The organism is Streptococcus parasanguinis (assembly GCF_001073155.1).
Classification (GTDB): Bacteria; Bacillota; Bacilli; order Lactobacillales; family Streptococcaceae; genus Streptococcus; species Streptococcus parasanguinis_D.
The window spans coordinates 34561-91692 of sequence record NZ_JVEE01000030.1 but is presented as its reverse complement, the minus strand read 5'-3'; the positions used below and the strand labels follow the sequence as shown (position 1 = coordinate 91692).

Annotated in this window: 49 protein-coding genes, 1 pseudogene and 1 other annotated feature; of the genes and pseudogenes, 15 read left to right on the top strand and 35 right to left on the bottom strand. The window is 41.9% G+C overall.

Going from position 1 to position 57132, the window contains the following annotated elements; all coding sequences use genetic code 11:
• From ADH92_RS04735 to ADH92_RS04725, 3 genes and pseudogenes are all read right to left on the bottom strand, one after another.
• A pseudogene (locus ADH92_RS04735) lies at positions 1 to 205 on the bottom strand (DUF3169 family protein); the annotation flags it as partial.
• A gap of 2 nt (positions 206 to 207) precedes the next feature.
• Entirely contained in the window at positions 208 to 417 is a 210-nt protein-coding gene (locus ADH92_RS04730; protein WP_023918610.1) for a helix-turn-helix transcriptional regulator, read from the bottom strand.
• 13 nt (positions 418 to 430) lie between these two features.
• Entirely contained in the window at positions 431 to 748 is a 318-nt protein-coding gene (locus ADH92_RS04725) for a hypothetical protein (RefSeq protein WP_049497476.1), read from the bottom strand.
• Positions 749 to 983: 235 nt separating this feature from the next.
• On the opposite strand from ADH92_RS04725, the gene ADH92_RS04720 reads away from it, so the two are divergent.
• Positions 984 to 1454, top strand: a complete 471-nt coding sequence (locus ADH92_RS04720) for a GNAT family N-acetyltransferase (protein WP_049497473.1) — start codon at positions 984 to 986, stop codon at positions 1452 to 1454.
• 53 nt (positions 1455 to 1507) lie between these two features.
• On the opposite strand, the gene pheT is transcribed toward ADH92_RS04720, so the two are convergent.
• The 5 genes from pheT to trpX form a co-directional block, all read right to left on the bottom strand.
• Entirely contained in the window at positions 1508 to 3913 is a 2406-nt protein-coding gene (gene pheT / locus ADH92_RS04715; protein ID WP_049497471.1) for a phenylalanine--tRNA ligase subunit beta, read from the bottom strand.
• A 67-nt stretch (positions 3914 to 3980) separates the two neighbouring features.
• Positions 3981 to 4511, bottom strand: a complete 531-nt coding sequence (locus ADH92_RS04710) for a GNAT family N-acetyltransferase (RefSeq protein ID WP_049497469.1) — start codon at positions 4509 to 4511, stop codon at positions 3981 to 3983.
• Complete coding sequence (gene pheS / locus ADH92_RS04705; RefSeq protein ID WP_049497468.1) at positions 4505 to 5560, bottom strand: phenylalanine--tRNA ligase subunit alpha; 1056 nt, start codon at positions 5558 to 5560, stop codon at positions 4505 to 4507. The genes ADH92_RS04710 and pheS overlap by 7 nt, the downstream gene beginning before the upstream one ends.
• Positions 5561 to 5874: 314 nt before the next feature.
• Positions 5875 to 6294 (bottom strand): ParB-like protein, encoded by a 420-nt coding sequence (locus ADH92_RS04700; protein WP_049497466.1) that lies wholly within the window; start codon positions 6292 to 6294, stop codon positions 5875 to 5877.
• A 123-nt stretch (positions 6295 to 6417) separates the two neighbouring features.
• Complete coding sequence (gene trpX / locus ADH92_RS04695; RefSeq protein WP_049497489.1) at positions 6418 to 7419, bottom strand: tryptophan ABC transporter substrate-binding protein; 1002 nt, start codon at positions 7417 to 7419, stop codon at positions 6418 to 6420.
• Positions 7420 to 7552: 133 nt separating this feature from the next.
• Positions 7553 to 7784, bottom strand: a binding site (T-box leader).
• Between the two features lie 150 nt (positions 7785 to 7934).
• Between trpX and ADH92_RS04690 the strand changes: the two genes are divergently transcribed.
• Positions 7935 to 9596 (top strand): Rqc2 family fibronectin-binding protein, encoded by a 1662-nt coding sequence (locus ADH92_RS04690; RefSeq protein WP_049497464.1) that lies wholly within the window; start codon positions 7935 to 7937, stop codon positions 9594 to 9596.
• Positions 9597 to 9788: 192 nt separating this feature from the next.
• Here ADH92_RS04690 and budA read toward each other — a convergent pair whose 3' ends face one another.
• The 3 genes from budA to ADH92_RS04675 all read right to left on the bottom strand — a co-directional run bounded on the left by budA (position 9789) and on the right by ADH92_RS04675 (position 12971).
• Positions 9789 to 10505, bottom strand: coding sequence for an acetolactate decarboxylase (gene budA, locus ADH92_RS04685; protein WP_021153550.1), 717 nt, complete (start codon positions 10503 to 10505; stop codon positions 9789 to 9791).
• A gap of 71 nt (positions 10506 to 10576) precedes the next feature.
• Positions 10577 to 11806 carry a tetratricopeptide repeat protein gene (locus ADH92_RS04680; RefSeq protein WP_049497461.1) on the bottom strand — a complete coding sequence of 410 codons (1230 nt, stop codon included), beginning with the start codon at positions 11804 to 11806 and terminating at the stop codon, positions 10577 to 10579.
• Complete coding sequence (locus tag ADH92_RS04675; protein WP_049497459.1) at positions 11796 to 12971, bottom strand: AI-2E family transporter; 1176 nt, start codon at positions 12969 to 12971, stop codon at positions 11796 to 11798. The genes ADH92_RS04680 and ADH92_RS04675 overlap by 11 nt, the downstream gene beginning before the upstream one ends.
• A gap of 165 nt (positions 12972 to 13136) precedes the next feature.
• On the opposite strand from ADH92_RS04675, the gene ADH92_RS04670 reads away from it, so the two are divergent.
• Entirely contained in the window at positions 13137 to 14147 is a 1011-nt protein-coding gene (locus tag ADH92_RS04670; protein ID WP_049497456.1) for a lactonase family protein, read from the top strand.
• Between the two features lie 95 nt (positions 14148 to 14242).
• On the top strand, positions 14243 to 14428 hold the full coding sequence (locus ADH92_RS04665; RefSeq protein ID WP_049497454.1) for a hypothetical protein: 186 nt from the start codon (positions 14243 to 14245) through the stop codon (positions 14426 to 14428).
• Between the two features lie 103 nt (positions 14429 to 14531).
• On the opposite strand, the gene eno is transcribed toward ADH92_RS04665, so the two are convergent.
• A complete protein-coding gene (gene eno / locus ADH92_RS04660; protein ID WP_021153554.1) occupies positions 14532 to 15836 on the bottom strand; it encodes a surface-displayed alpha-enolase in 1305 nt (434 codons plus the stop codon).
• A 210-nt stretch (positions 15837 to 16046) separates the two neighbouring features.
• Here eno and ADH92_RS04655 point away from each other — a divergent pair, with 210 nt between their 5' ends.
• Positions 16047 to 16499: a DUF1694 domain-containing protein gene (locus tag ADH92_RS04655; protein WP_045759659.1), complete on the top strand. Its 453-nt coding sequence runs from the start codon at positions 16047 to 16049 to the stop codon at positions 16497 to 16499.
• Between the two features lie 43 nt (positions 16500 to 16542).
• Here ADH92_RS04655 and ADH92_RS04650 read toward each other — a convergent pair whose 3' ends face one another.
• The 9 genes from ADH92_RS04650 to ADH92_RS04610 all read right to left on the bottom strand — a co-directional run bounded on the left by ADH92_RS04650 (position 16543) and on the right by ADH92_RS04610 (position 28198).
• Positions 16543 to 17658 (bottom strand): glycerate kinase, encoded by a 1116-nt coding sequence (locus ADH92_RS04650; protein ID WP_049497452.1) that lies wholly within the window; start codon positions 17656 to 17658, stop codon positions 16543 to 16545.
• Entirely contained in the window at positions 17643 to 18311 is a 669-nt protein-coding gene (serB, locus tag ADH92_RS04645; protein WP_049497451.1) for a phosphoserine phosphatase SerB, read from the bottom strand. The genes ADH92_RS04650 and serB overlap by 16 nt, the downstream gene beginning before the upstream one ends.
• Before the next feature lie 112 nt (positions 18312 to 18423).
• A complete protein-coding gene (ezrA, locus tag ADH92_RS04640; RefSeq protein ID WP_021153558.1) occupies positions 18424 to 20148 on the bottom strand; it encodes a septation ring formation regulator EzrA in 1725 nt (574 codons plus the stop codon).
• Positions 20149 to 20234: 86 nt separating this feature from the next.
• The gene (gene gyrB / locus ADH92_RS04635; RefSeq protein WP_049483373.1) at positions 20235 to 22184 is read right to left on the bottom strand and encodes a DNA topoisomerase (ATP-hydrolyzing) subunit B; all 1950 of its coding nucleotides are present in this window, start codon (positions 22182 to 22184) and stop codon (positions 20235 to 20237) included.
• 12 nt (positions 22185 to 22196) lie between these two features.
• Positions 22197 to 22760, bottom strand: coding sequence for an HAD-IA family hydrolase (locus ADH92_RS04630; RefSeq protein WP_049497447.1), 564 nt, complete (start codon positions 22758 to 22760; stop codon positions 22197 to 22199).
• Between the two features lie 165 nt (positions 22761 to 22925).
• Entirely contained in the window at positions 22926 to 23477 is a 552-nt protein-coding gene (locus ADH92_RS04625) for a DJ-1 family glyoxalase III (protein WP_045759665.1), read from the bottom strand.
• A gap of 19 nt (positions 23478 to 23496) precedes the next feature.
• Positions 23497 to 24726, bottom strand: coding sequence for an FtsW/RodA/SpoVE family cell cycle protein (locus ADH92_RS04620; RefSeq protein ID WP_049491092.1), 1230 nt, complete (start codon positions 24724 to 24726; stop codon positions 23497 to 23499).
• Between the two features lie 33 nt (positions 24727 to 24759).
• The gene (locus tag ADH92_RS04615) at positions 24760 to 25740 is read right to left on the bottom strand and encodes a YeiH family protein (RefSeq protein ID WP_049497444.1); all 981 of its coding nucleotides are present in this window, start codon (positions 25738 to 25740) and stop codon (positions 24760 to 24762) included.
• A 4-nt stretch (positions 25741 to 25744) separates the two neighbouring features.
• Positions 25745 to 28198: a bifunctional DnaQ family exonuclease/ATP-dependent helicase gene (locus ADH92_RS04610; protein ID WP_049497487.1), complete on the bottom strand. Its 2454-nt coding sequence runs from the start codon at positions 28196 to 28198 to the stop codon at positions 25745 to 25747.
• Positions 28199 to 28316: 118 nt separating this feature from the next.
• Between ADH92_RS04610 and ADH92_RS04605 the strand changes: the two genes are divergently transcribed.
• The gene (locus tag ADH92_RS04605) at positions 28317 to 28958 is read left to right on the top strand and encodes an MBL fold metallo-hydrolase (protein ID WP_049497442.1); all 642 of its coding nucleotides are present in this window, start codon (positions 28317 to 28319) and stop codon (positions 28956 to 28958) included.
• 70 nt (positions 28959 to 29028) lie between these two features.
• Here the strand turns inward: ADH92_RS04605 and ftsX are convergent, their stop codons facing one another.
• From ftsX to prfB, 3 genes are all read right to left on the bottom strand, one after another.
• The gene (gene ftsX, locus ADH92_RS04600) at positions 29029 to 29955 is read right to left on the bottom strand and encodes a permease-like cell division protein FtsX (protein WP_049497441.1); all 927 of its coding nucleotides are present in this window, start codon (positions 29953 to 29955) and stop codon (positions 29029 to 29031) included.
• Complete coding sequence (ftsE, locus tag ADH92_RS04595) at positions 29948 to 30640, bottom strand: cell division ATP-binding protein FtsE (protein WP_049497439.1); 693 nt, start codon at positions 30638 to 30640, stop codon at positions 29948 to 29950. Before ftsE ends, ftsX begins: the two co-directional genes overlap by 8 nt.
• A gap of 44 nt (positions 30641 to 30684) precedes the next feature.
• Positions 30685 to 31780, bottom strand: a protein-coding gene (gene prfB, locus ADH92_RS04590) for a peptide chain release factor 2 (protein WP_152904303.1) whose coding sequence is annotated in 2 segments (ribosomal slippage) — positions 30685 to 31707 and positions 31709 to 31780 — 1095 coding nt in all. Because the reading frame shifts where the segments join, the coding sequence is not laid out codon by codon here.
• 175 nt (positions 31781 to 31955) lie between these two features.
• On the opposite strand from prfB, the gene ADH92_RS04585 reads away from it, so the two are divergent.
• Positions 31956 to 32813 carry a metallophosphoesterase gene (locus ADH92_RS04585; RefSeq protein ID WP_049497437.1) on the top strand — a complete coding sequence of 286 codons (858 nt, stop codon included), beginning with the start codon at positions 31956 to 31958 and terminating at the stop codon, positions 32811 to 32813.
• Between the two features lie 31 nt (positions 32814 to 32844).
• Here the strand turns inward: ADH92_RS04585 and ADH92_RS04580 are convergent, their stop codons facing one another.
• From ADH92_RS04580 to ADH92_RS04570, 3 genes are all read right to left on the bottom strand, one after another.
• Complete coding sequence (locus ADH92_RS04580; RefSeq protein WP_049497435.1) at positions 32845 to 33513, bottom strand: MIP/aquaporin family protein; 669 nt, start codon at positions 33511 to 33513, stop codon at positions 32845 to 32847.
• 121 nt (positions 33514 to 33634) lie between these two features.
• Positions 33635 to 36319 carry a cation-translocating P-type ATPase gene (locus ADH92_RS04575; protein WP_049497434.1) on the bottom strand — a complete coding sequence of 895 codons (2685 nt, stop codon included), beginning with the start codon at positions 36317 to 36319 and terminating at the stop codon, positions 33635 to 33637.
• 212 nt (positions 36320 to 36531) lie between these two features.
• A complete protein-coding gene (locus ADH92_RS04570) occupies positions 36532 to 36915 on the bottom strand; it encodes a YwiB family protein (RefSeq protein WP_049497432.1) in 384 nt (127 codons plus the stop codon).
• A 115-nt stretch (positions 36916 to 37030) separates the two neighbouring features.
• Between ADH92_RS04570 and ADH92_RS04565 the strand changes: the two genes are divergently transcribed.
• Genes ADH92_RS04565 through ADH92_RS04550 form a run of 4 tightly spaced genes read left to right on the top strand, consistent with a single transcriptional unit; the run spans position 37031 to position 41593 of the window.
• Positions 37031 to 38341, top strand: coding sequence for an HD domain-containing protein (locus tag ADH92_RS04565; RefSeq protein ID WP_049497430.1), 1311 nt, complete (start codon positions 37031 to 37033; stop codon positions 38339 to 38341).
• A complete protein-coding gene (gene yidA, locus ADH92_RS04560) occupies positions 38331 to 39137 on the top strand; it encodes a sugar-phosphatase (protein ID WP_049497428.1) in 807 nt (268 codons plus the stop codon). The genes ADH92_RS04565 and yidA overlap by 11 nt, the downstream gene beginning before the upstream one ends.
• A gap of 3 nt (positions 39138 to 39140) precedes the next feature.
• Positions 39141 to 40352 carry an aminoacyltransferase gene (locus ADH92_RS04555; protein WP_049497426.1) on the top strand — a complete coding sequence of 404 codons (1212 nt, stop codon included), beginning with the start codon at positions 39141 to 39143 and terminating at the stop codon, positions 40350 to 40352.
• 5 nt (positions 40353 to 40357) lie between these two features.
• Complete coding sequence (locus tag ADH92_RS04550) at positions 40358 to 41593, top strand: aminoacyltransferase (protein WP_049497423.1); 1236 nt, start codon at positions 40358 to 40360, stop codon at positions 41591 to 41593.
• 76 nt (positions 41594 to 41669) lie between these two features.
• Here the strand turns inward: ADH92_RS04550 and tpiA are convergent, their stop codons facing one another.
• The 4 genes from tpiA to ftsW form a co-directional block, all read right to left on the bottom strand.
• On the bottom strand, positions 41670 to 42428 hold the full coding sequence (tpiA, locus tag ADH92_RS04545; RefSeq protein WP_049497422.1) for a triose-phosphate isomerase: 759 nt from the start codon (positions 42426 to 42428) through the stop codon (positions 41670 to 41672).
• Positions 42429 to 42592: 164 nt separating this feature from the next.
• Positions 42593 to 43789 (bottom strand): elongation factor Tu, encoded by a 1197-nt coding sequence (gene tuf / locus ADH92_RS04540; protein WP_003008055.1) that lies wholly within the window; start codon positions 43787 to 43789, stop codon positions 42593 to 42595.
• Positions 43790 to 44068: 279 nt separating this feature from the next.
• A complete protein-coding gene (gene ppc, locus ADH92_RS04535; protein ID WP_049497483.1) occupies positions 44069 to 46894 on the bottom strand; it encodes a phosphoenolpyruvate carboxylase in 2826 nt (941 codons plus the stop codon).
• Positions 46895 to 46932: 38 nt separating this feature from the next.
• Positions 46933 to 48174: a cell division peptidoglycan polymerase FtsW gene (gene ftsW / locus ADH92_RS04530; protein ID WP_049497420.1), complete on the bottom strand. Its 1242-nt coding sequence runs from the start codon at positions 48172 to 48174 to the stop codon at positions 46933 to 46935.
• A 248-nt stretch (positions 48175 to 48422) separates the two neighbouring features.
• Here ftsW and ADH92_RS04525 point away from each other — a divergent pair, with 248 nt between their 5' ends.
• From ADH92_RS04525 to ADH92_RS04515, 3 genes are all read left to right on the top strand, one after another.
• Positions 48423 to 49298, top strand: a complete 876-nt coding sequence (locus ADH92_RS04525; RefSeq protein WP_049497418.1) for a GH25 family lysozyme — start codon at positions 48423 to 48425, stop codon at positions 49296 to 49298.
• A 140-nt stretch (positions 49299 to 49438) separates the two neighbouring features.
• Positions 49439 to 49912 (top strand): aminoacyl-tRNA deacylase, encoded by a 474-nt coding sequence (locus tag ADH92_RS04520; RefSeq protein WP_049497416.1) that lies wholly within the window; start codon positions 49439 to 49441, stop codon positions 49910 to 49912.
• A 22-nt stretch (positions 49913 to 49934) separates the two neighbouring features.
• The gene (locus tag ADH92_RS04515; RefSeq protein WP_049497414.1) at positions 49935 to 50558 is read left to right on the top strand and encodes a histidine phosphatase family protein; all 624 of its coding nucleotides are present in this window, start codon (positions 49935 to 49937) and stop codon (positions 50556 to 50558) included.
• A 36-nt stretch (positions 50559 to 50594) separates the two neighbouring features.
• Here ADH92_RS04515 and lysS read toward each other — a convergent pair whose 3' ends face one another.
• The 4 genes from lysS to ADH92_RS04495 form a co-directional block, all read right to left on the bottom strand.
• Positions 50595 to 52085, bottom strand: a complete 1491-nt coding sequence (lysS, locus tag ADH92_RS04510; protein ID WP_003016025.1) for a lysine--tRNA ligase — start codon at positions 52083 to 52085, stop codon at positions 50595 to 50597.
• A gap of 270 nt (positions 52086 to 52355) precedes the next feature.
• Positions 52356 to 53693 (bottom strand): ABC transporter permease, encoded by a 1338-nt coding sequence (locus tag ADH92_RS04505; protein WP_049497412.1) that lies wholly within the window; start codon positions 53691 to 53693, stop codon positions 52356 to 52358.
• Positions 53693 to 54388 (bottom strand): ABC transporter ATP-binding protein, encoded by a 696-nt coding sequence (locus tag ADH92_RS04500; RefSeq protein ID WP_003002759.1) that lies wholly within the window; start codon positions 54386 to 54388, stop codon positions 53693 to 53695. The genes ADH92_RS04505 and ADH92_RS04500 overlap by 1 nt, the downstream gene beginning before the upstream one ends.
• Positions 54372 to 55529, bottom strand: coding sequence for an efflux RND transporter periplasmic adaptor subunit (locus tag ADH92_RS04495; protein WP_049497410.1), 1158 nt, complete (start codon positions 55527 to 55529; stop codon positions 54372 to 54374). Before ADH92_RS04495 ends, ADH92_RS04500 begins: the two co-directional genes overlap by 17 nt.
• Before the next feature lie 179 nt (positions 55530 to 55708).
• On the opposite strand from ADH92_RS04495, the gene gorA reads away from it, so the two are divergent.
• On the top strand, positions 55709 to 57058 hold the full coding sequence (gene gorA, locus ADH92_RS04490; RefSeq protein WP_049497408.1) for a glutathione-disulfide reductase: 1350 nt from the start codon (positions 55709 to 55711) through the stop codon (positions 57056 to 57058).
• Positions 57059 to 57132 lie beyond the last annotated feature (74 nt).

The window sequence follows — 57132 nt, the reverse complement described above, 5'->3', positions numbered from 1 at the left end:
GTATAAATGCGACTAAGAATAAAACTGCTGAGCCCAAAAGAAGTACTTCTTTACTAAAGAAGGATTGGATTTCTAGGGGCTTTTCGGATCCAAACATTCCTGTCAAAAAACTGATAACTCCTCCTATCAAGCCGGAAACTGTAATGATCCCTACATTTCTCCAAAAACGAAAACGGGCTGACCTTTCTTTATACTTCTTTTTCATTGTTATTCCTCTTCCTCTACTAGACTAAAAACATTTTCCACCGGTTCCTTGAATATCTGGGCGATGGTGATGGCAATGATAACCGAAGGGGTGTACTCCCCTCTCTCCAAGAGACTGATCGACTGGCGCGAGACTCCAGCTAGCTTGGCTAGCTCAGATTGGTTGAGACCATCACGCGCCCTCAGCTCTTTCAGTCGATTTTTTAAAATCATGGCTTTCGCCCCCTTATAGTTGAATACCTTGAATATCTTGAATATCTTCGATACGGACTAATTTGGTTTCTCTTTGTTGTTTATTGGTCTCACGACTCAATTTGACCCAATCTTCATCGATATCCATAATCTCATATTCGGTTCCAAACCCATTTACTGTCACCTTGACCTTTTGGCCTTTTAATTCTTCTAAAAGTCTAGACATTTCTTGATTTCCTTTCACTTGTTTTTCTAATCTTTTAATACGTTTGTTCAACTTTTTTATCTTCTTTTCTGTGCTTGCATAAATGATAACCAGAAAAGGGATAAATAGAATCCATATAGCTCCCATAAGAATACCTCCTCTTCTTTCAACTAAAAACATTGTAACACTTCTTTTTCTTTTTGACAAGTATATTTGTCAAAAAAATAAAAATATTTGTCAAAAATAAAAATATGATTGACAAGATCATTTGAGGTAAGAAATAAAAGGTCCGTATTTGCGCACCTTTTAGCGTTCCTTTTTCCATTGACAAGATTTAGAAAAAATTTTTATAATGAAGAAAATACTACTAAGGAGAATCTACATGACGATTCGTATAGCTCAACCAAATGATATTCCCCACTTGCTTGACCTCTTAGAACAGATTCTTTCCGTCCACCACCAAGTCCGTCCCGATATTTTCAAGAAAAGTGGCGGAAAATATAGTAAAGAAGAGTTAAAACAGTTAATGGCGCAAGAACATACACCGATTTTCGTTTACGAAAATGCGGATGGCCAGGTCCTGGGGCATCTCTTTGTCACTATTAAAGAAGTCTCTGATAATCCTGTACTTCATCCGATAAGAACCCTCTTCATCGAAGACTTGTGTGTCGATCAAGCAGCGCGTGGGCAAAAGATCGGCGATCAACTCTATCAATTCGCTGTCAGCTATGCCAAGAAAATCGGCTGCTACAACCTGACTCTTAATGTCTGGAATGACAATGAAGGAGCCCTTCGCTTCTATCAAAGACAGGGCATGAAACCTCAAGAAACGGTCATGGAAACCATCTTGTAAAATGAATTTTAAAAACCGTTGATGAGTCATCAACGGTTTTTTCTATACACATTTTAACGTACTTCTGCGTCTACTTTTTCTTCGAGAGAAGCTTGGATTTTTTCCATGTAGCGTGCAACTTCTTCATCTGTCAAGCTATCTTCTGGATTTTGGAAGGTCAAGCTATAAGCCATTGACTTCATACCAAGTCCTAGTTTTTCGCCTGAGAAGACGTCAAAGAGTTTGATATCTGTCAAACGTTTCACGCCAGCTGCTTGGATGGCTTCAACCACCTCTTGGTGAGTCACTTCTGCTTTGAGGAGAAGGGCGATATCACGGCTCACAGCTGGGAATTTAGTGATTTCCACAAAGGCTGCGGCTGGTTGAAGAGCTGCTTCAATAGCAGATAAGTTCAATTCTGCCACATAGGTTTCTGGGATATCATAAGCTTTAGCTGTTACAGGATGGACTTGTCCCAAGACCCCAATCACTTGGTCACCCAGTGAGATCAAGGCTGTCCGACCTGGGTGGAGACTCTTGATTTCTTGTGTTGCTGTATAAGTCACATCAAGACCCAAGCGAGCAAAGAGGGCTTCCAAGATTCCCTTAGCATAGAAGAAGTCAACTGGAACAGCTGGAGTTTGGAAGTCTTTTTCAGCAACTAAGCCAGTCAAAGCAAAGGCAAAGCTGTTGATTTCGTTTGGCAATTCTTCTTTTGGATTACCTGTCTGTTCAAAGACTTTCCCGATCTCGTAGAGGGCCAAATCTTTGTTTTTACGAGCGACGTTGTAAGCTACGGTATCTAAGATCCCTGAGATCATATTTTGACGGAGGACTGAACGATCCACAGTCATTGGCCACATGAGCTCTGTTAAGTTACTTGGCGCAGTTGTGAATTCCACGGCTTTTTCAGGAGTTGTCAACGCATAAGTGATGATTTCAGTCAAGCCTGCTCCTTCAGCAATGGTTCGAACTTGGCGACGCAATTTTTGAGTTGCTGTCAATTCACCTGCTGTCCCGTCATCTTTTGGAAGGGTTGCTGGTAATTTGTCATAACCGTAAATCCGAGCGATTTCTTCAAAGAGGTCCGCTTCAATGGTGATATCCCAACGGCGACGAGGGACGCTGACAGTAAAGCTTTCAGCATTTCCAGAAAGACCAAATCCAAGACGACGGAAGACATCTTCGACATCGGCATAAGTAAGATCTGTCCCAAGGACACGGTTAACGTCTGCAAGGGTAGAAGAAACTTCCACATCAGAAGTATCGAGCTGGCCTGCTGAAACGATTCCCTTGCGAACAGTGGCACCTGCAAGCTCTGCAATCATGCTCGCTGCCGCATCAAGGGCTTCATTGACGGTTGCCACATTGATCCCTTTTTCAAAGCGAGAAGATGATTCAGAACGAAGGTTAAGGCGACCGCTAGTCTTACGGATCGATTTGCCATTGAAGACAGCTGCTTCAAGAACAACACGAGTAGATTTTTCAGAGATTTCTGTAGCTTCTCCACCCATGACACCTGCAAGGGCTACTGGTTTGTCAGCTACTGTAATCACGAGGTCACTTGTTTCCAACTCACGTTCTTCCCCATCCAAGGTTACCAGTTTTTCGCCAGCACGCGCTTCACGCACACGAATCTCGCTTCCTTCAAAGGTATCCAAGTCAAAGGCATGCATGGGTTGACCAAAGTAAAGCAGGATATAGTTGGTCACGTCGACCACATTGTTGATCGGACGGATGCCTTCGTTCATGAGAAGGTTTTGCAACCATTGTGGACTTGGTGCGATGGTTACATTGTCCAAGATACGAGCTGCATAGTAAGGTGCCTTATCTGTGTCAATGCTGACAGAAAGAGCATCTGCTGCAGCTTGGTCTGTTTCAGTCAACGTAAAGTCTTTGAAGTTGACTGCCTTGTCATAAATTGCTGCTACTTCGTGCGCTACCCCACGCATAGAAAGAGCGTCTGCACGGTTTGGAGTGATGGAAAGTTCGATGATTTCATCATCCAAGTCGAGGTAAGAGAAGACTTCGTCCCCTGGAACAGCATCTTGAGGCAATATTTGGATGCCATCTGCAAATTCTTTTGGTACAACAGAGTCAGAAATACCCAACTCACCCAAAGAACAGATCATCCCAAGGGATTCCAAACCACGGATTTTCCCTTTTTTGATCTTGTAGTTGTCCGCGATACGAGCACCTGGAAGAGCTACCATGACCTTGATGCCTGCTCGAACATTTGGTGCTCCACAGACGATTTGACGCGCTTCTTCTTCACCTAAATTGACTTGGCAGACATGAAGATGAGTTTCTGGCACATCTTCGCAAGACAAGACTTCTCCGACGACAATTTTTGAGAGACCAGCAGCAGGTGATTCCACACCTTCTACCTCGATCCCTGTGGTTGACATTTTTTCAGCCAACTCTTCTGATGGCACATCCACGTCCACCAATTGTTTTAACCATTTATATGATACTAACATAATTCTGATCGTAAGATCCCACCAGGTGAGACCTTTTCAATTCCTTTCTCTCAATTTGGACCCACAATTAAGTTTGCGGATTCTCCTTCAAATGCTTGCGCAGCAACCAGTCTGTATCTACGGTTTCTCCTGTGATAAAGTGGTGCTCGCTAAACCGTTCAAATCCGAATTGTTTGTAAAAGTTTTGGGCCTTAAAATTTCGTTCCCAGACACCCAGCCAGGCCCAGTCAAAGCCACGTTTTTGAGCCTCTTTTAAGGCAAAGCTAAACATTTCCTTGCCATAGCCCTTGCCATGATGTTCTTTTTTGACATAGATGCGCTGGATTTCAAAAGCATTGTCCATCTCTACTGGCTCTGTTTGTGCCTTGCCCCAGTTAAACTTGAGAAAACCACAAATTTCCTGATTGTGATCAAGGACAAAATAGGTCTCTGATTCCGGGTCTGCCAAATCCTTTTGGATTTGCTCTAGCGATAAAACCGTCTGGTAGTAATCTTCCATATCGGCATCCGAGATGTAGGGACCAAAGGTATCCCCGTAGGTTTCCACCTCTAATTCCCTTAAAATTTGAAATTCATTCGGCTTAACTTTTACTAACATGATGATTTAAATTGTTCTGAAAAACGGATATCCCCTTGATAGAAGCCACGGATATCATTGATTCCGTAACGAAGCATAGCCACACGCTCTTGACCAAGTCCAAAGGCAAATCCTGAATAAACTGTTGGGTCAATACCACTCATCTCAAGGACGCGTGGGTGAACCATACCGGCTCCCATGATTTCAATCCAACCAGTTTTCTTACATACGTTACATCCAGCTCCACCACATTTGAAGCAAGAAACGTCTACTTCAACCGATGGCTCGGTAAATGGGAAGTAAGAAGGACGCAGACGGATTTGACGTTCTGCACCAAACATCTTTTGCACGATCAATTGAAGCGTTCCTTGAAGGTCTGCCATAGAAATGTTCTTCCCAACGACCAAGCCTTCGATCTGATGGAATTGATGGCTGTGGGTCGCATCATCAGTATCCCGACGGAAAACACGCCCTGGAGAGATCATCTTCAATGGTCCCTTGCTAAAGTCATGCGCATCCATCGCCCGCGCCTGTACTGGTGAAGTATGGGTCCGAAGCAAGATTTCTTCTGTGATATAGAAGGTATCCTGCATATCCCGCGCAGGGTGATCTTTAGGCAGATTCATGCGTTCAAAGTTGTAGTAGTCTTGCTCCACTTCAAAGCCGTCCACTACTTGGTAGCCCATCCCGATAAAGATATCTTCGATTTCTTCGCTGGTTTGGGTCAAGATATGACGGTAACCACTAGCAACCGGACGACCTGGAAGCGTCACATCGATGCTTTCGCTAGCTAGTTTAGCTTGGACTTTCTTTTCTTCCAAGAGTTTGGCAGTTTCTTCAAAGGCAGCCGTCAACACATCGCGGGCTTCATTGACGTGTTTCCCGATAACCGGACGCATCTCAGCAGAGACATCTTTCATCCCTTTGAGGATCTCAGTCAGAGATCCTTTTTTCCCAAGGACAGAGACCCGTAGTTCTTGCAATTCTTTTGCATTTTCAGCAGAAATCTGCTTCAAAGCTGCCAGCGTTTCTTCACGAAGCGCTTTTAATTGTTCTTCAATCGTTGACATATTTCCTCCATCATAGTCCCTCTACAGACATAGAAAAAACCACGCGCCAACACCCACATTCGGAGCGTTGACACGCGGTACCATCCGTTTTTTATCCGTAAACCAGACCTTAATTTCTAAATCCTTTACGCAAGTGAATTCACTCAGCTTTCATGCAAAGAGCTTTCAGTCACGGCTCTTCTCCCTGTCGCACTTCCCTTGAGATACTAGTCTTGCAGATTTCTATTCAATTACTACATAGTTTATCAGATTTTTAGTTAAAAAACAAGTTAGATGAGACTAATTCAATAGAAAAAGGAACAAGAGGCAGTGCATTATCTATTTGCCTTGTCAGTTGCATCTGCTTGCCTTTCCAATAGAAGAGTTGCTGCTTGGTTAAAACCATCACACCAGTTATACCATTTTGCTTCATACTCATCTTGAGGTAAGATACGATGTTTTAAATCCAAAACAGAGGTTATCTTTCTTTCCTCGCAAGCTTGCGCATAGAGATCATACAACTCATCGCCACCATCTCTATCAAGCTCAGCAGAAATCGTATCCCGACCTGCTAATAAAGCCTGATAAGCCCTGTGATGCCCGTCTGTAATCAAGAAGCGATTTCCAAATGCAAGAACACTAATTGGATCTACATTGATGATGTCTGCCGACTGATCCAGCATCTGAATAGCTTGTAACTTCTTTTCTGATAAATATAGTTGGGTCGGATGAAGATCTGTTATATTAACTTCCATATCTTTCTCCTCTATCATGAGTAACAAAGCTGGTCGTGAGCACTGGTAAACATTTTTAAATATCACAATTTAAAGACCTACCAATGCTAAATTCCCCTGCCATTCTTGTGATTCGTTTCCTTTTTATTTAATGACTTGTCCAGCATCTTTCAAGACAGATTCTGGAATAGTAATACCCAATTCATCTGCGACTTTTTTATTGATGACAGATTTTCCTTGGCTAAAGATTTCAACAGGTGTATCCGCAGGTTTTTGACCTTTCAAGATCTTCGCAGCCATTTTACCAGTTGCTACTCCAAGATCATGTTGGTCGACAACGACTGAACCAAGACCACCAGCTTCTACCATAGCTGTCGCACTTGGGAAGATTGGTTTTTTAGCTGTTTTGTTGGCTTCGACAACTGTTGAGAAGGCTGAAGCGATGGTATTGTCGATTGGAACCCAGATAGCATCCACTTTACCAGTCATCACAGAAACTGTTGAAGCAACTTCGTTTGTAGAAGGAACTGAATACGGAATCACCTTGAAACCTGCTTTTTCAGCCAATTTTGTAAATTCTTCTACTTGAGATTTAGAATTATCCTCACTGGTTGAGTAAAGGGCACCGATTGTTTTCACGTTTGGTGTCAACTCTTTAATCAATTTCAACTGTTGCTCAGTAGGATTGTGGTCAGATACCCCAGTGATATTGCCACCTGGTTTTTTCAAATCTTTGACCAAGTTGGCACCGACTGGGTCTGTGATAGCACCCATGACGATTGGTTTGTCCTTGGTTGCACTAGCCAAACCTTGTGCAGATGGAGTTGCAATCCCAATCAAGACTTGGTTATCCTTGTCTACCAATTGTTTACTCATGGTTGCAACCTTATTTTGGTCGCCTTCTGCATTGAGGAAGTCAATCTCAACCTTGTCCTTGTCATAGCCTTCTTCAGCCAAACCATCTTGAATCCCTTTGTAAATCAAGTCAAGCGAAGGGTGGCTGACCAACTGCAAGACCCCAACTTTAGCCTTTTCATTGTTACTTGCTGTCTTGTTGTCTTTGCCTGCTGTAGCTGAATAGATCGCTGTCCCAATGACTGCTGCTGCAATCAAACCAATAATTCCCATTAACCGTTTATTTTTCATTTTTAATACCTCTTCTATTTTTTCATTTTCTTCTTTTTTTCTATCATCTAAAGACTGCGACGCCATCGTTTCTTCATATCTTTTCTCCCTTCTTATCTAAAACAAAAAACACGCCCACACATAGCAAAAGCTATGTGAGGACGTGTCATCGCGGTGCCACCTCACTTATGGGAAAAGGATAGTCTCCCCCATATCTCTGTCTTGTCTAGCAACAAGTTGCACGATAAGGTGTGCCAACCGAATTTTTATTGTTTCAAATTCATCTCATCATTAGTCCAATTTCATAAACTGCCGCTACCCACTCTCAGCAACCGTGGGCTCTCTTGAAACTTTCATTTACTACTTTTCTAATTTCTTACATTTTAAAGTTTTCTTTCAAAAATGTCAATACTTTTTCAGTATTTTTTTGGAAACGTTCGCATTTTCTATCTAACAGCCCCTAGCTTCTTTCTGGGATTTCCTCTCTAATTTTGATATAATTTACTAGAATAAACGCTAGAATGATGAGGAATCCCATGTCTTTTGATGGATTTTTTTTACACCATATGGTGCAAGAATTGAAGGCCGAACTCTTGAGTGGCCGCATTCAAAAAATTAACCAACCCTTCGAGCAAGAATTGGTGCTCCAAATCCGAGGCAATCGAAAAAACCAAAAACTCTTGCTCTCTGCCCATTCTGTCTTCGGACGGATCCAACGGACCCAGACCAACTTTGAAAATCCTGCCTTTCCCAATACCTTTATTATGGTTATGCGCAAATATCTTCAAGGCGCTGTCATTGAAGGGATTGAGCAAATGGAGAACGACCGGATTCTTGAAATCCGTGTCTCCAATAAAAACGAAATTGGAGATGCCATTTCTGTCAGCCTCATGATCGAAATCATGGGCAAGCACAGTAATATTATTCTCCTGGACCGCACCAGCAATAAAATCATCGAAGCCATTAAACATGTCGGTTTCTCACAAAATAGCTACCGGACCATTCTCCCTGGATCAACCTATGTAGCTCCTCCGAAAACCGACGCGGTCAATCCTTTTACAATTGGAGATGAAGCCCTTTTTGCCCTTCTTCACAAGGAAGAGTTAAGCCCAAAAAACCTTCAAAAATGTTTCCAAGGTTTGGGGCGAGATACGGCTCAAGAATTAGCCAAGCGACTTGAGACGGATGAAAAATTAAAAACCTTCCGTGCCTTTTTCGAGGCACCTTCTGAGCCACGCCTAACGACCAAATCCTTCTCGGCTATCCCCTTTGCGGATGCGTCGAGTCAAACATTTGAGACACTTTCAGATCTGCTGGATGACTATTACCGAGACAAGGCTGAGCGCGATCGGGTGCAACAACAGGCCAGTGAATTGATCCGCAAGGTCGAAAACGATCTTGAAAAGAACCGAAAAAAATTAGCCAAGCAAGAGGCGGAGTTAGCGGCGACCGACAATGCGGAAGAATTCCGCCAAAAAGGAGAATTACTGACAACCTTCCTCCATCAGGTACCAAACGACCAAGACCAGGTTGTCCTGGACAATTACTATACCAACGAGCCCATTACCATCCAACTCAACAAGGCCCTGACCCCCAATCAAAATGCCCAACGCTACTTTAAACGCTACCAGAAGTTAAAAGAAGCCGTCAAACATTTGACCATCCTCATTCAAGAAACCAAGGAAACCATTTCTTATCTTGAAACGGTTGAAACAGCCCTTTCTCAAGCGAGCCTGGCTGAGGTGGCAGAAATTCGAGAAGAGCTAATCCAGACCGGCTTTATCAAACGGCGCAACCGTGAAAAAATTCATAAACGGAAAAAACCAGAAAAATACCTGGCGAGTGATGGAAAAACCATCATTTTAGTGGGTCGCAATAATCTGCAAAACGATGAACTGACCTTTAAAATTGCTAAAAAAGATGAACTCTGGTTCCATGCCAAGGATATCCCGGGAAGCCACGTCGTCATTACAGGAAATCTAAATCCATCGGATGAAGTGAAAACCGATGCTGCAGAGTTGGCGGCCTACTATTCCAAGGCCCGTCTCTCAAACCTGGTCCAAGTAGATATGATCGAAGCCAAGAAACTCAATAAACCAACTGGTGGAAAACCAGGTTTTGTCACCTACACTGGCCAAAAGACTCTGCGGGTCACTCCCGAAGAAGAAAAAATCAAAGCCATGAAACTAACAGACTGATTTCAAAAATAAAAGAGAGTGGGACAGAAATCGGTAATTCGTTAGAATTCGATTTCGTCGTCCCACCTCCGCACAGTTGAGTAGGRMTGTAAAAGCTGATGAAATCAGCGTAGTAGAGCCCACTCAACCACTGCGTCTTGCTCGACAATCCAAAAAAAATTGAGAGGCTAGGACTTTTGTCCCAGCCTCTTTTTATTCTGCTTTATTAATGTCTTCTTTGACCTCATCAACATTGAATTTAGCAAAGAGGTACTGACGGTCTTGAACTGGGAAACGTTGATCCAGCTGATCGATGGCCCCCACCTCTACAATCCCTTCTGTGATGACAAAATCCATGACATGGCCACCAAAGGTGTGGTCATCTGAGATAAAGTGCAAATGATAACCAGCCACACTCACGCCATGGAAAATTTCTGGTGTCCAAAAACCGACGATGGTTCCAGTGACATTTTCCCGTGTATACTCTGGCTGATGGGTTGCAACCTCTGCAAACTTCATCTCTGGCGTTGATTTTGGAATCATACGGACATGCATCTTGGCAAAGTCACCACGAATCTTAATGGAGCGGAAAAGATTTTCCCCATCATAATAAGACTCAATACGGGCTTCCAATTCCTCGTCCGTCATTTCAAAGCGTTGGCGGAAAATCACTTCTGCTTGGTGAGGGACGACTGCTGCATAAGGAACCTTAGCATCCGGAGAAACTTCGACTATTTCAGGATGGTCTCCTGATCCCTTGGCCTGATATGCCTTACCATCTAATACGATCAACTCTCCATCAATAGAATCAAGCGTCCCAACTCCTAGATCTCCGTGTTCCAAGAGTTCTCCAATCGTAAATGAACCCCCGTACAGACCCGCCATTAGGGCACCTAAGGTATTGTATTGAAAAAGTTTCACTGGTTCCATGTTTTTCTCTCCTCATTCTATCTTCTACCAGTATACCACAAACTATTCCGAATCTTCACGATATGGTTTTATTAGAGGCTATCATAGATGATTTGCATCTGCACATCGTCTGGTACGATCGCCAAATACTGGTTGGCCACTTCACGCGCCCTTGTCACATCACCAGCTTCACGCAACAGATAAACATAGGTTTCGAGGAATTCTGGGTTGTCCTTCAAGTCCTCATAGAGCTCTTGGTAGGCTGATACGGCTTCTTCTGTTTTCTCTAAGGTAGCCAAAGCACGGGCAATGTTCCACCGGGTGACAACTGTTTCGACTTCTTCATTTTGCCAATCCAAGACTTGGTCAAAGCGTTCCTGTTCCAAATAAAGGGTGGTCAGGCGAAGAGCAATCTCTTCGAGATCATCTGCCACTTCTTTAGCCTCTAATAGATAAGCTTCTGCTTGCTCAGGCTGGTGGAGTTCATAAGAAAGCTGAGAAGCAAGGAGCTTCAATTGGGCATCAAATGGATTCTTCTGGATCCCTTGTTTAGCAATCTCAAGTGCTTTTTCACGGTCATTTTCAGACTGTAAAGCTAAAGCATAACCATACTCATAGCCCTCAAAATCAGGCGACAAGGTATCAATTTGTTTGTAGTAGATCAGGGCTTTTTGGAATTCTTCTTGGTCAGACAATAAGGTCGCTAATTCGTAAGCAATCTGGTCATCAAACTCAATCTCCAGAGCTTTCTCTAAGAAGGGAACAGCTGCTTCAAACTTACCAAGATTGGCATAGGCAAAACCAATCCGTTGATAGGTGGAAATTCCTGTTGCTTCCAAAATCTCCCGATTGTCTAACTGAGCATACTCTTGGATGGCCTCTTGGTAGCGTTCCAATTCCAGATCAATTTCAGCTAGCCCTAATTGAATGATCGGATCATCAGACAAATGAGCAGCTTCAACTAATTTTTCACGCGCCACATCTGCGAGACCTTCTAGCTGATAGAGATCTGCCTTGACCAAGAGACTGGCTACATACCAGTTAGACTCAGGGCCAATTTCTTCTAAATATGCAAAGGCCTCTTCCGTTTGCCCTTCCTCTGCAAGGATGGTTGCCAAACTCAGATATACTTCTGGATAGGTTTCTGCAATCTGTTCATAAACCTCTTTTGCCTGAGGGTAAAAACCAATACTTTCAAGATATTGACCCAAATCCAATAGTTGCGCTTCACTATCTTCTAACAAGGCCTTTTGAAATTGAACTTCTGCTTCTTCTAGCTCTTGCTGATCAAGAGCCTCTACCATTTGTTGACTATGACTCACTCTGTGTTTCCTCTTCTACTTCATTGTGTTCTTCATACAAGCCACTGACGACCTTATACCATTCAAAGATAGCTCCAATAACGACCTTAGCAGACGCATAGACCGGAATACCAAGGAAAACTCCCCAGATTCCAAACATAGATCCTGACGTCAAGAGCACAAATAAAATGGTAATCGGATGGATATTTAACTGGCTTCCCAAAACCAAAGGTGATACGAAACGTCCTTCAATGGTTTGCTCCACTGCAAATACAATTAAGACCTTGATAAACATCTCTGGTCCTGCTACCAAGCCTAAGACTAAAGCAGGTAACATGGCTAAGAAACTACCCAAGTAAGGGATCAAATTCAAGATCCCCGCAGAGATCCCCAGTGTCACTGCATAGCGCAAGCCAATGATTTTAAAGAAGAGGATAAACATGATGGCGACGACAATGGCTACCGTAATTTGCCCTCGAACATAATTGGAGAGCTGGGTATTGACATCTGAGAGAACTTGTTCAGCCGATTTACGAATCTTTGTCGGTAAGAAGCGAACAATGTGACCCTTTAAATTTTTTCCATCTCGCAGAAGATAAAAGACAATAAAAGGCATGATGATTAAGGCAACGATGACTTGCGAAGCAACTCCGATCAAGTTGCTGACCCAATTGACAGCCCGCCCAGAGATCGAACTGGCCCAAGTAGTAATATTTGCAGACAATTCCTTGGTGATCTCATCCAACTGGGGTTTGATATCAGAAGAGACGCGATTGTCTAGAAAATCGTCGATGGTTGCATTGGCCTTCTCCAAATAAGTTGGCAGGTTATGAAAGAAACTCACCACTTGTCGTTGAACAGCTGGAATCACGACGGCCAGCCCCCATACCAAGAGGACTGCAATCAAGAAAAAGACGAAGGAAATCGCAAAAATCCGCTTAAGACCTTTTCTTTCAAGAAAGTCGACAATAGGATTGAGCAAGTAATAGAGCAAACCAGAAATAATGACTGGCAGCATGACAGCTCCTGCAAACTCAAAAATCGGAATAAAAATAAAGGTAATCTTACTCAAGACCAAGAGGTTCAGACCCAAGAGCAAGGTAACTAAAAATACGGTAATAGCCTTGTTGTCTAAAAACCATCTAAAAAACCAGGACATACTAAACTGTTTTTCTTTATTATCCACGGAAAACTCCTTTTCATTTCAACATGTATCTATTTTAGCATTTTTTGAGCGTGAAGTTACGAAAAAACTAGTAAAATCAGAAAGACCACTCCCTTCTTCAACTAGCAATTGCCTTCCAATAGGACCTTTGATATAATAAACCTAAGAAATCTTACGAGGTGACCTATGTCTCAATCTATTTATTTCGGTACCTATACCAAAAAAGAATCCAAAGGAATTTACAAGGCACAATTCGACCCTGAAACAGGCGCATTGAGCCATCTTGAACTAGTGGTAGCTGAGCCCAATCCAACCTATATCGCTTTTTCTAAAAAAGGCAATCTTTATAGTGTCGGAGCTGAAGATGGAAAAGGGGGAATCGCTAGTTTTGCAGCCGATTTTCAGCCGCTCAATCATGTTGTCGAAGAAGGGGCTCCACTCTGCTATGTCTCTGTCGATGATAACCGTCAACTAGTCTATGGAGCCAACTATCACAAAGGGCAAGTTCTTGTATACAAGATAGAGGCAGATGGGCGTTTGTCCTTTGTTGATGAGGACACTCACCAAGGAAGTGGTCCCCACGCCAATCAAGCAAGTCCGCATGCCCACTATGCAGACCTTACGCCAGATCAGTACCTGATCACGTGTGACCTAGGAACAGACAGTTTGCATGTCTATGATGTCAGTGAGGAAGGAAAACTTACCCTGATCAATCAGTACCAAACAGCTCCAGGTGCAGGACCTCGTCACCTTGTCTTTCATCCCCGCTACAAGACTGCTTATCTCATCAATGAATTAAATGCTACAATCGACGTCCTCTTTTATGACGGTATGGGTGAATTCGAACACTTCCAAACCGTTTCCACACTTCCATCAGACTACGATGGTCAAAAATGGGCTTCTGCTATCAAGCTCTCAGCCGATGGAAAATTCCTTTATGCATCTAACCGTGCTCACAATTCTATCGCTGTATTTAAAGTTGTAGCAGATGGCAGCTTAGAACTCATTGAAATTGTTCCAAGTCAAGGGCTCAATCCACGTGATTTCACTATTAGTCCAGATCAAAACCACCTCATCGCAGCCCATCAAGATTCACCAAATGCTACTGTTTTCAAGCGGGATCTAGCCAGTGGAAAATTGACCCTCCTATCCCACGACTTCTATGTCCCAGAAGCCGTTTGTACCGTTTTTCATTAAGTCGTTTTAGTTGTCAAAGCTCTAAAAAAATGATTAAATAAATGAGAAAAAGGCGCGAGCCTGATTTCATAACTTATATTTTAGGAGATCCAAGCATGAATCCAATGGACTTATTTAACCAAGTAAAAGAAATGATCGAAAAGAAAGATTTCGACGCTGCAAAGAAATTTGTTGAAGACAACAAAGACAACCTCGGTGACTACCTTGAACAAGCAAAAGGGCTTGTTTCTGGAAATGAAATGGTCAGCGGTGCCTTGGACAAAATCAAAGGCTTGTTCTAATAACACGACTCCTCAACGCTTTAGTTGAGGAGTTTTTGTTTGAGCTGATCGCAAAAAAGATCCTTGAGAAAACTCAAGGATCTTTTTAGTCTAGTAAACTAGATTATTTCTTAAGGTTGTAGAATGATTTCAATCCACGGTATTCAGCTACTTCACCAAGTTGATCTTCGATACGAAGCAATTGGTTGTATTTAGCGATACGGTCTGTACGTGAAAGTGAACCAGTCTTGATTTGTCCTGCGTTTGTTGCAACTGCGATGTCAGCGATTGTTGAATCTTCAGTTTCACCTGAACGGTGTGATACAACGGCAGTGTAGCCAGCTTCTTTCGCCATTTCGATAGCATCGAATGTTTCAGTAAGAGTACCGATTTGGTTAACTTTGATAAGGATAGAGTTAGCACATTTTTCTTCGATACCACGTGAAAGGTAGTCAGTGTTTGTTACGAAGAAGTCGTCACCAACCAATTGAACTTTACCACCAAGACGTTCAGTAAGAGCTTTCCAACCGTCCCAGTCGTTTTCATCCATACCATCTTCGATAGTGATGATTGGGTATTTGTTTACCAATTCTTCAAGGTAGTCGATTTGTTCAGCAGCAGTGCGGACAGCAGCTCCTTCACCTTCGAATTTAGTGTAATCGTAAACTTTGCGTTCTTTATCGTAGAATTCTGATGATGCACAGTCAAATCCGATAAATACGTCTTTACCTGGAACATAACCAGCAGCTTCGATAGCAGCGATGATAGTTTCTACACCATCTTCAGTTCCGTCGAAACGAGGAGCGAATCCACCTTCGTCACCAACGGCTGTTTCAAGACCACGACCTTTAAGGATTTTCTTAAGAGCGTGGAAGATTTCAGCACCCCAACGAAGAGCTTCTTTGAATGTAGGTGCACCAGCAGGTACGATCATGAATTCTTGGAAAGCGATTGGAGCATCTGAGTGAGAACCACCGTTGATGATGTTCATCATTGGAGTTGGAAGAACTTTAGTGTTGAATCCACCAAGGTAGCTGTAAAGTGGGATTTCAAGGTAGTCAGCAGCTGCACGAGCAACGGCGATAGACACACCAAGGATTGCGTTTGCTCCCAATTTACCTTTGTTAGGAGTACCGTCAAGAGCGATCATAGCACGGTCGATAGCTTGTTGATCACGTACATCATAGCCGATGATAGCTTCAGCAATAATGTTGTTTACGTTGTCAACAGCTTTTTGAGTACCAAGACCACCGTAACGAGATTTGTCACCGTCACGAAGTTCAACTGCTTCGTGTTCACCAGTAGAAGCTCCTGATGGAACCATACCACGTCCATGAGCACCTGATTCAGTATAAACTTCTACTTCAAGTGTTGGGTTACCGCGTGAGTCTAGGACTTCGCGAGCGTAAACATCAGTAATAATTGACATTTTCTACTCTCCTTATTGAGTTATATTTTTTACTCCTCTATCATATCGTAATTAGGCTATTTTTTCAAGAAAAAACAAGGAAATCTACGAAAATTGAGAAGTTTTTAACAAGAAAGCGGTTCCACTGTCTTATTTTCTGCCATTTCCCCTTCTTATTTATTTTTTAGCATTCTTCTACTCTTCTGCTACGCTTTATGCTATACTAAACTTATGACAGATATTAATAAAACGATTTTAGAAAAAGCTGCTGGTCCTACTCGGTTCAATCCTGATGAACAGCGTCGATTTTTGGAGACATATGAGGAGCGTGTGATTGCATCATGTACCTTGGAAGAGGCAAGGGACAATCTCTATTTGGAGCACTATTCTTCAATTCTTACGAACATTTCAGAACGCTTTGAACCTGTATTGGTCAAGATTTCGCCTGCCTTAGATGAAAGCAGCCAACTTCAATATTTGAAAAAAACAAAGGATCTTGGTCTTGTGGCAAGCATTGTTTCAGATGACTGTCGCCACTCTCCCTTTGGTCTCATCATCCATACGGATCATCCATCTGGAATTTCTCCAACCGATATCAGCCTCCAGTATCCAAATTTGTTTGAAAAGAAAGAAGAGAGCACAGCACCTGAAAAAAAATCATTTTGGAAACGCCTCTTTGGCTAAAGAAAGAACCAATTGAAAAGGAAATTCCTTTTCAATTGGTTTTTTAGTTTGCTTTCATTTTTAAGAGGTTACCAATATTTCGAGCACAGGAAATCAGATTTTTTTCAGCATGAGTGAGTGCATCTGCCACCTCACAAGGACCTGGTACAATAGAGAAGGCAGCCTCAATATGATGACTTGGGAATGCTGGCAAATCCTCTGCTAAGGCGCCACAAATAGCAAGCACTGGGATCTTCTCTGGTGTTCGTTTAGCTACCCCGACAGGAGCCTTTCCAGACAAAGATTGGAGGTCCATCCTACCTTCTCCCACGACGACCAGATCCGCTTTTTGAACCTTACGATCGAAGTCGATTAGATCCAAACTTTTCTCAATTCCTGAGGAAATCTGACCTCCCGCAAAAGCGATCAAGCCTGCTGCCATGCCACCTCCAGCTCCGGCGCCAGCCATAGACAAGATTCGTGGATCAACTAGCTGATAAAATTCCTCCATAGCTTGATCAACTGCTGGAAACAGAAGGGGATTCAATCCCTTTTGCCCGCCATAGATATAGGTTGCTCCTTGACTGCCACAGAGAGGATTGGTGACATCCGTTAAGACCTGGAGCTCGATGTCTTGTAATGCGTTTGGAACCGCACTGGTATCTATTCTAGCCACACGATCGAGTGAAGCACCAACTGGACGAAGCAGATGACCTTGGTCATCATAGAAGGCTACCCCTAGTCCGGCTGCCATCCCAATCCCACCATCATTCGTTGCAGAACCACCAATTCCCACACAGATCGTTTTAACCCCTTGGTCAACCAATTTCAAAATCAGTTCACCAATTCCTCGTGTCTCTAGTTCTAGTGGATTGCGTTTTTCAGCTGGGATAGAGCCTAAGCCAACAAGAGAGGCCATCTCAAAAAATGCCATCTCATCTTTTTGGTAGTAAGCCATTGAAACAGGCTTCCCAAATGGTCCTGTTACCTGAGTATGCTTCTTGGTTAAATTCAGAACTTCAGCAAGTGTATCCATGGTTCCTTCACCACCATCCCCTATGGGAAGAAGGTCAAAAGTTGCATCTGGTAGAGCCTCTTGAAATCCTTTTTTTAAGGCTTCTGCTACTTGTTTGGCGGATAAGGATTCTTTAAATGAATCCGGTGCTAGTAGGATATGCATCCTGTTTCCTTTCTATGCTGGTCTAGAATTTCAAGAACAAGGCTTAGATCGCTCGTTTCAATACGGTATGGAGCTCGTTCGGCTACGATTGGCTTTGCCATAAAGGCAATCCCGATTCCGGCTGTTTCAATCATGGGAAGATCATTGGCACCATCTCCCATAGCAATCGTCTGACTTCGTGGAATATGATTTTCTCTCGCCCATGTCAGGAGGGAGTCTTTTTTTCTTTCAGGGGTCACAATCTCTCCGAGCACTTTCCCTGTCAGACGGCCATCAAAAGTCTGCAAACGATTAGCACGAACCAGATCAATTCCTAAAGACCTCGCGATAGGATCGATGACTTCATGAAATCCCCCTGAAACAAGGCCAACCTTGTAACCTCTTTGATGAAGTTCAGTGATTAAGGTCTTAGCTCCCGGTGTAACGTCCATCTGCTCTATAATTTTCGGAAAAATAGAGGCCTCTAAACCCTTCAATAAAGCGACACGCGCCTGTAAAGATGCTTTAAAATCCAACTCTCCATTCATTGCTTGTGCTGTAATCTCTGCTACTTTTTGTCCCACGCCAGCTTCTTGAGCTAGTAAATCAATTCCTTCTTGTTGAATCAAAGTTCCATCTACATCCATAACGAGGAGACCTGTTACTTCTTTCATCGCTTTCCTTTCTTATTTCTCCCTTACTATACAAAAATAGGGTTTAAATTTCAAGTTTCAATGATCATTTGAAGATAAAAAAACGACCTCCTAAAAAGTCGTTTTTTTGTTATTAGAAGCGAATTTGCTCCCGCGTTTTTTCATAGGAAGTAACAAAGCGATCGGTTACACCAGCTTCTACCATTTCCAAAGCATCTGAGATGACTTTGAAGGAAGCTGCATAGTCGTATTCTCTTTCAAAAATATAGAGTGACTCGTCAAAGGCTGCCTGCACATGATCATCAAAGGAACGATAGCGATTTGAGTATTGCAACAACTGCTCTGTTAAAGTAGCATTTTGTACAATTCGATAAGTCGCTTCTTCCAATTCATTCATATCATTGGTCAAAATATCTAACAAACGATTGGTTGATTCGATGTTGATTTTATCCCCTTCCAACTCATCCATCAAAGCCTCTGTATTGTTGCTTGCTGTGAAGAATAATTCCAAGAATTCTTGAGGGATTCCTGGCAAGTTTCGCTTGTCCATATAGCGTTTAATGGCATGCAAACGGTTGGCATAGATATTGACTTTTTGGCGAGCATTGGCATCGTCTTTTTCAATTTTTGAAAGGGAATCACTTAAGCTGATTTGCTCATCTTCGATTTCTTTCAAGCGAGCCTCAATAGCTTCTAACTCTTCTTCTACGATAGAATAAGCTTTTTGTGTTTCAGATGAATCTTTCAAAGCATCTTCTACCACATTTTCTTGTGAAGATAGCTCAGCTTCTAACTCTTTTAATTGTTGACTGAAAGCTTCATTCAAGACGAATGTTTTACCAAGGCGTTCCACTTCTGCTGCAAGGTTGCTATTGTTATCTTTTGCGTGTTTCAAATAGCCAGGCAGTTGTTTCACTAACTTCTTCACGACTTTTTGTGATTCGATTTCACGAGTAAAGATGTGATACAATGCATCGATTTCCTCTTGAATTTGCTCATTTTCGTAAATAGCATTGTCCAATTCAAGCGCGGATACATTTGCCATATTGTTCTTCAAGGAAGCATGCAACTGTTGGAAACGAGATTCAATATCTGTTTCAGTGAAGTGGTAGCCAGATTCCAAAAGCTTGCGGTAGCCACTTTCCAAATCCTCTAATTGGTCTGGAAGTTTTGACTGAAGAGCAGTGACAATTTCTGGCACTCGCTCAACAATTTGTTTTAAGGCCACAATATGATTCTCAGCTGTATCAAGGATTTCAGCCGCTTCAACAGGGTCACCTGAAGAATTCAAGGTGACAAATTGTGAAAACTCAGATTGAATATTCCCAATTTGCTTTTCAATTTCAGGAAGCGCACTGCCATAACGCTCTGGATCTGAAGTGACTTCTTTTTGAAGTTCTTCAAACATATCTAAGGCATGAACCACGCGTCCGCTATTTTTTTGTTCTTGCTCTTCAAGATCTGAAAGGGCTTGGCGAATCGCTTTGATATCTTCGTCGATCAACTGAATCTGACTTTCGATATTGTCAATAGCTTGTTTAGCCTTCATGAAACGGAAAGAATTATTGTAGCCTTCCGCCTCAAACAGATTGTTTTCAATATCAGCAAATGAATTTAAGGATAAATCTACCCATTTTTGATTCCATTCACGAAATGCAACTTGACTTTGACCAATCAAATGCATGTTTTTTACGGCCTCAACTTCATCGTTGACCGGAAGGTTATATAACTTTTCTTTTCGTTCTTCCAGTGCTGCCAGTAAGGCCTCGTTTCGTTTTCTCAAAATGACTGCAACCACATATCCTACAATCAAGATAAGGGCGACAATAAAGATGAGAACAATTAGTCCACTAGACATATAAAAACTCCTTCATCGTATTACTTGAACGTAATCCTTGTAATTATACCATAAAATATCCATTAATGGGAAGCGTTCGTTGAATTTTATACATCGAGTGTACTATATTCAGCGTTTTCTTCGATAAATTCCCGACGTGGTTCCACGCGGTCCCCCATCAACATATCAAATATCTTATCTGCTTCCGCAGCATCGTCTACTGATACCCGTGCCATCAAGCGGTGTTCGGGGTTCATGGTTGTTTCCCATAATTGGTGATCATCCATTTCCCCAAGACCTTTGTAGCGTTGGATGGTTGGTTTTGAGCGACCTTCTGAATAGCGTTCCAAAGCTGCAGCTAATTCTGCTTCTTGGTTCGCACCAGGTTGGATATATTCTTTGATCTCACTACCGACTTTGACCCCATAGATTGGTGGTTGCGCAATATAAACATATCCCGCTTCCAAGACTGGTTTCATATAGCGATAGATCAAGGTTAACAGAAGAGTTCGAATATGTGCGCCATCGACATCGGCATCGGTCATGATGACTAATTTTTGATAACGCGCTTTTGTGACATCAAATTCAGCACCAAATCCAGTTCCCATAGCAGTAAATAAACTACGGATCTCTTCATTGGCAAGAATCTTGTCCATACTTGCTTTTTCAACGTTCAAAATTTTACCACGGATTGGAAGAATTGCCTGAAATTCACGATTCCGACCTGATTTAGCAGATCCTCCAGCCGAATCCCCTTCGACGATGAAGAGTTCTGTTTCTTGTGGGTTATTTGAAGAACAGTCTGCCAATTTACCAGGCAGGTTAGAGATCTCAAGTCCCGATTTCTTACGGGTCACTTCCCGTGCCCGCTTAGCTGCTACCCGAGCTTTAGCTGCTAAAATCCCTTTTTCAACGATTTTCTTAGCGATTTGTGGATTTTCCAAAAGGAAATCAGAAAAGGCATCACTAAAGAGTCGATTGGTAATTTTTACAACTTCTGAATTTCCAAGCTTTGTCTTGGTTTGTCCTTCAAACTGTGGGTTTGGATGTTTAACTGAGATAACTGCTGTTAAACCTTCCCGAACATCCTCACCTGTTAAATTATCTTCATTTTCTTTTAAGAGTTTATTTTTCTTAGCGTAATCATTGATGACACGAGTGAGGGCTGTACGGAAACCTTGCTCGTGGGTACCACCTTCATGGGTATGGATGTTATTAGCAAAACTCATGACCGTTTCATGGTAGCCCGTAGTATATTGCATCGCCACTTCAACGGTAATATCATCCATTTCGCCATCTGTATAGATGGGTGTTTCAAAGATGACATCTTTATTTTCATTGATGTATTCAACGTAACTAGAGATCCCACCTTCGTAGTGGTAATGCTTTTCCTGCTCTAAGCCTTCGCGCTTATCCGTCAAGGAAATACGCAAACCACGATTCAAAAAGGCTAATTCTTGAATCCGTTTGTTTAATTTTTCAAAATCATACTCAGTCGTTTCCGTAAAGATTTCTGGATCTGGAATAAAGTGAACAGTTGTCCCTGTCCGATCTGTCTCACCGATGACTTTCAAATCATCCACAACTTGTCCACGACGATACTCTTGGTAATGGATACTGCCGTTTTTATAGACGCGAACATCAAGGGATGTGGAAAGGGCATTGACAACAGATGACCCTACCCCGTGAAGACCACCAGAAACCTTGTAGCCACCTCCGCCGAATTTTCCTCCCGCGTGGAGCACGGTAAAGACAGTTTCTACGGCAGGTCGACCCGTCTTTTCTTGGATATCCACTGGAATTCCCCGACCATCATCGACAACCGTGATAGAATTGTCTTTTTCAATGAAAACTTCAATATGGCTAGCAAAACCGGCTAAGGCTTCGTCAATCGAGTTATCTACAATTTCCCAGACCAGATGATGGAGACCTTCTTTTGAGGTAGATCCAATATACATCCCCGGACGCATGCGAACGGCTTCTAGTCCTTCCAAGACCTGAATCTGACTGGCATCATATTCTTGCGCTTGAATTTCTTGCTGTTTATCCTCTGTCATAATTTCCCTTTTCTATTCAAATATAAACTGGTGTAAGTGGGGCATGGTATCAAATAAATATGTTGTCAGCCCTGCCGTCTTCCCAGCTTCTATATCGATCGGACGATCTCCAATGACCAGACCATCTTGAATGCTATATTTTTCTTTCAAATAGAGCATCGAGGTTGGATCTGGCTTGCGAGGAAAGCCCTCGTCTGCTGTTACAATCTCAGTAAAGAAGGGAGCAATGCCCGTCTGATCAATAAGGGTCAAAACTTGGCGATCTCGATGAGATACCAAAAAATGACGTCCTCCATGTGCTTGAATCTCTTCTAGTAACTCTTTTGCTCCATCAAATAAAACCGGATCTTGCAAACCTAAGGCTTCTTTTTTCTTGTATTCCGTACGAAAATTATGAATATGAGGCGCAAAGGTATGGATTGCATCCTGTGTTGAGATTTTTAACGCTGCATAAACAGAATCATGATCGGCTTGGATATGAAAGTCCTTCAATGTCGCTACAAAGGCATTTGTGGACGTTTCGTAATTATCCAATAGCGTCCCACCAAGATCCCATATAAAATCATGATAATTCATAGTCAATATTATACCACAAATGGACAAAAAAAATAAGCTAAAACCCTCATTTAGGGGGGATTTTAGCCATTTTTTACGGTCATTTCATCTTAAATCAAATAAAACTCATTTCACACTATAAAAAGTGATCTATCACCAGAAACCGTTGTGTCCAAAAGAGCCCTTTTATGCACCTCCAAAGACATCCTGATAGAGCATTCCTTGCCGAAGGCTTTGGGCATCTCCTCCAAAATGATCCACCAAGGCATAAGCTAAGGCTAGGGCTGTTGAAGGACCACGACTGGTGAGAAGATTACCGTCTTTCACCACTGTTTCTTTCTGATAATGGCCATCTTGAATCTCTTCTTCAAAGCCATCGTAACACGTATAGTGTTTATCTTTTAAGAGACCTGCACGCGCCAAAACAATGGGAGCGGCACAAATTGCAGAGATGGTTTTTCCTTTGCCACTTTCTTCCTGAAGAGCTGTGATCAATTCTGCATTATCCCTCAAATTCGCTGCTCCTGGCATCCCACCTGGTAAGAAGATTCCATCATAATCTGAAAGATCTCCATTCCAAAGGCGATCTACTTCCACTGTAATTTGGTGAGAACCTGTGACTGTTTCTTCCATGCCAATGAGGTCGCAGTCAATCCCAGCACGTCTCAAAACATCGACAATGGTCAAGGCTTCAATTTCTTCAAAACCGTTTGCTAAAATCGTTGCTACTTTTTTCATTTTCATTCCTTCTTTCTAACTATTGCGCCTTTTTAAGGACTACTTTTTTACGGATTGGAACCTCTTCTTCTGGTCCTTTCTTTTTACTACTATGATTATATATTGAGAGTACTAGACCAATACCAATCAGATTACTAATAATAGAGGAACCTCCTTGTGAGATAAAGGGGAGAGGAATCCCCGTCAAGGGGAGAAGGCCCGTTACCGCTCCGACATTTTCAAAAATATGAAAGACCAGCATCATAATAAATCCAATAGAAATATAGGTATAAAATTGGTTGTTGGACTGGAGGGTGATTTTTAAAATACGGTAAATCAGGGACACATATAAAATCAACAGCACAAGAGCTCCAACAAAGCCAAAGTCTTCTGCTACTACTGTAAAAATCATATCACTTTCCCTTACGGGAACCAATAAATTAGATACATTAAATCCTTGACCAAAGAGGCCACCACTGGCAATGGCTAGCTGTCCTTGCGCCTGCTGGTAGGTGGTTGTTTGTGCATAGTCAAAAGGATTTAACCAAGCTAAAATACGGTTCATTTGGTAGGTTGGCATCCCTACTTGCTGGTGCAGAAAAGCCCGACCCCCTTCTGATAGAAAGAGAAAGAGAAAGCCTGCTAACCCACCTGCTAGAAGCAAGATGACCGGCAAGATTATTTTCCAAGAAACTCCTGAAACGAGCACTAAGCCCGCAAAGATGGCCAAGAATACTAAGGCCGTTCCCAAGTCCTGCTGGAGGGCCAATAAGGCAAAGACCGGAATTGTATAGATGGTCAACTCTAGAATTAAAAACCAATCTTGTCGTAACAATCGCTCACGCCCCTTATTTCTTTGTAAAAATCGAACAATAGAACGTGACAGCATCAGGATGAAGGGAATCTTCATAAATTCTGAAGGCTGAAATAAGGTGATGTTTCCATAAGCTACCCAGTTTTTTGCTCCTGTTGAAGCCACCAAGTTTGGATTATAAAAAACAAGAGGAAGAACCATCAAGACCAATCCTAGTAGGTAAAGAAAGGGAGTGATTTTCCAAAGAAATTTCGTACTAAAAATCGTCACAATCAGGCAAATGATACATCCCACACCAATCCAGGCCAATTGCTGCCCCAAAAAAGGCCACACCATTTGGGGATAATCATGAGAAACTGCCACATAAACGGATAAGATCCCTATCATAAGTAGGGTGAAGACAATTCCAATGATCGAATAATCCAGGTGGATCGTCCAAAAATGATTTTTCTTCATTCACGTTCCTTTCTTTGAGAATCATCAAATTAATTAATAGAACAACATCTGTAGAATCAAGCTAGATCCTGCCACACAGAACCAAGCAATCAAACCTACCAGAAGGGGGGCTGCTCCAGCCGCACGGAACTGTTTCCAAGAAACCTTGCTTCCGATTCCAACCAAAGCCATGGCCATAAAGAGGTGAGAAAGGTCATTTAGGTAAGGTAGGACCACTTTAGGTACCAGGCCAATAGAAGAAAGAATGGAAGCCACAATAAACCAGATAATAAACCAAGGAATAATTTTCTTTAACATTCCTTTGTTTCTTCCTTGTTGTTTACTCCGATACCATTTTAAACCGATCAAGCCCAAACAAACTGGTACAATCATCAGGGCGCGTGTTAACTTAACAATTGTAGCCATTTGCCCCGCTGCTTTACTGTAAGAAAATGCTGCTGCTACAACAGATGACGTATCGTTAATGGCTGTTCCTGACCAGAGGCCAAATTGGAAATTAGACATATGCCATAAATGCCCTAATACTGGAAAGATAAAGACAGCCAAAATGTTGAAGAAGAAGATAGTTGACATAGATAGGGCAATTTCCTCTTCGTCTGCTTCAACGATCGGAGCTGCTGCTGCAATAGCAGATCCACCACAAATAGCTGTACCAAACCCAATTAAGATCCGTAGATGAGATTTCAGGTGGAAGACTCTCCCAAAAATAATAGCTGCAAGAAAGGCAACGGTTATCGTTGGCAGACTAATCTTTAAAGAAGACAAACCTGTAGAGGCAACTGTCGCAATGGGCAAGCTAAATCCCATGAAGATAATCGAATACTGCAACAATTTCTTACCGGACCAGTTCAAGCCTGGTCGTGAATTCTCCGGCAAATCCACAAATTCATTAAGGACAATTCCTAAAATTAAGGCAAAAACACTGGAGCCAATAATGGGAAAGAAAGTTCCCAACAACATAGCACAAAGTGCCAGTACAAATGCAATTGCAAGTCCAAATCCTTTATTTTTCATTTTCTCAATTCCTTTCAAAAAAGTCAGCTGCTTGCTCAACAAGCCGCTCTCTCAATGTCGTGTGAAGGGGCAACACTTGTTGCAACCCGTCCAAAATTTGTTTTCCATATCGCTTGGTTACCACCCGCTGATCTAATAAAAGCACCAAAGATTCCTGATCTTGAAAACGGCTGGTTCTCCCAATAGCCTGTTTAAGTCTTAAAATCGCGACTGGAAGACTATAGTCATAAAAGGGATTTTTCCCCTGTTCTCTGAGTTTTGTATTCAGCTTTTGAACCATATAATCTTTAGGATTGTCAAAAGGAAGGCGCGTGATGATTTGAATCACTTCTTTTTGTTGGGAGAAATCGACTCCCTCCCAGAAGCTTCCCGTCCCCAATAAAATAGAGCTTTCTCCTCTGTCAAATCGTCGCTTAATATTAGCTGCATCACCATTTCGATACTGGGCCAAGTGGGGAAACTTCAATGCGTTTGACGTCTCCAGTAACAATTCTTTTGAAGTAAACAAAAGAAAAATTGGCTTTCGTAAAGGAAGGAGTTCACCGACGAGCTGACAAATCTCCCCTGCGTACTCCACTGAAGATAAAGAAACAACATCTGGGAAATCTATCGGCACCAACAATTCCTGGTGTTGTTTGACTGTTATTGGCACCCAGTAGATTTGCTGCTTTTGGTATCCTAAAAGAGCAGGTAAATGCACCTTTTTACTGATCGCGATCGTCGCTGATACAAAGAGTACGAGCACCTCTTCAGGCACAAACTCCTTAAAGGATAGTAAGTCCTCCACTCCTCCATGAAGACGAAGAATCTGGTGGCTTTCAACTACTTCTTTGTCTATCCAAAAGGTTTGGTAGCGCTCATCAAACAATTCCTTTAGATTCTCTAGAGATTCGGTTTTTAATTCCGATACATCCTGCCGAATTTTTGCCACCGTTTGATCGGATAAGACTGCCGTTTTTCCTTGCACAACTTCTTTGGAGCAGGCATTTAACTCAAATTGAATACTCTCCAGCAAACGTCGTTGTAGAAGATCTTTTTCCTCTTCAATAGCGTGTTGCAAGTTTAAAAGAAGAGATTGCAAGGTTTCTTCTCTCTGTGAAAATTGCTCTAAAGCAAAGAAGAGTTTTTGCGCTTCATCCACGACCAGAACAGACTCTTGAAGTAGACTCTTATCATCTTCTAGACGGGTTAGCAGATAAGCATGATTGGTCAGAATCACCCGGCTGGTTTTCACTTTTTCCTGACCAAGACGCCAAAAATCTTCCTGATAAAATAGTGAACGTTTCGACAACTGACCATCGTGGCAAATGTCAGCTACAAAATGGACATGACGATAGAGTTGGCCAATTTCACTGAACTCTCCTGTTTCAGTCATGGTCAGCCAAACCAACAGTTGCATTTTAAAGCGTCGAATCATCCCATTATCTGACTCACTCTGTAAGGTCTCATAAAATTTATCGAGTTGGATGTAATCCTTGGGACTTTTAAGGCTATGAAAGGGAATTTGGAAAAGATCCTGGATGGTCTTTCCTTCTTTCTTCATAATTTGATCCTGAAGAATTTTAGTTGGAACACTCACAAGAATGCGCTTGGAGGTTTTAGCCAAAAGCGTTAACAGATAAGCGTAGGTCTTCCCAATTCCCGTTGGCGCCTCGATAAAACTTGGAAGCGGCTGGTGCAAACTGTCCTCGATATAGGCAACAAATTCTCTCTGCTCCGGATAAGCCTCCATTCCCAACAACTGCATATTGAGTTCAAACTGTTCAGACAAATAGTGACTTTCTAAGAACTGCTGTGGCTTTCGCAGGTAGAGTCCATGAACTTCTACTAAATGAGCTGGTAAAAAAAGACTACTGTCTTCAAGCGCATCTTCTATTAAGAGTCGCGATTCATAAATCAAACAATCTGCCATCGAAAGAAGTTTTTCGATCAATCCTCTTGGTAAGCTCGCAATTTTCTCTCTCAATTTCAACAGCAGCTGGGCTGTTGCCATAGCATCCGCTAGAGCGGAGTGAGCATGGTGCAACTCAATTTCCAGTTCAGTCGCAAGCGCTCCTAAATTGTAGCGTTCTAAAGTCGGATAGAAAATTTGAGACAATTCAACCGTATCAATTCGAGGAGTCGTTAGTTCGAATCCTTCCCAAAAGAGAGCTTCTGCCAATAAATTCGCATCAAATTTGACATTATGAGCCACAAAGACGGCATCTTCTATTAATTCAAAAATTTCTTTTGCCACTTGTGCAAACTCTGGTGCTTTCCGTAAGCGAGCATCTGTCAGGCCAGTCAGTTGTTTGATATGTTCATCCAATCTTTCATGGGGATTCACATCCGTCTCATAGGATTGCGTAATCCTCCCATCTTCGATGATGACAATCCCAACCTGAATGATCTTAGCATTGCTTCCAGCACTGGTCGCTTCCAGGTCCACAATGGCATATTTCCGTTTCTGTCTTGTCATAATACTTAAAATTATATCACGTTTGAGCAAGCTCTGCAGATTTTTTTCTCCTTTGAGGCTGACTTCAATCCAGTTATTTTCTTCGCAATTTGATACACTATTCTAGAAAGGAGTCCTTATGAAAATCTATCGTACTGTAAATCCTGTAGCTTATGAAAACACCTACTACCTTGAAAATGAACACTCCCTCATTCTTGTTGATCCAGGTAGCGACTGGGCGACTATTCAAAAACAAATTGATCGCATAGGAAAACCACTCGTAGCGATTCTTTTAACCCATACGCACTACGATCACATTATGAGTCTTGAGAAGGTTCGTCAGCAGTATCACTTCCCACCAGTCTATGTCCATTCGGCAGAAGCCAGCTGGTTGTCTTCTCCTGTTGACAATTTATCTGGTTTGGATCGTCATGCGGATTTAGAAGATGTTGTCTGTCAGGAGGCCGACTTCCTTTATGAAATTCGCTCTGATTATGAAATAGCAAACTTTCACTTTTATGTTCTAGAAACACCGGGCCACTCTGCAGGAGGAGTCTCCATCGTCTTTCCTGAAGATCACCTGGTTCTATCCGGTGATGCCCTTTTTCGCGAAACCATTGGACGGACCGATCTTCCAACAGGGAACGCGGCACAGTTGCTTAGCAGTATCAGGGAAGAGCTCTTTACCCTTCCATCTTCCTACACCGTCTATCCCGGTCATGGCCCTGAAACTTCTATCGGTCACGAGAAGATGTTCAATCCCTTCTTTAAACAATCCTAAAGAGTTCTGTATCCTCCTTTCTGTCCTCATAAAAGGATACAAAAAAAGCAAGCATGAACTTGCTTTTTTATTATATCTTAAGAAAACGTCTCATGGAGATTGAAGAACCGATCGCTCCGATCAAAATTCCTAATCCAAAGAGACCACCCACCATAATTGGTACCAAAAGATGTGGACTATAGAGATACAAGTTTTGGTCTGACAAGTTATTGTTCATTGATGTATAGACAACATTATAAACATAGAAGACCAAAGCTGAAGGAACCAAGGCTCCCAAGAGACCAATCCAAGCCCCTTCTAAAAGGAATGGTGCACGAATATAGCCATTTTTTGCTCCTACCAGTCGCATAATCTTAATCTCACGACTACGTGAAATGATGGTAATCCGGATGGTATTAGAAATCAAGAAGACTGCGATGAAGATCAATAAAGCTACACCGATCAAACCCCAGTTTCGGATGAAGGTTCCAAGTGCAAACAAGCGTTGGGTATCGACCCCACCATCTTTGACTTCAGAGACCCCTTCAATTTTTTTGGCATCTGCTGAGACTTGCTTCACATATTTTGGAGCTGTCGTCTCTACATAATAGGCATCGTAGAGGGGGTTTGCGTCTCCGTCAAAAATCTTCCAGTTGTTTCCAGCCGTTTTGATCAGTTTATCATACTGTTCTTCCTTGCTAGAAAAATCAACCTTGTCAACATGTTTCATGGCTGTCAGAGCATCGTAGACCTTATGGTAGTTTTCATTGGTCACGGTTTGACCGTCTTTTTCAATTTGTTCACTCTGGTCTTGAATATCTTTGCGCATGTATACTACAACCCGCACACTATTTTGAATATCATCTGAAAGCTTGATGGTATTGGCAATCACAGAGGCGAAAATAGCAACCAAGCTAAGGGTAATCATAACCGAGCTGACCGCTGCAATCGTCATCCAACCATTTCGTTTCAAGCTTTTAAGCGATTCGATTAAGTGTCGGAAAAATCTTCTAATCATCGTATCCGTACTCTCCTTCCGCTTCATCACGCACTACACGACCATTTTCAATCGCGATGACACGGTGACGTAAAGTATTTACAATCTGGCTATTGTGGGTCGCCATCAATACTGTTGTCCCTTGCAGATTAATCCGCTCCAAAAGGTTCATGATTTCCCATGAATTATCTGGATCCAAGTTACCAGTTGGCTCATCCGCAATCAAGACTTTCGGATTGTTGACGATCGCGCGAGCAATCGCAATCCGTTGTTGCTCCCCACCGGACAATTCATTTGGGAATGAGCGGACCTTGTGTTTCAACCCAACAAGATCCAAAACTTCCATCACACGCTTTTTAATATTGCGACGGCGCTCACCGATAACTTGCATAGCGTAGGCAATATTTTCATAAACGGTTTTCTTTGGAAGCAATTTATAATCTTGGAAGACCACTCCTACATTGCGTCGCAACATAGGAATATCTCGTTTTTTGATTTTATCCAAATCAAAATCAGCTACTTTCAAACGTCCTTTATCGTGTTTGACTTCACGGTATAAAAGTCGAATAAAGGTCGACTTCCCTGCACCAGAAGGTCCTACAATGTAGGCAAATTCTCCTGGTTCAATTTGGACAGAAACCCCGCGAAGGGCCGTCGTCCCGTTGTCATACTTTTTGACAACATCTTTCATTTCAATCATTGACATGTAATGAAATTCCTTTCATTCTTTTCTGGTTGTTTCCCTCTAGGTTATTGGAGACGCCATTTGAGATAGGCATCAATAAAGCCATCGATATCTCCATCCATCACCTTATCCACCTGTGCTACTTCGTAGTTGGTCCGGTGATCCTTAACCATGGTGTAAGGGGTAAAGACATAAGAGCGGATTTGACTTCCCCAGGTGATTTCTTTTTTATCCCCTTTTAGAGAATCCACTTCTGCTGCTTTTTTCTCTTGCTCTAATTGGTAGAGTTTAGCTTGAAGCATTTTCATAGCACGATCACGGTTCCCGTATTGGGTCCGATCCACGGTGGATGCCACTACAATTCCTGTCGGAATATGGGTCAAACGCACACCTGTAGAAACCTTGTTGACGTTTTGTCCACCAGCTCCACCAGAGCGGAAGGTATCCATCTTAATATCATCATCACGAACTTCAACTTCGATGGTATCATCGAGTTCAGGCATAACCTCAACTGATGTAAAGGACGTATGCCGACGTTTAGCAGAATCAAATGGAGAAATTCGAACCAAACGGTGTACCCCCATTTCAGATTTCAGAAGACCGTATGCATGTGGCCCCTCAAAGGATAGGGTCACAGACTTAATTCCAGCTTCATCACCAGCCTGATAGTCCAAGACTTCAACTTTGAAGCCATGGGCATTTCCAAAACGAGTATACATCCGAAGAAGCATGTCACCCCAGTCCTGAGCTTCTGTCCCTCCTGAACCTGGGTGAATTTCGAGGATGGCATTATTATTGTCATAGGGTTCAGACAATAGCAAGGTCATCTCATAGCTGGTCATGCGTTTAGCCAGCTCCTCTAACTTTTCGATCAATTCTTCCTTGACCGAATCGTCTTCTGCCAAAAAGTCCAGTAAGATTTCTGACTCATCAAAGAGATCCACCATTTGATGGAAATTTTCATAGGTCTGCTTGAGTTCATTTAATTCTTGAGATGTCTTTTGCGCAGCAATGTTATCATCCCAAAAATCAGGTTCTGTCATTTTATTTTCTAAAATGGCAATTTCTTCTTCCAATGTCTCTAAGTCAAAGAGACCCCCTGAAAGAAGCTAATTTTTCACGATTTGCATCAATTTTTTGACGAATTTCTGAAATGTCCATAAGTACCTCTTTCTATGTATCTAGTCTATTATATCATAACCTTCACTATTTGCCCACCTTCCAATATTGGATCTACTGGTTGACCACTGCCAAGCCAGCTGATTTTCAGCATTTTTTCTATTCATTTGTAACCTAATTGTTAGAAAAAAAGATTCTCTTATGCTAGACTGGTAGCATGACAACAGTAGCTTTTATGTCCGATTTACATATTGATTCAAACAACTTCGGCAAAGAAGAATTAGAGACCCTGATCACTCTTTTCAAGGACAAAAAAATTCAACATCTCCATATTGCAGGAGATATTGCCAACGGCTTTGAAAAGACCTCACAGGAATTTTTAGACCAACTTCAATGTCACCTTCCAGTGACCTTTAGCCTAGGAAATCATGATATGCTTGGCCTGTCAGAAGAAGCCATAAGACCTTTTGAATTTCAAAAGATTCCCTTCTCCAATCATACGCTTCTTGCCTTTTCGGGCTGGTATGACTACAGTTTTGTTCCTGCCATCTCTCCCCAAAAACATCTCCAAACCAAAAATCTATTTTGGTTTGACAGACGCCTCCAACGAATAGGATCTGATCCAGCCATTACCAAAAATCTTTTGCAAGAGCTGAAACAAGAGCTCATGCGTGTAAATCAACCTTTGATTATCGCCATGCACTTTGTTCCTCATAGTCAGTTTCTCCTACGCCATCCTTATTTTGAACGCTTTAATGCTTTTCTAGGGAGCCAAGCCTTTCATGAGCTTTTTAGACAATATCCAGTCAGAGAGGTGATTTTTGGTCATAGCCACCACCGAATGCCAGCGACAACGATTGACACCATCACCTATCATGCCAGACCTTTAGGCTATGTCCGAGAATGGGAGCTTTGCAAACAATTTTTCGAAGCTTTTCCTGAATATGATTTTCCAAAACAATACGATCCCTACAAACGCTATCGCAGAATTAAAGACCTCCCCGAATTTAAAGCATACAAGAAAAAACAGCTCGCTCATGAATTTTCTCAAGCCATGACGATTCTTGAACTATAAAAAAAAATTGGTCCCTCTGGGACCAATTTTTTTACTCTTCTGTATCTAAGAGATTTTTTGCAACGATTGCTGCGAGAATTCCTCCGACAATTGGAGCCAAGATAAAGATCCAAATTTGTTTAAGAGCCGCACCACCAACAAAAAGGGCAGGCGCCAAGCTACGAGCTGGGTTAACGGAAAGTCCTGTAATGTTCAAACCAACAAGAATAATCAAAGTCAAGCTCAAACCGATCACAAGACCAGCGATCTTCCCATTACCTTTGGTAGCTGATGTCACAGTCATGATGACCAAAATAAAGATAAAGGAAGCAATTACTTCAAACAAGAATCCGCCAAATGGAGTCACACCCTTCGCTAGGGCATTTTCACCAAGACTAGCTGTTGACATACCTGAATTTGACAAGAGGAAGAGTACTGTTGCAGATGCGAGTACCGCACCCACTACTTGCGCTGCAATATAATTAACCAAGTCCTTTGAAGACAAGCGTTTGTTCACAAACATGGCAATCGAAACAGCCGGGTTCAAGTGGGCACCCGAAACAGTCCCAATTGAGTAAGCTGCTGCAACAATGGATAAACCGAATGCCAAGGCAATTCCTAAATGTCCCAGACCTTCTGTCCCATTTCCAAAAACAACTGCGCCAGTCCCGATAAAGACAAGCATAAATGTGCCAATTACTTCAGCAAAAAACTTTTTCATAACTAAGTTTCCTTTCTTCAAACTGTTGACTAGTTTATCAAAAATCCACACGTACCTCAAGAAATATGCCCAGTCTATTTTGCACGCAAAAAAAGCCATCCGAAGATGACTTTTTTTATGCTTAAATGGCGTTTTTATCTTTTCCAAGTGCACGTTGAACAGCTTTAACAATCTCAACGAGAACAACAATCAAGAGCGAACCAATCATAACAGCTAACCATTGTGTCAAACTCAAATGAGAGACATGGAAGAGTTTGTTAAATCCAGGGACAATGATGGTCGCCATCAAGAGAACAAAGGCAACTGGAATCGACCAGTTAAAGGTCTTGTTCTTGAAGAGTCCCACTTTAAAGATGGATTGGTAAACCGATTTAACGTTAAAGGCATGGAGCAATTGGATCAAACCAAGAGTTGCAAAGGCCATGGTCAAAGCGTCTGCATGGATTTCGGCACGAGTCGCATGTTCTGGAGAGAGTAAGGCCCAGCCATAAACACCAAGAACCAGCATGGTTTGGAAGACACCTTGATAAAGAATAGCTCCGAAGACCCCACCATCAAAGAAGTTCGATTTACGTCCACGAGGTTTGTGGGTCATGACACCTGGCTCAGCTGGTTCCACACCAAGAGCGATAGCTGGAAGAGTATCGGTAACCAGGTTAATCCAGAGAAGATGTACTGGTTGAAGAACATCCCATCCAAAGAGGGTTGCAAAGAAGATGGTGAAGACTTCAGCCATATTGGCAGACAAGAGGTATTGGATAGATTTTTGGATATTTGAGAAGACCTTACGTCCTTCTTCTACCGCTACGATAATGGTTGCAAAGTTATCATCTGCAAGGACCATGTCTGAAGCTCCCTTAGAAACTTCTGTACCTGTAATCCCCATACCGATACCGATGTCAGCTGTCTTAAGTGATGGTGCATCGTTGACCCCATCACCAGTCATGGCAACAACTTTTCCTTCATTTTGCCAAGCTTTCACGATCCGAACCTTGTGTTCAGGTGATACACGCGCATAGACAGAATATTGCTTGAAGACTTTTTGGAATTCTTCGTCAGAGAGTTCGTTCAACTCAGCCCCTGTGAAGACATGGTCTTCTGTATCATTTGGATCGATGATTCCAAGACGTTTAGCAATCGCCTCTGCTGTATCTTGGTGGTCACCCGTGATCATGATCGGACGGATACCTGCTTCCTTAGCGACACGAACAGCTTCTGAAGCTTCTGGACGCTCAGGGTCAATCATTCCGACCAAACCAGAGAAGATCAGGTCAGACTCAACAATTTCAGATTCCAAGGTCGGAATTTCATTGCTTGTCTTATAAGCCATCATCAAGACACGAAGGGCTTGTTTAGCCAAGTCTTTGTTGGTAGCAAGGATAGCTTTCTTATCTTCATCCGTGATAGGACGAACTTCCCCATTGACTTCAATACGCGTCACACGTTTGAGCAATTGGTCAGGAGCCCCCTTGACAGCGATAAAGTATGAACCGTCTACTTCCTTATGGATAGTAGACATAAGCTTACGGTCTGAGTCAAATGGCAATTCTGCCACACGTGGCTCATCCTTCAAGACTTCACGAACATCAAAGTTGTGGTCCAAACCAAACTGTACCAAAGCAGTCTCTGTTGGGTCTCCAATCAACTTGCCAGATGGGTCCACCTTGGTATCATTGGCAAAGTTCATGATGCGAAGCGTATTATTGTTTGATCCAATTTCGGTTGCTGCACTTTGTAATTGACCGTTGGTATAGACTTTTTCAACCGTCATTTGGTTCATGGTCAAAGTACCTGTTTTATCAGATGCAATGATTTCTGTTGAACCAAGTGTTTCAACGGCTGGCAATTTACGAACAATCGAATTGCGTTTGGCAAGGGTTGTTGTTCCCAAAGAGAGAACGATGGTTACAATGGCAGGAAGTCCTTCTGGAATCGCCGCAACCGCAAGAGCAACTGCTACCATCAAGCCTTCCAATGGATGTTCCCCACGAACGAAGACACCAACCAGGAAGGTAACTGCAGCAATGGCTACAATGAGGTAAGTCAAGGCTTTAGAGAGTTGTTCCAAACTTTGCTTCAACGGTGTTTCCGTTTCATCGGCATTGGCCAACATATCTGCAATCTTACCAACTTCTGTATACATACCTGTGTTGGTCACAACCCCAGTACCACGACCATAGGTTACGTTCGAGTTTTGGTAACCCATATTGACACGGTCTCCGATACCAGCATCTGCCTCAACAAGACCAGTTACATCTTTTTCAACTGGAACCGATTCCCCTGTAAGAGCTGCTTCTTCGATCTTAAGAGAAGCTGCTTCCAACAAGCGCATATCAGCAGGAACCACATCTCCAGCTTCCAGAAGAACGATATCCCCTGGGACCAATTCTTTGGAATCAATTTCAATCACGTGACCATCACGTCGGACACGCGCTAATGGACTAGACATGTTTTTCAGTGCTTCGATAGCTGCTTCGGCTTGTCCTTCTTGGTAGACACCAAAGGCTGCATTCAAAACAACAACGGCTAAGATGATCATGGCATCTGTAAGGCCGTCCATTCCTTCTGTGATCACAGAGAGAGCTGCGGCGGTCAACAAGATGATGATCATCAAATCTTTAAACTGATCGATAAACTTAGACAAGAGGCTACGTTTTTCACCTTCGTCCAGTTCATTATGACCATAAGTCGCTAAACGTTCTTGAGCTTGAGCAGCTGACAAGCCTTCAATTGAAGAGTCTAATTCCTTTAGAACTTCTTCTTTACTCTGTGTATAAAACAAAGCTTTATTTTGTTCTTTTGACAAAATAATTTCCTCCTTATATCTTTCTACTAAGTCTCTTTTGCACAAAAAAGAGACCTGTTTGAAAAAACAAGTCTCGCCGTTTAATATAGTGCCGGAAATAATTTCGTAATGACGACACTATCGCGGAAAACCGCCAGCTACTCCCTTGAGTGGTTTTATTATACCATTTTTATAGAATAAAGCAAGCGGGATCTCTAATAATTTAATGAGGTCTACTCTTCCCATTCCACCAGTAATTGATAATTGGCAAATTCCTGTTCTCCATCAAGAGTTAACAAGCGATAAGACACTTGCAAATGCCCTTCCTCTAATTGAAAGAGATCTGTCGTAATCAAAAACTGCTGAATGCCCATCGGAGTTGGGATGATCGCCCCACCATCTTCATTTTTGTAGAAGCGCATGATGGATTTGGGAGTTGAAAATCGTGTCATGACCAATTCATCGTTGGAAAATTTCAAAGCAACCTTTTCATCTTCTTCATTGGTATACAAGAGATATTGAAAACCTGCTTTTTCCTTCCATTCACCTTGATAGTACTGATCAACGATTTCCATTTCTTCTCCAAATCGAATGGTATTTTGAATGCGAACTTGCATCTTTGTCTCCTTCTCTTCTTTTCTTGCCTTACTATTCTATCAAATTTTACGCATTTTGACTGCCCCTATTAGCCTCTAGATCGCAAAATAGGCTTTTTTTTGCTATAATAGACCCATGAATGAAAAAGTCTTTCGCGATCCCGTTCATGATTACGTTCATGTGGATCATCCCATCATTTATCAATTAATTAATAGTAAAGAATTTCAACGACTACGCCGCATCAAACAACTGGGGACATCTGGTTTTACCTTCCACGGTGGGGAGCATAGTCGTTTTTCTCACTGTCTTGGCGCCTATGAAATTTCAAGACGCATTCTGTCCATTTTTGAGGAAAAGTATGCAGAGCAATGGAATTCTGATGAAAACTTACTGACCATGACAGCCGCTCTTCTTCATGACATTGGACATGGTGCCTATTCCCATACCTTTGAAGGACTGTTTGGGACCGATCATGAAAAGATGACCCAGCTGATCATCACCAGTCCAGAGACGGAGGTCAATCAAATCCTCTTGCAAGTGGCTCCTGATTTCCCAAATCGTGTAGCCAGCGTCATTGATCATACCTATCCCAATAAACAAGTGGTGCAATTAATTTCTAGTCAAATTGATGTGGACCGGATGGATTATTTACTGCGGGATGCCTATTTTACAGGGGCTTCCTATGGAAAATTTGACTTGACCCGTATTTTGCGCGTCATTCGACCGATTGAAAATGGCATTGCCTTCCAACAAAATGGCATGCATGCTGTCGAGGATTACGTGGTCAGCCGTTACCAAATGTATATGCAGGTCTACTTCCACCCGGCTACTCGTGCCATGGAAGTCCTCCTTCAAAATCTACTCAAACGCGCTAGAACCATTTATCCAGATCAGAAAGAGTATTTTCAACTGACTTCACCTCGCTTGATTCCATTTTTTGAAGAAGAGGTCACCATTCAAGACTACCTAAACCTAGATGACGGTGTGATGAATACCTATTTCCAAGTCTGGATGGATAGTCCGGATACCATCTTGTCTGATCTTGCTCAGCGCTATATTAATCGGAAAGTCTTTAAATCGATTCTATTTACAGAAGATAAGCGAAATGACTTAGCAATCCTTGAAAAACTGATTAAAGAGATTGGGTTTAATCCAACCTACTACACAGCTATTCATCAAAATTTTGACCTGCCCTACGATATTTATCGACCAGAGCTTGAAAAACCGCGGACCCAAATCGAGATGATCCGAAAAGATGGTAGTCTCGCTGAATTGTCTCAGTTGTCTCCACTCGTCGCTGCTTTAGCAGGAACTCGCTATGGGGACAACCGTTTCTATTTCCCAAAAGAAATGCTGGAGGTTAATGGACTTTTCAGTAAGCAAGTAGAGGAATTCACTTCCTATATCACCAATGATTATTTTACAGGAGAGACAGATGTCCATTAAATTAGTTGCGATCGATATCGATGGTACACTCCTCAATTCAAAAAAAGAGATCACACCAGATGTTTTTCAAGCTATTCAAGATGCAAAGACTGCGGGAGTCAAAATTGTCATTACAACTGGACGTCCCATTGCAGGCGTTTCAAAACTCTTAAACGAACTCCATCTGATGGATCCTGGAGACTATGTCATTACCTTTAATGGCGGTCTGGTTCAAGAAACCGCTACGGGAAAAGAACTCATCAAAGACCTTTTACATTATGAGGACTATCTCGATATCGAGGCTCTTGCTAACAAACTCCAAATCCACTCTCATGCCATTACAAAAGACGGCATCTATACCAGCAATCGCGATATCGGACGCTACACCATTCATGAATCTCAACTGGTCAATATGCCCGTTTATTACCAGACGCCTGAAGAAGTTCGTGAGAAAGAATTTGTCAAGGCCATGTATATCGATGAACCAGATATTCTAGATGCTGCGATTGCAAAAATCCCTAAAGAATTCAAGGATCGCTTCACTATGGTCAAATCAGCCCCTTTTTATTTAGAAATTCTAGGGAAAACAACCAATAAGGGATCAGCTGTTCTTCATCTAGCTGAACGACTTGGAATTCAGCAAGAAGAAACCATGGCCATCGGAGATGAGGAAAATGACCGTTCCATGCTAGAAGTCGTGGGACATGCCGTCGTTATGGAGAATGGCAATCCAGCTCTTAAAAAAATTGCTACAACTATTACCAAATCAAATGATGAATCTGGCGTTGCATACGCCATTAGAAAGTGGGTATTATAAGAAATGTACCATTACCAGCTAGGAATTTCAGCTAGTGAGCATGATGACTTTGTTATTCAGAGTGAACAAACCAATCTCTTACAAAGCAGCTCATGGGCAAAAATCAAAGATAATTGGGGAAATGAACGGGTTGGTTTTTATCAAGAAGACCAATTAGTCGCTGTTGCTAGCATCTTGATTCAACCCCTGCCACTTGGCTTTTCCATGCTTTACATTCCTCGAGGCCCAATCATGAATTACCAAAACAAAGAGCTGGTTTCCTATGTGATCCAGTCTCTTAAAAAAATTGCCAAACAATACAAGGCCTTGTTTGTGAAATTTGATCCAAGTCTTTTCTTGAGTAAACATTTGATTGGACAAGAACAGACGCAAGCTCCTGCTGTGCAAGCGATGATCGACACCTTAACTAAAGAAGGGGTTGAATGGACTGGCCGAACCAGTGATATGGCAGAAAATATCCAACCACGCTTTCAAGCAAATATCCACAAAGAGTTTTTCACTGAGCAAGATCTTTCAAAATCTACTCGACAAGCCATCCGAACTGCTCGAAACAAAGGGATCCATGTCCAATTTGGCGGGACTGAATTGTTGAAGGACTTTGCTTCTCTCATGAAAAAGACTGAGGCTCGTAAAAGCATTCATTTACGTGGAAAAGACTACTACGAAAAACTGCTCACTACCTACCAAGGACAATCCTACATTACTTTGTCTACTCTAGATCTCGAGGAACGGAAAACCTCCCTTATAAAAGATCTTGAAAAAAACAAGGCAGAGGCTGAAAAATTCACAGAAAAAACAAAGCCTGGCAAGGTTGAGAATAACCAAAAAGAAAAAGAGCGGATAGAGGAAGAACTGCAATTTCTTGAACAGCATCTCCAAGCAGGTAGACAGGTTGTTCCTTTATCTGGGACCTTAACCCTTGAATTCGGTGGGACGTCTGAAAATGTTTATGCAGGGATGGATGAAGAATTCCGCCGTTACCAACCTGCTATCCTCACCTGGTATGAAACTGCCCAACACGCTTTCGACCGTGGTGCTTCTTGGCAAAATATGGGGGGCATTGAAAATTCACTCGATGGTGGTCTCTATCATTTCAAATCAAAATTTAATCCTGTCATTGAAGAATTTGTTGGGGAATTCAACCTCCCAACCAGTCCACTCTATCCACTTGTAAACAAAGTCTACAAGGTCCGGAAAAAATTAAGGAGTAAATAAGTTACATGACTCTTACGACAATTTCAAAAGAAGAATTTACCTCATTCGCAAATACTGTCTCCCATCGCTCTTTTATCCAGTCTGCTGAAATGGCAGATCTGCTTGAAAAGCGAGGAAACACGGTCCAATTTATCGCTTGGAAACAAGAAGATCAAGTCCAAGTGGCAGCGATCTTGTACAGTCTTCCTATGACAGGTGGTCTCCATATGGAAATCAATTCTGGCCCCCTTTACCAAGAGGAGGCTATGCTAGAACCCTTCTATGCAGCTTTAAAAGACTATGCGAAAGAAAATGGAGCTATTGAACTCGTTATTAAGCCCTATGATACCTATCAAACTTTTGACAGTGACGGCAATCCAACCAGTGAAGAGCAAACCCATTTCATGGATACCCTTAAAAAATTGGGCTATCAGCATGATGGTTTAACAACAGGTTATCCAGGAGGAGAACCTGATTGGCATTATGTAAAAGACATGGAGGGCATCACCGAAAAAAATCTTCTTACGAGCTTCAGTAAAAAAGGAAAGCCACTTGTTAAGAAAGCTAAGGCTTTTGGCATTCAATTGAAACGGTTAAACAGAGATGAACTGCAGCTCTTCAAGGAAATTACTTCTTCTACCAGTGACCGTCGAGACTATCAAGATAAGACCTTAGATTATTACCAAACCTTCTATGATAGTTTTGGCGACAAAGTGGAATTTATGATTGCGACACTGAATTTCGAACACTATCTAGCAATATTACAATCAAAACATAATGATCTTCAATCTCAAATTAACCCTCTAATAGAAAAAGTTTCATCAGGTATTAATTCTGCGAAAGTAAATAAACAAATATCACAATTAAATCTGCAAATAAGTAAACTTTCCATTCGGATTAATGAAGCAAAGGAATATATTGAAAAATATGGAGATCAAGACGTCATTCTTGCAGGTAGCCTCTTCGTCTATATGCCACAAGAATCCACCTATTTATTCAGTGGCTCTTATACAGAATTTAATAAGTTCTATGCTCCTGCTGTTCTCCAAGAATATATGATGCTTGAAACCATCAAACGTGGTATCCCAAAATATAACTTCCTGGGTATTCAAGGAATCTTTGACGGGTCAGACGGTGTGCTTCGTTTCAAACAGAACTTCAATGGCTACATCGTCCGTAAGATGGGGACCTTCCGTTATTACCCAAATCCTCTGAAATACAAAATGATTTCTCTCATTAAGAAACTATTAGGACGTTCCTAACTCAAAAGACCAGCTTTGAAGCTGGTCTTTTCTTCTATAAAAAAAGACGAGAAACCTCTCGCCTTTTTATATGTCATTATTTAACAAAGTAAAGCAATGCCAAGAAGCTTTCTGGATCAAGTGATGCACCACCTACAAGAGCTCCGTCAACGTCTGGACAAGCCATGTATTCAGCAACGTTTTCAGGTTTCACTGAACCACCGTATTGAACACGTACTTTGTCAGCCACTTCTTGACCAAAGTCAGCAGCTACAACGTCACGAACAACTTTACACATTTTTTGTGCGTCGTCTTGTGAAGCTGATTTACCAGTACCGATCGCCCAGATTGGTTCGTAGGCGATAACTGTTGAAGCGACTTGTTCTGCAGTCAATCCAGCAAGAGCAGCTGATACTTGAGCCCCTACGAATTCTGCTGCTTTACCAGCTTCGTAAGTTTCAAGGCTTTCACCACAACAGATGATTGGAAGCATACCGTTCGCAAAGATTGCTTTTGCTTTTTTGTTGATATCTTCATCAGTTTCATGGAAGTAGTCACGACGTTCTGAGTGACCGATCACAACGTAGTCAGTACCGATTTCTTTCAAAACTTGTGGGCTAGTTTCACCAGTGAAGGCACCAGCATTTTCAAAGTAAGTGTTTTGGGCAGCAACTTTAAGGTCTGAACCTTTAGCAGCAGCAAGTACAGCTGTCAAGTCAACTGCAGGAGCTGCGATACCAGCTTCAACAAGATCAGCTGAAGGAAGTTTTGATGCTACAGCTTCAACGAATGCTTTTGCTTCTTCTGGATTTTTGTTCATTTTCCAGTTACCAGCGATAAATGGTTTACGTGACATTTCACATACCTCTTTTTTCTAATTTTATACTATCTATTTTACCATAATTTTCGCGATAATGAAAGTTTGCACAAGCTCATTTTACTTTTTACCAAAATAAAAACCCCATCTTCACGGGGTTTTATGTCTGTCTATATAATTGTTAATCTGGGAACTAGATCGAATTAAGCTTCGATTTCAGTAACCATACCTGAACCAACAGTACGTCCACCTTCACGGATTGAGAATGTAGTACCTTGTTCAACGGCGATTGGGTGGATCAACTCAACGTCGATAGTCACGTTATCACCAGGCATTACCATTTCAGTTCCTGCTGGAAGTTCGATAGATCCAGTTACGTCAGTTGTACGGAAGTAGAACTGTGGACGGTAGTTGTTGAAGAATGGAGTATGACGTCCACCTTCTTCTTTAGTAAGGATGTAAACTTCACCTTTGAATTTAGTGTGTGGGTTGATTGAACCTGGTTTAGCGATAACTTGTCCACGTTCGATTTCATCACGTTGGATACCACGAAGAAGCACACCAACGTTATCCCCTGCAAGACCTTCGTCAAGTTGTTTACGGAACATTTCAACACCAGTAACAACTGCTTTTTGGATTTCGTCTTTGATACCAACGATTTCGATTTCGTCGTTGACACGAACAACACCACGGTCGATACGTCCTGAAGCAACTGTACCACGTCCAGTGATTGAGAATACGTCTTCGACTGGAAGAAGCAATGGTTTGTCAGTATCGCGTTCTGGTTCTGGGATGTACTCATCAACAGTATCCATCAATTCCATGATGATGTCTTCATATTTAGAGTCACCTTCAAGAGCTTTAAGAGCTGAACCTTGGATAACTGGAAGGTCATCACCTGGGAAATCGTATTCTGAAAGAAGGTCACGGATTTCCATTTCAACCAATTCAAGCAATTCTTCATCGTCAACCAAGTCAACTTTGTTCATGAAGACGATCAAGTGTTTAACACCAACCTGACGTGAAAGAAGGATGTGTTCACGTGTTTGTGGCATTGGTCCGTCAGTTGAAGCTACTACAAGGATAGCTCCGTCCATTTGAGCGGCACCAGTGATCATGTTTTTAACGTAGTCCGCGTGTCCTGGAGCGTCGATGTGAGCGTAGTGACGTTTAGCAGTTTCGTACTCAACGTGTGCAGTGTTGATGGTGATACCGCGTTCGCGTTCTTCTGGAGCAGCATCGATAGACGCATAGTCTTTAGGCTGGTTAACTGATGAAGGCAAGCGACGTGCCAAAACAGTTGTGATTGCTGCAGTTAGGGTAGTTTTACCGTGGTCAACGTGTCCGATTGTACCGATGTTAACGTGCGGTTTACTACGATCGTATTTTTCTTTTGCCATTTGAGTAAAAGCCTCCAATAAAATATATTTTATAGATAGACAGTAGGCAATACAGTCTAACTTTCCTTACTATTCTATCGAATTTTAGATAAAATTGCAAGCCTTTTACCTATATTTTCTTAATTATTCCTCTTCTTTTCTTTTATTTTATCAGCTTGCTGAAAGATCCTGATCTAGCTTTGAAAATTCTCATTTAAAATCTGCTATTTAAGCCTTTCTGTACCTTTTGCTCCTTTGGGTTCAGGGAATAAAAAAATCGGAACAGTCGTTCCGATTTTTTTAACCTGAATTACGTAATCCTGTAGCCACTCCATTGATCGTAATATGGATTAGCTTGTCTTGATCGGCTGGTAATTGGCCGGTCCGTTGACGTCGAATCAGTTCTAACTGAATATAGTTCAAGACGTTAAAGTACGGCATCCGATAGTCCAAACTTTCTTTCAGATAAGGGTTCTCCGCGAGCAACTCGTCTTGTTCCTCAATCATCAAGATGATGTCCTTGGTCAATTGCCATTCATGTAAGATAATCTGATAGATATTGCGAACTTCTTCTTCTTCACACAATTGAGCGTACTCAAAGGCAATATCCATGTTGGCTTTGGATAAGACCATGTCCACATTTGACAAGAGAGATTGGAAGAAAGGCCAGTTTTTATACATGTATCGAAGGGTTTCGATATTCTCAGGATCCTCATCGATAAATTCCTTAAAGCTAGAACCTACTCCGTACCAACCAGGGAACATCACCCGACTTTGTGACCATGAGAAGACCCATGGGATAGCACGCAAACCACCGATTTCTGTAATGGTCTTACGAGCAGCAGGACGTGAACCAATATTAAAGCTTGAAATTGCTTTGATCGGACTTGATTCAAAGAAGTAGTCATAGAAGTGCTCATTTCCAAAGACCAAATCACGATAGATATCGTAACTGCGATTCACGACTTTATCCATGACTTCCCCGAAACGATCAAACATAGAGAATGGACTCTTTTGTTCGGCAATCATTCGGTTAATGGTTGCAGAGACGAGCATCTCAAGGTTGTAGTAAGCAGCATCTTTATTTCCATATTTATTGCCGATTACTTCCCCTTGCTCAGTTAAGCGGATACGGTCATTAATGGATTTCAATGGTTGAGACGTGATGGCTTCATAAGTAGGACCTCCACCACGACCAACAGTACCACCACGACCATGGAAGAAGGTAATCTTCACTCCAAACTCATCTCCGATAGCGGTCAATTGTTGTTGAGCTTTAAAGAGGGTCCAGCAAGAAGACAAGTATCCACCATCTTTGTTGGAATCAGAATAACCTAACATAATCTCTTGGTAGTTGTTCTTAGAAGCAATCCAACGTTTGGCAATCGGAAGAGACAAGTAACTTCTCATGGTTTCTTCTGAGTGATCCAAATCTTCGATGGTTTCAAACAAAGGCACGATTTGCACACGAGCTTTTTCCGTATCGACTAAGCCCACTTCTTTCAACATCACAGCCAATTCCAACATATCTGACACACTGGTTGCATGAGAAATGATGTTTTGACGAATGACTTCTTCTCCTAAACGATCCTTCAATTCACGGGCCGTTTGGAAAATCGCTAATTCTTTTTCAAGCAGTTCAGATTTTTCAGCATGAGTTGCTGATAAAATACGTGGGTCTTCTAAGAGTTCTTTCAAGAGAACTTGACACTTTTCATCCTCTGATAAATCAGAATAATGGTCATTAATTCCAGCTGATTTCAACAATTCAGCCACACAGGCTTCATGCACACTAGAATCTTGTCGCATATCAATAGAAGCTAGATAGAACCCAAAAACATCGATAGCTTCTAGAAGTTCTGCAAACTCACCAGAAATTAAATACTCTGATTTGTTTTCTAACAAGGAATCTTTGATCTTTTCAAGGTCTTCTTTAAATTCTTTAGCTGATGCATAAGCTGGAGCTTCTTTCTCAGAAATTTTCTTTAGAGCTCCAGAGATACGATTGCCGATATAATCAGAAACTGGCCCTTGTTGATGAGCGTTTGCCCCTAATAATCTCTCAACAGCATAACGATCTTCTCTGGTTTCTCCCACCATCGTCCATTCTTTTAAATTGACCAAGGTTTGGATCATTTTTGATTGGATATAGTGGAAAGCCCGACGGTAAGGTTCTTTTTCACGAAAGACGGATGTATCACTGGATAGGGCTGCCATTTCAGCTACTGCTTCACTTGTTTTAGAAAGACTCGTTGAAAGGGAGAAATGACGGTATAATTTAGAAATCTTTTCGATGTAATAGTTCAAAATGACTTCGCTTTGAATAGTTGCTGAACGCTTCAAGGTCTCAGCTGTTACAAACGGATTCCCGTCCCGGTCTCCCCCAATCCACATGCCCATTGTGATCGGACGTGGTTGTTCAAGCTCCAATCCATGCTCTTTTGCCAAGCGTTTGTATTCCAACATAAGATTTGGAACAGCTTGTAAGAAAGAGCTATTGTAATATTCCATGACATTGGTGATCTCATTGGTAACCTTCAATTTTTTGTCACGAATCATATCCGTTTGCATCATGATTTCGATATTACAACGAAGGTTGTTATACCACTTATTCTCATTCATTAAACCAGCTTTAACATCCCGGTGCTGACGAAGAAGAGCATGAATATGATTGGTTAGATCCAGCATGGTTTTTCGTTGCACTTGAGTTGGATGGGCTGTTAAAACAGGTACAATATTGAGATTTTCAAGAATTTCTTGTGCATCTTCATTTTTTGCAACTTCTTTAATGGTTGAAGAAAGTTTTCCGAGGTATTCACCATCCACGTTATTCAAATGATTGATTTCATAGGCCAAATCGACATCTTCTGAGATGTTAATCAAGAGTGGTAAAATGGCAAAATAACGTGAAATCACTGTCATTTCTTCATTTGTCAATTGTTCCACTATTTGATTCAACTCACGATAGTTCTGTGTTTTTGATAGATCCTTCAACTGCGTAATTTTATCAAAGGTTTCCGGACGAACCAAATTTTTCGTAATATCATCTAATAAATTGGTTAAGATTTCGGCTTCTTCTTTGATAATATCTTTATTTGTGAAGTTCTCTAATTTTTGTAAGACCATTTTTTCTCCTTTTTGAATAGCCATTCAACAATTCCCTTTTAATAATAAGGTTTGATTTTACCTTTTTCTTCAAAAACCATGCCTTCTTGTTCCATCTTAGCCCGTTTTTCACTAGCGTCGATATTCAAAACGAAAGCAATCGCTACGGATAATACCCATAAGCTATTTCCCCCTTGGGATAAGAAGGGGAAGGTCACTCCTGTAGACGGAATCAAACCAGAAATTCCTCCGATGTTAATGAAGGTTTGCACTAAGATCATCCCACCAATCCCAATGGCCATCATCGAATTAAAAGGATTCTTTGCTCGAATACCGACTAAAATGATCCGAAGAATTAAGAAGAATAAGAGAGCAAGGATCAAGCTAGCTCCAACAAAACCTAATTCTTCAATCACAATTGCAAACACAAAGTCTGTGTGCGCTTCTGGTAAGTAACCTTGTTTTTCAATGGAATTTCCTAGCCCCAAGCCAAACCAACCACCATTACTCATGGCATAGTATGAATTAGCTAATTGGTGGCCTGCGCCAGACAAGTCATTAAAGGGGTTAAAGAAGGCACTAAAACGTTTGGCTACATAACCAAATACAGGAATTTTAGCGACACGGTCCACACCGATGATCCATATTGAACCAAGGACAATGGTGGATACTCCAACAACTAAACCAAGTAAAGAGGTAAACCAACGATAGCCCACTCCACTAGCCGTAATCATGATCAAGACTGTTAAGGCCAAGATCGTCGCATTTCCCAAGTCCGGCATAATCACAACGATTCCAATCAAAATCAAGGTCAGCCAACGCCAATCGTTTAAATTCCTTGGAATCCATTCATTATGGGTCAAGGCTTGATAATCATAATCGCGTATCTCGTCTTGTCGTTTCGAAAAGATCAAAGCCAGATACCAGACTAAGATCACCTTAAGGTACTCGGCTGGCTGGATACTGAATCCTCCAGGAATGGTCAACCAACCATGAGCTCCATTGACCGTATCTGTGATAAACCTAGACAAAATCAACAAAATCACTTCAGCAAAAATGACAACAGCCAGTACTTTTTTATTTCGAAGGAAATCTAAGCTAAATTTATAAATCAGGGCGATGGTTAGGAGACTAAGGATAAAAAAGAGCCCCTGTGTCCGTACCATCCGAATCGAACTCACTCCACTTTGAATTGCCAAGGCACTTGTTGTCGAATAGACAACAATCAAGCCAATGATGGATAAAATCAAATAGGGAATGAGGATGGAATAATTTAAAAGATGTCTTTTTTCAATTTTCATAATTCACCATATTCCTAATGTTCAACCTTCATTATATCATTTTTAAGAAGCAAAACCAAGGAAAGGCCAGAAAAGATTCGGCTTCTTCCCAATTTTCAAGAAATATTCTAATCATTCTTCTTATTTTCATATATTTTTATCCTTTTTCGATGAAAAGATTCCTTTTTTTTGAAAATAATGGCTGAAATCAGCATCTTTTAAGCATTAAGTTTTGCCTTTTCGTTTTTTTTACGGTAAAATGTTTCTGTATGAGAAAAAGGATAAAACCCGTTGTTCTCTTGGTCTTTTTTATCGGTATCATTTCTTTTCTCGTTCTTTCACGAACGATTGCCGATCTACAAGCCAGAGAGCGACAAGAAACAACCAAAACCATTCCGAACTCCAATACACCTCGAAAAACAACTACTGCAAGCTCTTCTTCTAAAAAAGAAGAAGACATCAATCCAGAACTGGTTGGCCGCCCGATCATTGATATTTCAGGCTGGCAATTGCCTAGTGAAATTGATTACGATGTCCTCTCCCAAAATGTGGGAGGTGTAATCGTTCGTGTCCATAGTGGGGCTCAAGCGAAAAAGGAAAATGCAGCAACCTACTTAAATGGTCTGGATAAATCTTTTAAAACCCATATCCAAGAATTCCAAAAACGAAATATCCCTGTCGCAGTCTATGCTTATGTCGCTGCTAAGGATAAAAAAGAAATGGAAAAAGAAGCAGAAGAATTTTACAAGGCTGCTTCTCCTTACAAACCGACCTACTATTGGTTAGACGTTGAGGAAAAAACCATGAAGGATATGAATGCAGGCGTTGAAGCTTTCCGAGCAAAACTACAAGCTTTGGGTGCAAAAAATATTGGACTCTATATCGGAACTTACTTCATGGAAGAACACAGTATCTCCACTGATAAATTTACGGCTCTTTGGATTCCTACTTATGGATTTGATGATGGCTACTATAATGCTGCACCAGATACCAACACGGAGTACGACTTGCATCAATATACCTCTCAAGGGCAATTAAATGGATTCTCACACTACTTGGATCTCAACCAAATTGCTCCGACGCAAGACCAAGAAGCGATTTATCGGAAACTTTTCAAGGTACAAAAAGATAACTCTTCCTCATAGCCTTAAAACAGCAGATCAAGTGATCTTCACTTTTTCTGCTGTTTTCTATTTTTCAGGAGAAGGCAATATTGCCGCTATTATATGTTATAATGGTCTAATGAAATCTGATTTTGTAGAGAAAAAGAGAAAAGGAGAAAGCCATGGCAAAAAAAAATAAAGTAAAAAAAACCTTGGTCGAGCAGATCTTGACAAAAGCAAAAATTGAGCACGTAGGCCTACAAATCAACGCTTTAGAAGGGATCTTACCAGAAGGGATTGATCGCTCTACTATTTTCAAAACCCTAGCTCTCAAAGGAGATAAAACGGGGCCCGTGATTGGGATCATTCCTATTACGGAGCATCTTTCAGAGAAAAAATTGGCCAAATTATCGGGAAATAAGAAAGTGGCTATGATTCCTCAAAAGGATCTCGAAAAAACCACAGGTTATATTCATGGTGCCAATAATCCGGTGGGCATTCGTCAAAAGCATCCTTTCCCAATCTTTATCGATGAATCAGCCCTTCAGTTAGAGAGCATGATCGTATCTGCTGGGGAAATCGGCCATAGTATTCAAATCAAACCACAACTTCTAGCAGACTTCGTACAAGCGACTTTTGCAGATATTTTAGAATAATGACAGAGAAGGAGACAAGATTGTGAAACTATATTTTATTCGACACGGACGGACAGAATGGAATGAAGAAGGACGTTTTCAGGGATCAAATGGCGATTCTCCGCTGTTACCAGCCTCTATTCATCAGCTTGAAAAATTAGGAAAGCACCTAGCTAGTGTTCCTTTTGATGCAGCCTTTGCAAGTGATCTGCCACGAACAGTCCATACCGCAAAGATCATCCTCGATCAATTGGAGACACCTCTAGAATTGCAAGCAACGCCTGCTCTTCGTGAGTGGAATTTAGGAAAACTGGAAGGTGCTAAAATTTCTACCATTTCAGCTATCTATCCCCAACAAATGGATGCCTTTCGCCATAACCTAGCCCGCTTTCAAAATGAAATCTTTGATGCAGAATCTGTCTATGAAACGACCAAACGTACCTGTGATTTTGTAAAAAGCCTGAAAGGAAAAGAGCTCGATACTGTTCTCATCGTTGGACATGGGGCTAATTTGACAGCTTCTATTCGAACCTTGCTTGGTTATGACACAGGAGAACTCCGCAAAAATGGCGGACTAGATAATGCCAGCGTGACGATTCTGACAACAGATGATTTTGAGCACTATCACTTAGACACTTGGAACGACACCTCTTATATGGAAGACTAAAAAACACTGATCTTGCGATCAGTGTTTTCTTTTAGCTTATTTCATAGTTGGGAAGAGTAGGACGTCGCGAATTGTTGTTACATTGGTCAACAACATAACGAGACGGTCAATACCAATTCCAAGTCCACCTGTTGGTGGCATACCATATTCAAGGGCTTCAACATAGTCATAGTCGATGCCTGTAGCTTCGTCATCTCCCAATTCTTTGGCACGCGCTTGCGCTTCAAACCGTTGCAATTGATCGATTGGATCATTCAATTCCGTGAAGGCATTGGCATACTCTTTGGTCATGATAAAGAGTTCGAAACGGTCAGTGAAGCGTGGATCTTCTGGATTTTTCTTAGCGAGTGGTGATACTGCTACTGGGTGACCGTAAACAAAAGTTGGTTGAGTCAAGGTTTCTTCAACGAATTCTTCGAAGAAGGCATTGATAATTTGTCCCACTTCTGTGTAGTGTTTTTCAACTGGTACATGTTTTTCGTTTGCAAGTGCTACAGCTTCTTCAAAGGTCATGTCTTGCCAGAAGTCAACACCTGTGATTTCTTTAATCGCATCAACCATGTGAACCCGTTTGAATGGTTCATTGATTTTGATTTCTGTTCCTTGGTAGTCGATTGGACCATCACCATGGACAGCTTTCGCAGCATGTTGGATGATACCTTCTGTCAAGTCCATGATATCGTGGAAATCAGCGTAAGCTTGATACACTTCGATCGAAGTGAATTCAGGGTTGTGAGTAGCATCCATTCCCTCGTTACGGAAAATCCGTCCGATTTCGTAAACACGTTCCATCCCACCAACAATCAAACGTTTCAAGTGAAGCTCCGTCGCGATACGAAGCACCATATCAATGTTTTGTGCATTGTGATGAGTGATAAATGGTTTAGCAGCCGCACCCCCAGCTTCATTGTGAAGCACTGGTGTTTCCACTTCAAGGAATCCTTGACCATCTAAATAACGACGGATTTCAGAGATGATTTTTGAACGGGTTACAAAGCGTTCGAAGCTTTCACGGTTTGAAATCAAATCCAAATAACGTTTGCGATAGATGGTTTCAACATCTGAAAGTCCGTGGAATTTTTCAGGCAAGGGACGAAGGGCTTTTGACAAGTGAGTGATATGAGTTGCTTTAATCGAAAGTTCACCCATGTCTGTGCGCATGATTTCCCCTTCAACACCAAGGAAATCACCAAGGTCTGCTTTTTTGAAGATTTCGTAGTTTTCTTCTCCAACAGCGTCCTTACGAACGTAGATCTGAATTTGACCTTCACGGTCTTGAAGATGGGCAAAGCCAACCTTTCCTTTTCCACGTTTTGTTACGAGACGACCAGCAATAATAGCTGTTTCGTTCAAGTCGTGGAGTTGTTCTTTATCTAATTCTGAATATTTTTCTTTTAATTGACCTGAATTTGCAGTGCGTTCGAATCGCTTCCCAAATGGATCGATTCCTTGTTCACGAAGGGCCGCCATTTTCTCACGACGGACAATCTGCTGGTCATTCAATTCTTCCATGTGTTCAGTAGTCATTTGGAACCTCCTAAGTTATTCTCCCCTATTCTATCATATTTGGACCAGAAATTCACTAATATTTACCAATTAAACAAAAATAAGATGGAAGAAAAAATGCAGCTTATTGAATGAATACTCAAAAACATCTGAAGACCGTCGTTGACTACCTAAATAGCTTGACTTGTATAATACGAGATGATTGAAAAATTTCGACAAGCTATTCCACAACAGCAGCAAAAAGGAGCGTGGAGAATCTTGAACCATTCATCCTGACACGCTCCTATTTTTTTATTCATAACGAAGGGCTTCGATCGGGTTTAACTTAGAAGCCTTATTCGCTGGTAAAATTCCAAAGATGATGCCTACAAAAGCAGAGAAAATAATACTGCCGATGGCGACATTTAAGGAGATAATCGGTGGTCCTTCTAGGGAGGCTGCTGCGAGTGTAGTAATCAAGCTATTTACACCATAAGCAAGGCCAAGTCCAATCAGCCCACCAATGATGGTCAAGACCATCGACTCAATCAAAAATTGAACCAAAATCTTACCTCTGGTTGCTCCCAATGCTTTGCGAAGACCGATTTCTCTCGTCCGTTCGGTAACAGAAACCAACATGATATTCATGACTCCAATGCCACCAACTAAGAGGGAAATCCCAGCAATAGCTCCGATGACTGATGTCATAAATCCTACTACTTTATTGGTTTCCTCTAAGATGCTATCCAAATTAAAGATTTGAAATTCTCCCTGGCGAACACCTGAAAGTTCTGTTAACTTTTGAGCAGCTTCGATCCCAACGGTTTTGATCTGTTTCACATCCGGCACATGGACGACAATATTTTGAATTTCATCCGTTCCGAATTCAGATGCCAGCTGGGTATTGGCCATCAAGGCACTTCCACCTGAGGAAGCTCCGTAAAGAGCTGTTCCTGCATTTGGATCCTTGAAAATACCAACGACGCGATAATTGTTATCCCCAACAGAGACCACCTGATTCAGTGGATTCTCCGTTCCAAATAATTGTTGGGCCAATCCTTCATCAAGGAGCACCACCCGGGAGAAATTACTATAGTCTGAAGGGGTTAATTTGCGTCCAGATAAGAGCTCAACCTTTTTGACAGAAAAATAGGTTTCATTTACCCCTTGGATGTTTACCCCTTCTGCTTTTTTCTTTTGAAAAGCAATGGTTGCATTGGAGGTATTGCTAACATAGTAACCATCGATGCCTTGAATCTTGGTTAATTCCTTAACCCAAGATTCTTGCACAACTGGTGGTGCTTCTTGGACTTGACCATCAACATCTTCAGCGTTTTCCCCATCGATATCCGATGGAGCAGCCATCCCTCGGTCTTCAGCTGCAGGTCCACTTTCGCCTCCGCCTTCTCCTGTATCTTCAGAAGGGCCAATATTGATTCCTGTTACATAGCCACTCTTATTGGGAGAATAGGAGATTTGTACATACTCTTGGTCCTTGGTGAAGGTCTTGGTGACACCAGCTTTCATACCATCTCCCAGAGCCATGATGACAACGACAGAAGCGACCCCAATAATGATCCCCACCATGGTCAAGAAAGACCGTAATTTATGGCTCATAATTGAGCTGATCGCAAATTTCCAATTTTGCATTAGGTCCCCCTTTCCAGCTTGCTATCTGAGGAGATCACTCCATCACGAATGACGATGCGACGATGCGCAAAGGCTGCAATTTCTGGCTCGTGTGTAACCATGATAATGGTTTTTCCTTCTTGGTTTAGCTTGGTTAACAAGTCCATTATTTGCTCCCCCGTCTTGGTATCTAGGGCTCCAGTCGGCTCATCTGCTAAGACGATGGCTGGCTGATTGACAAGGGCTCGAGCAATCGCAACCCGCTGTTTTTGACCCCCTGAGAGTTCCGAAGGCAAATGGTGCATGCGAGAATGGAGCTCTACCTTTTCAAGGTACTGCTCAGCTAATTCCTTCCGTTTAGCAGGATGAACTCCTGCATAAATGAGAGGCAGTTCCACATTTTGAAAGGCATTGAGCTTAGAGAGAAGAAAGAATTGTTGAAAGACAAAACCGATCTGTTCATTTCGAACACGTGCTAATTTTTTCTCACTGAGATTTCCAACCTCCTGACCTTCTAGAAAATACTCTCCACTGGTCGGGCGATCCAACAAGCCAATGACGTTCATCAAGGTCGATTTTCCTGAGCCAGATGGACCCATAATAGCCACAAATTCTCCCTCTTCGACTTCTAAATCGATGTCTTTTAAGACACGAAGTTCCTGATCCCCATTTTTATAGGTTTTATTGATTCCTTTTAGTTCAATCAATTTTGTCATATTTTCCGATCTCTTTTCCATCTTCCAGTTTCTCATTAGGATTCACAATAACTTGAGCATCTTTCTTCAAGCCTGACAAGATTTCCTGGTTTTCAGCATCGGCGTTACCAAGCGTCACTTTTACTTTCTTAGCCTTGCCATTTTCGACCGTCCATACATAGCTCGTATCCCCATCAGCCATGATACTTGTCACGGGAACAAGGGGATGTTGAGTAGAACTTTTGACTTCAATATTGACAGAAAAGCCTTGTTTGAGTTCTCCAATCTCACTGGTAATATCCACTGTAAATGGGTACTTGGCTCCACCGCTTCCTTGTGTTCCACCTGCTGCATTGGCACCTGCTTGACCCGCGTCAGTCGGATAGTTGGCTACATAAGAAATCTTTCCTGTCCAGGTTTTATCCGGATAAACCTTGGAAGTGATGACCACTTCCTGACCCTCAGAGATATTGGCCAAATTGTATTCAGACAATTCCCCTTTGACTTGTAAATTCCCGTTGCTCACAATGTGAACCAGAGTTTGGTTGGTCCCTGTAGTCGATTTTGAAACATCTTTATTGACTTCAACGACAGTACCATCTGTATTACTCTTGACTGTCGTCGCATCCAGAAGTGCCTTAGCCTTGTTCATATTATCAACTGCATCAGACTTGGCATCTCGTAAATCGCTAGCTTGAGAATCAACAGTGCGTTGGGTCTGTGAAGCTGACTTGGCATCTGCTTCTTCATCTCCTGTCGTATCAATGGTCACACCATTTGTCAGTAAATCATTTAACTGACGATCTGCCTTATTGACAGCACGAACGGCTGCATCGTAGGCTGTTTGGGCCTCCGTACTGCTATATTGAACGATTGGCTGACCGGCCGTCACTTGATCTCCTACATTGACCAAAATCGACTGCAAATCACCTTTGGTTCCATCAAAATAGACATACTGCTCCTGGTTGGCAGTGACCTTCCCAGTTAACAAGACAGAAGAAGCGATCGAGCCATCCTTGACCGTTTGTACCATTGGAGTTTCTTTCGTGATTGCTTGATCAGGAGTACTTGGATGTGAAAACACCATCACACTTCCTGTTCCAATCACCGCAATTGCCGCACCTGCGGCTGTAAATAGTTGCCATTTTTTCAATTTCTTCATCGTTTTTCTCCATCAAAGAAAGCGTTTAATTCTATACCATAGTATACCATATTTCCTTACTTTTCTATCTAAAATTGACACGGCAAAATGAAATTTAAATGCTTGGTAACATGCTAAACCCTTGACTTTTGTAACAGTTGATATTACAATCAAACTGAAATCCCATTTAGGAGGAAAACATGAAAGAATTTGATATTATTTCAATCGGTGGAGGTAGTGGAGGAATCGCTACGATGAACCGGGCTGGGGAGCACGGAGCTCGCGCTGCCGTCATTGAAGAAAAACAATTGGGGGGCACCTGTGTCAACAGAGGATGTGTGCCTAAAAAAATCATGTGGTATGGTGCACAAATTGCAGAAGCTATTCGCGATTATGGACCAGACTATGGATTTACTTCTGAACAGACAAAATTTGATTTTGCAACCTTAAGAAAAAATCGCGAAGCCTATATTGACCGTTCCCGTAATTCCTATGATGGCAGTTTCAAACGCAATGGGGTTGAACGAATTGAAGGACGTGCCCGTTTTGTGGATGCTCATACGGTTGAGGTCAATGGAGAAACCATTAAGGCCAAGCATATCGTAATTGCGACCGGTGCCCATCCCTTCATTCCTTCTGTTCCTGGAGCAGAATTCGGCGAAACTTCTGATGATGTCTTTGCTTGGGAAAAACTGCCAAGTTCCGTTGCCATTATTGGAGCTGGCTACATCGCGGTGGAACTAGCTGGTGTGCTCCACCATTTAGGCGTTCAAACAGACCTCTTCATCCGAAAAGATCGGGTTTTACGTAGTTTTGATTCCTACATTATCGATGGCTTAATGGAAGAAATGGAAAAACAAAACCTTCCGCTTCACAAACACAAGGTTCCCATGAAGCTTGAAAAATTAGAAGACGGTCGTGTGAAGATTTATTTTGAGGATATGACCAGCCACGTGGCAGATCATGTTATCTGGGCAACAGGACGAAAACCAAATGTCCAGGATCTCAATCTAGAAGCTGCCGGCGTCACCTTAAATGAAAAAGGATTCATCGCAGTGGATGAATACCAGAATACAGTTATTCCAGGAATCTATGCTCTTGGGGATGTCACAGGAGAAAAAGAATTAACCCCTGTCGCTATTAAAGCTGGACGCACTCTTTCTGAACGACTATTCAATGGAAAAGTCAATGCCAAAATGGATTATACAAACATCCCGACCGTTGTCTTTTCTCACCCCGCTGTCGGAACCGTTGGCCTAACGGAGGAAGAAGCCCAGAAAACTTATGGAAAAGAGAATATCAAAGTCTATACTTCTCAATTTGCTTCCATGTACACTGCTGTAACCCAACACCGCCAGCAAGCAAAATTCAAACTCATCACTGCTGGTCCCGAAGAAAGGGTCGTTGGCCTTCATGGTCTTGGATACGGAGTCGATGAAATGATCCAAGGATTTGCAGTTGCTATCAAGATGGGAGCGACAAAAGCCGATTTCGATGCAACTGTCGCCATTCACCCAACCGGATCCGAAGAATTCGTGACAATGAGATAAAACATAAGAGGCTGGGACAAAAGTCCTAGCCTCTCAATTGTTTTTGGATTGTCGAGCAAGACGCAGTGGTTGAG

What these genes read in the sequence shown, in the direction of transcription:
- yidA (WP_049497428.1), top strand. Translation starts at nt 38,331, where the DNA reads ATGTCCATTAAATTAGTTGCGATCGATATCGATGGTACACTCCTCAAT.
- ppc (WP_049497483.1), bottom strand. Translation starts at nt 46,894, where the DNA reads ATGGTCTTACAAAAATTAGAGAACTTCACAAATAAAGATATTATCAAA.
- ADH92_RS04555 (WP_049497426.1), top strand. Translation starts at nt 39,141, where the DNA reads ATGTACCATTACCAGCTAGGAATTTCAGCTAGTGAGCATGATGACTTT.
- ADH92_RS04670 (WP_049497456.1), top strand. Translation starts at nt 13,137, where the DNA reads ATGTCTCAATCTATTTATTTCGGTACCTATACCAAAAAAGAATCCAAA.
- ADH92_RS04625 (WP_045759665.1), bottom strand. Translation starts at nt 23,477, where the DNA reads ATGAAAAAAGTAGCAACGATTTTAGCAAACGGTTTTGAAGAAATTGAA.
- ADH92_RS04615 (WP_049497444.1), bottom strand. Translation starts at nt 25,740, where the DNA reads ATGAAAAATAAAGGATTTGGACTTGCAATTGCATTTGTACTGGCACTT.
- ADH92_RS04525 (WP_049497418.1), top strand. Translation starts at nt 48,423, where the DNA reads ATGAGAAAAAGGATAAAACCCGTTGTTCTCTTGGTCTTTTTTATCGGT.
- ADH92_RS04710 (WP_049497469.1), bottom strand. Translation starts at nt 4,511, where the DNA reads ATGTTAGTAAAAGTTAAGCCGAATGAATTTCAAATTTTAAGGGAATTA.
- tpiA (WP_049497422.1), bottom strand. Translation starts at nt 42,428, where the DNA reads ATGTCACGTAAACCATTTATCGCTGGTAACTGGAAAATGAACAAAAAT.
- ADH92_RS04610 (WP_049497487.1), bottom strand. Translation starts at nt 28,198, where the DNA reads ATGACAAGACAGAAACGGAAATATGCCATTGTGGACCTGGAAGCGACC.
- ADH92_RS04690 (WP_049497464.1), top strand. Translation starts at nt 7,935, where the DNA reads ATGTCTTTTGATGGATTTTTTTTACACCATATGGTGCAAGAATTGAAG.
- ADH92_RS04550 (WP_049497423.1), top strand. Translation starts at nt 40,358, where the DNA reads ATGACTCTTACGACAATTTCAAAAGAAGAATTTACCTCATTCGCAAAT.
- ADH92_RS04495 (WP_049497410.1), bottom strand. Translation starts at nt 55,529, where the DNA reads ATGAAGAAATTGAAAAAATGGCAACTATTTACAGCCGCAGGTGCGGCA.
- ADH92_RS04655 (WP_045759659.1), top strand. Translation starts at nt 16,047, where the DNA reads ATGACAGATATTAATAAAACGATTTTAGAAAAAGCTGCTGGTCCTACT.
- ADH92_RS04605 (WP_049497442.1), top strand. Translation starts at nt 28,317, where the DNA reads ATGAAAATCTATCGTACTGTAAATCCTGTAGCTTATGAAAACACCTAC.
- ADH92_RS04725 (WP_049497476.1), bottom strand. Translation starts at nt 748, where the DNA reads ATGGGAGCTATATGGATTCTATTTATCCCTTTTCTGGTTATCATTTAT.
- ftsW (WP_049497420.1), bottom strand. Translation starts at nt 48,174, where the DNA reads ATGAAAATTGAAAAAAGACATCTTTTAAATTATTCCATCCTCATTCCC.
- ADH92_RS04500 (WP_003002759.1), bottom strand. Translation starts at nt 54,388, where the DNA reads ATGACAAAATTGATTGAACTAAAAGGAATCAATAAAACCTATAAAAAT.
- ezrA (WP_021153558.1), bottom strand. Translation starts at nt 20,148, where the DNA reads ATGTCTAGTGGACTAATTGTTCTCATCTTTATTGTCGCCCTTATCTTG.
- pheT (WP_049497471.1), bottom strand. Translation starts at nt 3,913, where the DNA reads ATGTTAGTATCATATAAATGGTTAAAACAATTGGTGGACGTGGATGTG.
- serB (WP_049497451.1), bottom strand. Translation starts at nt 18,311, where the DNA reads ATGAAAGAAGTAACAGGTCTCCTCGTTATGGATGTAGATGGAACTTTG.
- ADH92_RS04570 (WP_049497432.1), bottom strand. Translation starts at nt 36,915, where the DNA reads ATGCAAGTTCGCATTCAAAATACCATTCGATTTGGAGAAGAAATGGAA.
- pheS (WP_049497468.1), bottom strand. Translation starts at nt 5,560, where the DNA reads ATGTCAACGATTGAAGAACAATTAAAAGCGCTTCGTGAAGAAACGCTG.
- ADH92_RS04650 (WP_049497452.1), bottom strand. Translation starts at nt 17,658, where the DNA reads ATGCATATCCTACTAGCACCGGATTCATTTAAAGAATCCTTATCCGCC.
- trpX (WP_049497489.1), bottom strand. Translation starts at nt 7,419, where the DNA reads ATGAAAAATAAACGGTTAATGGGAATTATTGGTTTGATTGCAGCAGCA.
- ftsE (WP_049497439.1), bottom strand. Translation starts at nt 30,640, where the DNA reads ATGTCAATGATTGAAATGAAAGATGTTGTCAAAAAGTATGACAACGGG.
- budA (WP_021153550.1), bottom strand. Translation starts at nt 10,505, where the DNA reads ATGGAACCAGTGAAACTTTTTCAATACAATACCTTAGGTGCCCTAATG.
- ADH92_RS04720 (WP_049497473.1), top strand. Translation starts at nt 984, where the DNA reads ATGACGATTCGTATAGCTCAACCAAATGATATTCCCCACTTGCTTGAC.
- ftsX (WP_049497441.1), bottom strand. Translation starts at nt 29,955, where the DNA reads ATGATTAGAAGATTTTTCCGACACTTAATCGAATCGCTTAAAAGCTTG.
- ADH92_RS04665 (WP_049497454.1), top strand. Translation starts at nt 14,243, where the DNA reads ATGAATCCAATGGACTTATTTAACCAAGTAAAAGAAATGATCGAAAAG.
- ADH92_RS04630 (WP_049497447.1), bottom strand. Translation starts at nt 22,760, where the DNA reads ATGAATTATCATGATTTTATATGGGATCTTGGTGGGACGCTATTGGAT.
- ADH92_RS04730 (WP_023918610.1), bottom strand. Translation starts at nt 417, where the DNA reads ATGATTTTAAAAAATCGACTGAAAGAGCTGAGGGCGCGTGATGGTCTC.
- lysS (WP_003016025.1), bottom strand. Translation starts at nt 52,085, where the DNA reads ATGACTACTGAACACATGGAAGAATTGAATGACCAGCAGATTGTCCGT.
- ADH92_RS04620 (WP_049491092.1), bottom strand. Translation starts at nt 24,726, where the DNA reads ATGAAGAAAAATCATTTTTGGACGATCCACCTGGATTATTCGATCATT.
- tuf (WP_003008055.1), bottom strand. Translation starts at nt 43,789, where the DNA reads ATGGCAAAAGAAAAATACGATCGTAGTAAACCGCACGTTAACATCGGT.
- gorA (WP_049497408.1), top strand. Translation starts at nt 55,709, where the DNA reads ATGAAAGAATTTGATATTATTTCAATCGGTGGAGGTAGTGGAGGAATC.
- ADH92_RS04700 (WP_049497466.1), bottom strand. Translation starts at nt 6,294, where the DNA reads ATGGAAGTTAATATAACAGATCTTCATCCGACCCAACTATATTTATCA.
- ADH92_RS04505 (WP_049497412.1), bottom strand. Translation starts at nt 53,693, where the DNA reads ATGCAAAATTGGAAATTTGCGATCAGCTCAATTATGAGCCATAAATTA.
- ADH92_RS04585 (WP_049497437.1), top strand. Translation starts at nt 31,956, where the DNA reads ATGACAACAGTAGCTTTTATGTCCGATTTACATATTGATTCAAACAAC.
- gyrB (WP_049483373.1), bottom strand. Translation starts at nt 22,184, where the DNA reads ATGACAGAGGATAAACAGCAAGAAATTCAAGCGCAAGAATATGATGCC.
- ADH92_RS04565 (WP_049497430.1), top strand. Translation starts at nt 37,031, where the DNA reads ATGAATGAAAAAGTCTTTCGCGATCCCGTTCATGATTACGTTCATGTG.
- eno (WP_021153554.1), bottom strand. Translation starts at nt 15,836, where the DNA reads ATGTCAATTATTACTGATGTTTACGCTCGCGAAGTCCTAGACTCACGC.
- ADH92_RS04580 (WP_049497435.1), bottom strand. Translation starts at nt 33,513, where the DNA reads ATGAAAAAGTTTTTTGCTGAAGTAATTGGCACATTTATGCTTGTCTTT.
- ADH92_RS04520 (WP_049497416.1), top strand. Translation starts at nt 49,439, where the DNA reads ATGGCAAAAAAAAATAAAGTAAAAAAAACCTTGGTCGAGCAGATCTTG.